Below are 41,642 nucleotides of genomic sequence, written 5' to 3'. Positions count from 1 at the left end.
CATAAGATGGTAATGTAATAAGATCAATAGTTTATTGTAAATTAATTTTCTTTTAATGATATTTTTTTACTTAAATATAGTTGTAGCAAAATAAAAAACTATCTACAGCGTTATTAGCTTAAAGACAGATATGAATTTAAAGATAACTCGCAAAAACATTTATTTTCGACCTGATTCAAAGCGAGTTTTAGCAAGATATTTTAACGTTAGTGATGATCGTAAAGAAAATATTATAAGTAGAGTACTCGCTTTGAGCAGTGCTGAAAAAGACAATACCTTAAATCAATTATTACGTAATTTTTCTAATAGACATCGTAGTGTAGTAGAGATATGGGAGGCAAATTTTAAAAGGACTATTGCAGCTGTTTTTAGTACGGAGATTGCTGAATATTCCTATTCTTTCAAAGAAAAGCTACTTATAGGTGCTTATTTCACTATGGAATATTCTGTGGAAGCTGCCGCTTTTTTTAATCCTTCTATTGTTGTTTCTCCCGATCAGTCCCAATTAAATAACGGCGAAAAGCGTGTTATCTTGAGCTTTAGGGCTACAGGAGAGGGGCATGTTTCTTCAATTGTATTTAGGTCCGGTATTATTGATGAGCATTTGGACCTACATATTGATGAAGTAGGTAATTTGTTAGAAAAACCTAAACATTTTAAAAATCATATCTATGCTAAAATTGATTTTTTTGAAAAAATTTCTATGCATGAAACTGTCGATGAGGATTTCTTAAAGATTATCTACGATAAATTTCCAGATACTTTTATTTATGAAGAATTAAGAAGGTTTATTTATGAATTGAAATCAGTCTATGGCGACAATTATAAATATAACCAGTTTTTAAATCATATTTTATGGTTAGGATCATCTCATTATCAGATTAAATATTCATTAGATACATCAATTTCTGAACGTGTTATTTTTCCTATTTCTGATACTGAGAAAAATGGTATTGAGGATGCACGATTTCTTAAATTTGATTATGGCAATGGTAGGAGTATATATTATGCCACATATACGGCATTTGATGGCATAAGTATTATGCCAAAACTATTATCAACTAAGGATTTTATTACTTTTAAGATTCAGCCTATAAATGGTAAAATTGCAAATAAAGGCGCTGCATTATTTCCTAAAAAAATTAATGGCAGATATGCGATGCTCTGTCGCGTAGATGGGGAGAATAATTATATATCTTTCTCAGACGATATCGGCAATTGGCAAGAGGAAGTGATATTACTTAATGAACCTCGTTATGCTTGGGAGTTTATACAATTGGGGAATTGCGGTTCTCCGATAGAAACGTCCAAAGGTTGGATCGTACTGACGCATAGTGTTGGACCAATGCGTCAGTATACAATTAGTGCTATTTTACTTGATTTGAAGGAGCCTACAAAAATTATAGGTTCTTTGAAAGAGCCTATATTATATCCTGATGATGAAGAAAGAGAAGGATATGTTCCTAATGTTGTGTATTCTTGTGGTCAGATGGTACATAATGACTGTTTAATAATCCCTTATGCAATGTCTGATCACTCTTCCACATATGCTACGATTCCTATCAATGATTTATTAGACGAACTATTAAAAAATAAAATCTAGTGATTAAAGAATAAATAGGCCTGCCATAAACTTATGGTACTTTCTGCTCCTTGATTGTAGTTTATAGTATTTTTTTCTATTCCATCAGAGCAGCCTTTTGTTTCTTTATCATATAAGGATTGTTTGATGTTGTTTTTCCCAAATAACCATTCATAGCATTTCTGACTCGTGCCTTTAAGCTTTATTTGTGGGTACCGTAGATTGATCTTTTTATATAAAAGGATCATGGAAGGTATCTCAATGGGTTGTTGACCAATAGTACTAATAGGTTGATTTTTTGAATACCAGCCATTGTTACCAATTAGAGCTAAATATTCTCCCTTGAAAAGAATTGAATCTAAGAAAATGGTAGCTAATATACCAACTTCTTCATATCGGTGATCTTTTATAATCTCATTAGAAAGAAACAGGGCATAGGGAATAAGGGCATTGTCATAGGTTATATATTCTTCAAACCAATGCCATTCGTTGGTGGCATTGCGTTCATATTGACTGATTATAAAATCGGCTAAAGTTTTTATTTTTAAACGTATATCTTTACTGTATTTTCTGGAATAATGAAGAGCATGTAAACCACATATGATATAGGCTGCTGTTCTTATTGATAACGTTTGGGTCAGTCTATCATATGATTTATCTATTATATCGGTTATAATTCGACTAATATGAACTCTTTGATCCATTTCCATGGTGATTCCTAGTGCCATGATAGTTCTACCGAAAGAATCATCACTTCCTATTTCATCCAGAAATTCATTCTCATAAGATAGGAAATTTTTGAATGTACCATCATTATTCTGAATATACATAATATATGATAAATAGGTGTCAATCAAATGATCATATTCACTTGTATTATATATTGCTCTTGCTATTGCAGTTAATTGTAATGCCCTAGCATTATCATCTAAACAATAGCCATGATGATAATTTGGAAAGGAAAATCTGGCATGTTGCAATATGCCTACTTGGTTCGTTAATCTTATAATGTGGTCTAAATGAAGTTTAAAAGGGATGGCAGTATATGTTATTTCAGACATGTTTTATTATTCTTAATAGTTTTTTGTAAAATAATTAATAATTGTTTTGCGATGATAGGCCATTGTATAGTCTTGCCATATGTCTTAGCATTGGTTCTATATTTTTGAAGTACTACTGGGTTATTGATCAAGGTATCTATTAAAAAAGCCAATTGTGTAGGGTCATTGAAATTGAACAGTAAGCCTCTATTGTGATTTAATAAATCTTTCGCATAATGATAGGGGGTAGATATAACAGCGGCACCTGCACCCACAGCGAATGAAAGTGTACCACTACTTGTTTGATTTTTATTTGGATATGGGGTGATATATATATCGCAGGCGGCTAGATAAAGCTTTAGCTCTTTGTTATCTGCAAATTTATTTATCATCAGAATTTTATTATCTACACGCAAATTTGATATTCTTTGATGTAGAAATTCTCTGTATTCTTCCCCATCTTTTTTTATAATATTAGGATGTGTGCTGCCTAATATTATGTAGAGAAAATTCAAATCACTTATTTTGGCTATGGCATCTATTGCAGTTTCAAATCCTTTCCCTTTACTAAGGAATCCAAAGCTTAGTATTAATATTTTGGAGGTAGGTAAATTTAACTTTGTTTTTGCTTTCTTTTGATCTATATCAAATATAGGGACACCGTGGTGAATGAGTTTCATTTTTTCATCTTTGATATTAAATTGCTTTTTCATCAGTTTTATTGCAGATTCAGTCATTACTGTGATTGTATCGCTTGCCTTGTGTAATGCATCTATAATATAAGATTGTTTTTTTGTGGGATTATCGAGTGTAGTATGGAAGTTGGTGAGTAGAGGAATGCATAGTCTGCTTGTTAATTCTATGATATGTTCTCCAGATAGGCCTCCAAAAATTCCAAACTCATGTTGAAGGATACATATATCATAGTTATTGTTAATAAAGTTAGCTTGATAAATATAATTTTCTTTGGATTCTTTATTTATGGTAGCAACTACCTCCGAAGGATATTTATATGAGCCATTTTCGGTAACTGCTATTATGTTTATAGTATGATTAGTAGTAGTTTTTATTAAAGATTTGTATAAGTCATTTGAATATGTTGCTATACCACATTTCTGAGGAATGTATGTTGAAATAATAATAATTTTCATGTTAATATTGAGTAAGTTCGGAGTACATTCTTACTAATATAACGCTTATAAACCGATTAATTATTATTTTTAGTTATTTTTTTTAATTAAAAGTATCAATACTTTCTTTATTATGTTTTTTTTAAACTTTTCTTATTCGACCGTTTACGCTGATCAATAAGTGCTCTTTATAAAATGAAAAACAGCACAATTAAGTAATTAAATCTGTAAGTGTTTTTCTTAATAGTACTTGGATCTGAGCAAGAGGTTGTTTTATAATTAACTGTTAGTAAGCGGTGTATTTAGTTTTAAAATGGATAGGTGTCATATTAATTAGGCTTTTGAATACCTTATGAAAACTAACAAAATTATTAAAGCCGCTTTCGAAACAGATTTCTTTCAAGGACATATCTGTATTTTTTAAGCACCTACAAGCATGAGCTACTTTTAATTCATTAATAAAGGAGGTGGGGGACTTTCCTGTTTTCTGTTTAAAATAGCGACAAAATGAATTTTTGGTCATTTTGGCTTCATTCGCTAGCATTTGAAGCTCGATTTTTAGTTTGTAGTTATCGCGAATAAAACCCATAACATTGCGCATACGTTGTTCATCATTCGAACTATTTAATGTGGAATAATTGTTACTTACAATACTATCGAGATTCAGGGATGAAAAATTTTTTAATATTTCGATCAACGAAATAAATTTTGAAATACCGTCATGTGTTAAAGCTTGTTCAAACAAAGTTGCTATTGATTTTGCTTTATGGCTTATGAGTCCTTTTTCGGCTTTTTGCAACAATATTTTCAATTCATGTAATTCTGGAATATTAAATAAATCCTTTCCCGCAAAGTCATTATTAAAATGAATGACTACACAATCTATGTTTGGCGAATTTTCTTCAGTATTATTAGTATGGAAAAGCCAGAAATGAGGGATGTTAGCACCAATAAGTACACAAGTATCTTCGGAGAAGTCTTTTATTGCATCACCCAAATATAAAGAACCTGCACCTTTAGCAATCCATACCAACTCCAGTTGCTCATGATAATGCCAACTATTATGATGTTGAGGATATATATCATGTCGAATCGTGAAGCTATTGTGATATTCTTTGTTGTTAATTAATTGTTTAGGTCTCATTGGCTGAAGCTTATTTATTCCTAAAATACATGTTTTATCCTTAAAAGGATAATATAGTTTATTTTATAGGTAATAACGTTTAGTTTATTATAAATAATTATGTTTTAATTAGTATTTTCAATATATACCATTATAGAATGACAGAAAAGAAGAATTATACGTTTGCAATTATTTTGATTACCTCCTTGTTTTTCTTTTGGGGGTTCATACATAATCTTGATCCTATATTAATCAAGCATCTTAGATCAGCATTTAGCTTAACACACTTCCAAGCTTCATTGGTTGATTCCGCAGTTTTTGCAGCTTATTTTTTATTAGCTATTCCCGCAGGATTAATTATGAAAAAATATGGCTATAAAGCAGGTATTCTTACGGGATTAAGCTTATTTGCTTTAGGCTGTTTCCTTTTTATTCCTGCAGCCAATAGTGTGAGTTATCCATTTTTCCTTGCAGCACTTTTTATATTATCCTGTGGCTTAACTATTTTAGAAGCTGCAGCTAATCCATATATTACAGTTCTTGGGGATCCTGCAAAAGCAACACAACGTCTGAATTTTGCACAATCCTTTAATGGCTTAGCAGCATCTATAGCACCAATTGTCGGCGGTATATTTATTCTAGCTGAAGAGCCCAAATCGCCAGAGGAGCTGGCTTCACTTTCTGAAACAGCCAAACAAGCTTATATTCAGGCGGAAACAGCTTTGGTGAAAGGTCCCTATTTAGTGTTGGGGCTAATCATATTAGTGGTCGCAATATTATTTTTTTTCACCAAACTTCCTGACATAAAAGAAGTCAACGAAGGAGAATCTTCTAAAGGTTTCTTTGGTTCGCTAAAACATAAAAATGTTAGTTGGGCTGTTATAACTCAATTTTTTTATGTGGGCGCACAGATTTATGTGTTGAGTTTTTTATTAGTTTTTACCGAAGATGCCCTGAAAATGAGCGGCCAAGAGGCTAAATATTATGCAGGTTTAGCAGGTTTATTATTTATGATAGGTCGTTTTATAGGGACTTTTTTTATGCGTTACATCGCGCCGTACAAACTTTTAGCAGTATATAGTTTGATATCCTGTTTACTGTGTTTTGTGGTTATCTATGGTGCAGGAATGATAACGCTATATGCATTGATAGCTATTACATTTTTTATGTCTATAATGTTTCCTACGATTTTCGCAATGGGGATTGAAAATACTGGTGCAGACACCAAATCAGCTTCAAGTTTAATTATAATGTCCATAGTTGGTGGAGCGATTATCCCTCCGCTAGCAAGTCAAATAACAGATATATCCGGTAATATTCACATGTCTTATTATGTGGTATTGCTCTGTTTTGTTATTGTTTTTTTATTTGCCATAAACAACAAAAGTATCACCAAGTAATAAGTATAAAATAAATGAAGAGATATACATTAGCATTGGATTTGGTTAATAATAAAGAACTTATTCAAGAATATGAGGAATATCATCGAAACGTAAGCCCTGAAATAAAAGAATCTATTGTCAATGCGGGTGTTGTTCGTATGGATATATATAGGTTTGAAAATAGGTTGTTTATGATTATGGATGTAGATGACAGCTTTACATTTGAACGGAAATCTTTGATGGATGCCGCAAATGAAAAGGTACAGATATGGGAACAATTGATGTGGAAATATCAGCAAGCTATCCCTGGATCCGAGAATGGGGCTAAATGGGTTTTAATGAAACAAATATTTGAATTATAGTATGAGCAGAGAGCGTTTATTGTTTTTACAAATACACCCTAAAGATAATGTTTTAGTGGCATTACAAGATTTAGCAACGGGGACCAAACTAAATTTTAACGGCAAGTCTATCACCTTATTGCAATCTGTTGCTGCCAAACACAAGTTTACAATAGATGCTATCACTAAAGATCAAGAGGTATATATGTATGGTGTATTGGTGGGTAAGGTAAACTATGACTTGAAGGCTGGTGAATTGATCGATGTAGATAATCTACGTCATGCTGCTGATGATTTCAAGCTATCATCGCGCAAATTGTCCTGGGATAGGCCTGATGTTTCATCTTGGTTAGAGAAAACATTTAATGGATTTCACCGTAGTAATGGTGCTGTAGGTACGGCGAACTATTGGTTAGTCATTCCTTTGGTGTTTTGTGAAAATAGAAATGTGGCTACCTTAAAATCAGCATTAGAGGAAAAATTGGGATATGCTGTAATTTCCAAAGACTATACTGAAGATGTAGATAAGCTTATTCAGAAATATAAATCTGGAGCAGCTGTAGAAGAATTACTTGGGTTAGATCTATCTTCCATAAAAGTAGAAAATAAACAAAACAGAATCTTCAAGAATGTTGATGGTATAAAATTTTTGAATCATGAGATGGGTTGTGGTGGTACGCGATTGGATTCTGATGCTCTTTGTGGTTTATTGGCAGGCTATATTACACATCCCAATGTCGCAGGAGCTACAGTTTTAAGTTTAGGGTGCCAACATGCACAAGCTTCAATTCTAAAAAGTGAAATTGCTAAGCGTGACCCAAATTTTGATAAACCTTTGTACATATTTGAACAGCAAGTCGAAGGGACGGAGCAAGAATTAATGCAAAAAGCGATTAAATCCACTTTTGCAGGTATGGCAATAGCAAACCAACAAAAGCGTCAAGCGGCACCATTGAATAAGCTTTGCATTGGTTTGGAATGTGGCGGTTCGGATGGGTTTTCTGGGATTTCAGCTAACCCTGCATTAGGTTATTTGTCGGATATGCTTGTGGCATTAGGGGGATCCGTTATATTAGCCGAATTTCCCGAGTTGTGTGGCGTAGAACAAGAGTTAAGTGATCGCTGCATTGATGAATCGACCGCTGAAAAATTTATGCATCTCATGAAGGTATATAATGCTAAAGCAGAGGCTGATGGTTCGGGATTTTATATGAATCCTTCTCCTGGTAATATCCGCGATGGCTTAATAACGGATGCTATAAAATCTGCTGGAGCAGCAAAAAAAGGAGGAACCTCTCCGGTGGTTGCAGTGGTAGATTACCCGGAATTGGCCAATGGACCGGGCTTAAATTTATTATGTACACCTGGTAATGACGTCGAAAGTACAACTGCAGAAGTAGGGGCGGGTGCAAATATTGTATTATTCACAACGGGCCTAGGTACACCAACGGGCAATCCTATTGCACCTGTTATTAAGATATCAACTAATACAAAGATATATAACAAGATGTCGGATATAATAGATATCAATTGTGGGACGATTATAGACGGAGAAGAAACCATTGAAGAAGCAGCACATCGAATACTAGAATATGTAATACAGGTAGCTAGTGGGGAATCAATAGTTAAGGCCGTCCAATTGGGGCAAGATGATTTTATTCCGTGGCGAAGAGGTGTTTCCTTATAAAATGAAAAGAATGAGAAAGTTATTAGTTACAATTTTGTTATTGCTGCAGATTATACAGGTCAATGCACAACAAAATTATATCCCATCAAAAGCAAATTTGGATAATCGTCAATGGTTTGAAGAGGCAAGATTTGGCGTGTTTATTCATTGGGGAGTATACAGTATTCTTGGTGATGGTGAATGGGTGATGAATAATCAAAATTTTGGATTAAGTGAATACGCATTATTACCTAATTTTTTTAACCCTATAGATTTTGATGCCAAGCAATGGGCCAAGCTTTATAAAGATAGTGGTGCTAAATATGTAACCTTTACGTCACGTCATCATGATGGTTTCTCGATGTGGCACACTAAGCAGTCTAATTACAATATTGTAGATGCTACTCCTTTCAAAAGGGATATCATAAAAGAATTCGTGGATGCTTGTCGTGCAGAAGGGCTTAAGGTAATGTTTTATTATTCGCTATTGGATTGGAAAAGAAATGACTATTTGCCAGCCGGTAAAACTGGGAGAGGGGTTTTAGAAAGAGATTCAACACAAGGTAATTGGGAGAGCTATATTAAATTTATGAAAGCCCAATTGACGGAGTTACTTACACAATATGGTCAGATCGATGGTATTTGGTTTGACGGGCATTGGGATAAACCAGATGTAGACTGGAAATATGATGAATTGTATGGATTAATTCATGCGCTCCAACCGCAATGCCTTATTGGTAACAATCATCATATATCTCCGATTCCTGGTGAAGATTTTCAAATGTTTGAGCGTGATTTACCTGGGCAGAATAAGACCGGATTTGGCACTAGTTCTGAACATATTGGTTCCTTACCGAAAGAAGTGTGCGGTACAATTGCAGGTTCTTGGGGATTTGATATCAAAGATAGAAAGCGTAAAACTATGAAAGAGGTATTGGGGTACTTAATCAAGGCTGCAGGTCATGGTTCAAACTTATTGCTCAATGTTGGTCCAATGCCGAATGGTCAAATTCAGGATTATCAACAATCTAGATTGAGAGAAATAGGTGATTGGCTGGCTGTATATGGTGATGCTATCTATGGTACAGAAGGTGGTTTTATTGATCCTACTGAGGAATATGCTTTTACCCAAAAAGGTAACCAAATATTTCTTCATGTTATGAATACAGAAGCTGAGGTATTAGAAATTGAAAATTTTACAAGACCAATAAAGTCAATTACAACTTTTGACAAGAATAGTAAAGTCAATTACCAATTGAAAGACAATAAATTGAAAGTTACATTACCTAAAATAACGGATAATGTGGCTTATGTTTTAATAATTAATGGAAATTAATAATGTCAAAATTAAAAGGAAAAATAGCAATTGTGACTGGAGGTGGTTCTGGTATTGGCAAAGCTATAAGTCTATTATTTGCAAGTGAGGGGGCCACAATACATATATTAGATTTGAATAAAACAGGTGCTGAAGAGGTCCTTCATGAAATAGTATCTCTGGGTGGTAAGGCATATATAAGCATACTAAATATTGCTGACCACCAGGAAGTATTAACTGCGGTGCAAGCGATTGGTAAAGTAGATATTCTTGTTAATAATGCAGGAATCGCCCACGTAGGTAATATTGAGAATTGTAAGGAAGATGATTTCTCTCGGGTGTTTGATGTTAATGTAAAAGGGGCATACAATGCGCTTTATGCTGTGATCCCCCAGATGAAAGTCAATAAAGGTGGGGTTATATTAAACCTTGCTTCTATAGCCGCAATTGTAGGAATTAGTGACCGTTTTGCTTATTCGATGAGTAAAGGAGCGATTTATGCAATGACGTTATCTATCGCTCGCGATTACATCAATGATAATATCCGTTGTAATTCTATTTCTCCAGCACGAGTTCATACGCCATTTGTGGATGGATTTATTGCTAAAAACTACCCTGGTAAAGAAGAAGAGATATTTGACAAATTAGCTCTATCTCAACCCATCGGTCGTATGGCAAAACCAAATGAAATTGCTAAATTAGCTTTGTTTTTATGTTCGGATGATGCCGCATTTATAACTGGTAATGACTACCCTATAGATGGGGGTTTTATAAAACTTAACAATTAACCATAGTAAAATTATACCTAAACAATTAACAAAATGAAATTAATAAGATTTGGAGAACCAGGAAAAGAAAAAATTGGTGTACAAATAGCAGATGAAAACTATGACGTTTCTGACTTTGGTGAAGATTATAATGAGTCTTTCTTTGAAAGTAATGGTATTTCCCGTTTACGCAAATATATAAATGCTAATTTTGAATCTTTAACAACTGTACCTCCAGGGACACGATTAGGAGTTCCTTTTGCAAGGCCCTCGAAAATTGTGTGTATAGGTTTGAATTATAAAGATCATGCCGAAGAAACTGGAGCAGCGATTCCGTCAGAACCAATCATATTTATGAAATCTACGACTGCTTTAGTTGGTCCTAATGATAATGTGATGATCCCTAAAAATTCCCTAAAAACAGATTGGGAAGTAGAATTTGGAATTGTAATAGCGAAGAAGGCATCTTATGTAACAGAAAGTGAAGCATTAGATTATGTAGGTGGATATGTGTTGCATAACGATGTGTCAGAGCGTGAATTTCAAATTGAAAGAGGTGGTACTTGGGACAAGGGCAAAGGATGTGATACATTTGCGCCAATGGGGCCTGTATTGACTACAGTAGATGAAATACCTGATATAAATAATGTGCGTCTTTGGTTGAAGGTAAATGGTAAAATTTATCAAGATGGTAATACCAGCAATTTGATTTTTAATGTCCCTTATATTGTATCTTACGTATCTCAATTTATGACTTTATTGCCTGGTGATGTTATCTCTACGGGAACACCTGCAGGTGTAGGTCTAGGTTTTAACCCACCTATATATTTGAAAGAAGGAGATATCATTGAGTTAGGGGCTGATTATTTAGGACAGCAGCGACAAGAAGTGATAGCTTTTAAGAAATAATAATATGCGTATTGATGCTCACCAACATTTTTGGCTTTATAATGAAGTGAAAGATGCTTGGATTACTGATGATATGGTAGTTCTCAAGCGTAACTTTCTCCCCAATGACATATCCGAAACATTAAAAAGAAATGGTTTTGATGGAGCGATTGCTGTACAAGCAGATCAGTCACATCGTGAAACAGCTTTTTTAGTAGAGCTTTCTGAATATTTTAAATTAATCAAAGGTGTTGTTGGTTGGGTAGATCTGCGCGCAGAGCGCATAGAAGAACATTTGGAGCATTTTTCTAAATTCCCAATAATAAAAGGCTTTAGACATATAATTGAAGCAGAGCCGGAAGGGGATTTTTTGATAAGAGAAGATTTTCAACGTGGTTTGGCAGCCTTGACTAAGTATAATTATACCTTTGATTTGTTGATTAGACCTCGGCATTATGCGAGTACCCTATTATGTGTACTAAATAATCCGCAACAGAAATTTATGCTTGATCATATTGCCAAACCTGCTATAAAGACCAAGGAATTTGATGATTGGGCATTATTTATTGAACAATTAAGTAAATATCCTAATGTATATTGTAAGATCTCAGGATTAGCAACTGAAGCAGAATGGAAAACCTGGAAATTAGATCATTTTAGCCAATATATTGATCATGTAATTTTATCTTTTGGTAAAGATAGAGTATGTTTTGGCTCTGATTGGCCTGTTTGTGAATTGGCAGCTACTTATGAAGAAAGTATTCAAATTGTCGAGCAGAAATTAGATAGTTTTACAGCTGAGGAAGCTGAAGGATTTTGGGGTGGTGTCGCAACTAAATTTTATGGTCTTAAATAATCAATCATGAATTTGAATTTAAAAAATAAAGTTGTAATAGTTACTGGTGGTGCTAAGGGGATCGGCAGAGCTATTGTTATTGCTTTGGCGAATGAAGGCGCAATTCCAGTAATCATTGGAAGGACACAAAAAGATAATCTACAGGTAGAACAAGAGGTGAAGAAATTGGGGGCTGATGTTTTTTCTGTTGAAGCTGAATTAGCATCTCCTCAGGATTGTGAAAAAGCTGTTAAAGCGGTGTTAGCAAAATATAATAAGATAGATGGGCTTGTAAATAATGCAGGACAAAATGATGGCGTTGGCCTTGCTTCGGGAAGTTATGAAGCTTTTGTAGGATCTCTCCACAAAAATCTTATTCATTACTACCTGATGGCACATCATGCATTAAATGCGCTCAAAGATTCTAAAGGAAGTATCGTAAATATTAGCTCAAAAACCGCAGAAACAGGACAGGGCAATACCTCTGCTTATGCAGCCTCTAATGGTGGGCGTAATGCCTTGACAAGGGAATGGGCCGTAGAATTATTGCCATTTGGTATCCGTGTGAATGCAATTGTTGTAGCAGAGGCTTCGACTCCACAATATGATACTTGGATTCGAACGTTAGATAATCCCGAAGAAACATTACTAAAAATTACCAATAGAATTCCGCTAGGTAATAGAATGACTACAGCTGAAGAAATAGCCAATACTGCTGTATTTTTGCTTTCTGATAAATCTAGTCATACAACAGGACAATTGTTGCATGTAGATGGAGGATATGTACATCTTGACAGAGCATTAATCAAAGAGTCTTAGTTTTTGTTCTATTCTAAGAAGAATATATCAGCAAAAAAAAGAGACTTATCTTTCTAGAGATAGCCTCTTTTTTTGTTAATTGTCACCTTGATTTTCAGGCTATTTAACTATTTTATTATTAACCATTTTCTTTTTAACCAGTATTAATAACCAAATACTATTGTTGTATAATGCCTAAATATATCGGTTTTGAAGTCGAATTGTTATCGCCAGATATTATTATACTATAATAACGAGATTGGATAAAATCATGTTCTCTTTCGATAATAGGAGTATTATTCATATCCGTAATAATTACTTTTCGCTTTCCTGAAGTTTGTGCTTTAAATGCAGTATTTGCTGCTGTATTATTAGCACTTAATACTTCGGGAGCTACATTAGGATAAATAGGTGTACTCGTAGTATTGTCTAGATAGACATTAACATTTCCTAAATTACTAGCCAAGTGTAAGAATCGTAAAGCCACATTTGTATTGATATTTCCTAAGGAAACATCTGTTGTGATGATGTTTTTTGCTTTCTCGCCATTACCAAAAACAAAAGATGTATAATACGTACTATCTCTCAATGTAATAGTGGTATCTGACACTAGTTTATTATCTACACTGTATGCTTTAAAATTCTTATTTCCAGGGAATATTAAAGCTACGTTAGAAGTGTATTCATTATATCGGATGGGTACATTAGGAGGGGTGATATAATTGTTGTCGACGGTGAATACTAATGCATCAGCATTAGTATAAGCATTGACGATTTTCAATGCGGCCTTTGGCACATAGGGGCCTGGATCATTGTTTTTCAAACAACTAGTACTAATCAAAGTAACAAGTACAAAGAGGGCGGAGAATAGTTTATTCATTGTTTTCATAAGACTAAATTTATAATTATAACGGTAGCAAATGAGAATTGGCTACAGCTTATAATTAATTAATATATATACTATAAACAAAAAAGAGCATCAATTGTGTTGATGCTCTTTTAATTAGATAATAATTACTACTTCTTATAGAGTTTTTGATGCATTTTAAATAAATCTTCAACAGGGATTTTGATGACTTCTCTGTCGTACGTCATTAATCCATTAGTTTCAATCTCTACATCTGTTGTTTGTGTATATACAGCAGCAGACAAGCCTTTTGGAATAAGTGCACTCAAATCATTTATCAACTCCTCGTATCTTTTTTTGAGCTCTTCTTTATTTTTGAATGATTGATATCCCCAATTGTCTTTTACTTGCCAAGTATGGTTTTCAATAGGTAAACCTAATCCTCCAAATTCACCAAGTGCTAGAATGTAGTCTTTACCATATATATTTGGATCTGGCATTGCAGCATCTGGATAATTGTGAATATCTAAGATATGTCCTGGCGCATTGAAGTTACCACCACTAGCACCATTTACTAAGCGTGAAGGATCATTGTTGATTGTCCAATCGACTATTTCTTTGGATTTAAATTGACCCCAAGCCTCATTGAATGGTACCCACATCACGATAGAAGGGTAGTTGTGCAGTTGCTCCATTATTGCTTTCCATTCTTTGCGATAGATAGCTTCTGAAGCGGCTGTTCTTATTTTATCATGTTTGCCGTTACGTATTTTTCCAGGTTGCATATCCCATATATTACCCTCCAAATCACCACTTGGCATATCTTGCCATACTAAAATACCAATACTATCGCAATGTCTGTACCATCGCGCAGGCTCTACTTTAATATGTTTTCTAATCATATTAAAGCCCATTTCTTTTGTCTTTAGGATATCAAATTTTAGTGCTTCATCCGTCGGAGCAGTATGTAATCCATCTGGCCACCATCCTTGATCTAGTGGTCCATATTGGAATACAAAGTCATTATTTAGAAGTAAGCGCTTTATCCCATTAATGGTTTTAGAGCTGATTTTTCGCATAGCGAAATACGAATCTACCTCATCTATAGTTTTACCTTTGCGTACCAATTTGATTTTTAAATCATACAAATGTGGAGATGATGGACTCCATAGTTTAGGATTATTGATGTTCAATTCGATCGGCTGATTGACATCTTTTTTCCATTCGCCAATACTATTACCTTTATCAAAAGCCTCAATAATGAGCTGGTCACCTGGTAAACTGTTTGCGATATTAGCATCAATATTTAATACTGATTTATCTATATCTGGAGTTTGTTTTGTAGAGACAATATGTGTCAGCGGAACAGATTCTAACCATACAGTTTGCCAAATCCCTGTCACTGGAGTATACCAAATACCGTGTGGGTTGTTGATCTGTTTACCTCGCGGTTGAGGTCCTAAGTCAGTGGGATCCCATACACGGATTGTTATTTCCTGCTTTTGACCTTTCTTTAAAGCTTTAGTAATATCTAAACTGAAAGAATCAAAACCTCCTTCATGACTTCCAACAGGAATATTATTGACGTATACTTCGCATTGCCAATCTACAGCACCAAAGTGTAATAACACTTGATTCTTGTTGAAATTTTTAGGTATTTCAATTGTATTATGGTACCAAAGTGCTTGATCTTGGCTTACACTTTTCCCAACGCCCGAAAGAGCAGATTCTATGGCAAAGGGGACTAATATCTGACCTTCCCAATTGGAAGGAATACTACTTTGATCTTTTGGTGTTAAAGCATATTGCCATAAGCCATTTAAATTTTTCCAATTGCCCTCTCTTTTTAAAATAGGTCTGGGATATTCTGGATGTGGCGATTTTGGGTCTACTTTTTTAGACCATGAAGTTTGAATTTTGTCTCCTGCAATTTTCCAATCTTGTGCATGTGCAGCAGATAAGCTAGCTACTAATAAGTAACTAGCTAACAATGTTTGTTTAATCATAATTTAGGTTAATAATATGTTACTTTTTTACCAAAATACTATATATAATGCCGCTGTTGCACCTATTAATAGCAATGATATTACTATAAATGTCGGTGACATTCTGAACATTTTAGCGTCTATTTCTAATCCATTAGGAACTATACCTCTTTTATTATCATAAAGACTGATGATAACCATACCAACAATACATAATAAGAAGACAATGCTCATTCTATCCATAAATGGTATTTCGTAAACACCCATTGCATTAGGAACAGCAAAATTTATCGCTGATAAAAACTCTAAATTTACTAATATTCCTGAAAATTTTAATAAAACAGAGAATATAAATCCACCAATAGTTGCAAAAAGTGCCGCATTCGAGGTTGTCTTTTTCCAGAAGAATCCTAATATGAACATAGCAAAAATACCTGGAGATACGAATCCTGTATATTCTTGAATGTATTGGAACCCTTGTTTCCCTTCACCCATTAAAGCATCGCCAACGACTAAGGCTAGCATCGTACCTAATAATAATGATACTACTACTGCTATTTTACCTACGTTAACTAATTTTGTTTCACTAGCATCTTTGTTAAAAGCTTTTTTGTAAATATCTAATGTGAATATAGTTGCTATACTATTCGCTTTACCTGCTAATGATGCTACAATTGCGGCGGTTAGCGCTGCAAAGGAAAGACCTTTTAATCCCGTCGGCAATAAGGTTAATAATGCGGGGTATGCTTTATTAGGGTCTTGAACTCCACTGCTGGTCAATAGTAAGTCGGGGCTTATAGCTGAAATATCATTTTTGATCATATAATAAACAGCAATACCTGGTATAACGACGATAAGAGGCATTAACATTTTTAAAAATGCAGCGAATAATAATCCATTACGTGCTGTTGGCAAGGAAGCACCTAATGCGCGCTGGGTAATATACTGATTACAGCCCCAGTAGCTTAGGTTTGCGATCCACATACCACCTACGACAACACTTAATCCAGGAAGGTCCATATAATTCTCATTCTCAGGACTGAAAATCATATCAAAGTGCTCGGAAGCACCTTTGTGAAGGTTAGAAAAACCAGTGAATATACCTTTACCTTCAGAAATAATATCCAAAGCTATATATACGGCTACAAAACCACCAATAACTAGCACCAATACCTGTATTACATCTGTGTAACCAATTACCTTCATACCACCCAAAGTAATGAAAATAGCGAATATCGATAATAGAATAATACAAGTGCCTATGTCAATCCCGGAAATACCTCCAATAGCGACAGCGCCTAAATATAGGATCGACATTAAATTTACCACGATATAAAGCATCAACCAGAAAACAGCCATGATCATAGCTACAGTGCCATTATAACGCTGATGTAAAAATTGTGGCATCGTGAAAATCTTATTTTTTAGATAAACAGGCATAAAGAATATAGCTACAATAATTAGAGTAACTGCTGCCATCCATTCATAAGCAGCAATTGCTAAGCCCATTTTGAAACCTGATCCACTCATCCCAATAAATTGTTCTGCCGAAATGTTAGATGCGATCAGGGAAGCACCGATTGCCCACCAGGTAAGTGATCCTTCAGCTAAAAAATAATCTTTAGAGTCTTGAACAGCTGATTTTTTTTTGTAATAAATATATAATCCGTATCCAGATACGATGATGAAGTATACGAAGAATACAATATAATCTTGAAGTTTCATATTAATTTATTGAAAATGAGTATATAGTTTTTGAATTGTAAATTTGATCTGGTTTTAATTTACTATTAGGGAAAGTTGGCTGATTTGGAGCGTCAGGGAAATTTTGTGGTTCTAAGCACAAACCTGTTCTAAAGGAATCTTTTACCCCATTTTTTAAGATTACATTTTCAGCCATAAAATTACCACTGTAGAATTGTAGACCTGGCTCTGTAGTATAAATATCCATAGTAATGCCTGTTTTATCACCGATAATTTTTGCCGCGTGGTTCATTTCTTTACCCTTAGTTTCGTTTAATACATAGTTGTGATCATAACCTTTTCCGTAGGTCAGTTGTTGATTTTCAATATCTATATCTTTGCCGATGGCTTTTAATGAAGTGAAATCAAATGGCGTACCTGCTACATTTGTTATTTCACCTGTCGGTATTAACGTGCTATCTACAGGTGTGGTCGCATCGGCAAATATTTGAAGTTGATGGTCTAATATAGTGCCTGAGCCCTCACCATTCATATTGAAATACGTATGATTACTAAGGTTTAAGTAGGTTTCTTTATCTGTAATTGCTCGATAAGTAACGGTCAACTCATTTTGGTTATTGATCGCGTAGGTGACATCGATTTGTTTATTTCCTGGAAATCCATCTTGAAGATCGGGATGTAAATAGCTAAATCGAATGGAATCTTTGAATACTTCGGTATTCCAAACGACAAAGTGAAGCCCATTTTTACCACCATGTAGTGTATTAGGGCCGTTATTTATAGGTAAATTATAGATATTATCTGCTATCTCGAATTTACCATTGGCGATTCGATTGGCTACGGGACCGACTATAGCCCCAAAATACGGTTCCTTGGGATTATTGTATTCGGCAGCAGTTTTAAACCCTAATGCTACATCAATAAGCTTTCCTTCTTTATCAGGGGCTATAATACCGACAATACGTGCCCCGAAGTTTGTTAAATAAACCGTGAAACCGTTGTTGTTCTTTAGGGTATATAAATTAGCTTCTTGGTCATTTATTGTGCTCTTAAAACTAATACTATCAACTGTAGCAATATGGTTTGTAGCATCAGTATTTGACTTTTTACTACCCGTACATGAATATGCCGATGATGTAAATAAAAACAGAGTTAATAATCGTGTTAGGTTCATAATTGATTGTTTTTTATTTTATAATAACATTGAGGTTCCGTTTGATATTTTTACTTTTATGGGTGTTAGTTCTAAATTGAATTTCTCTTTGTAGGCTGGAGATAAAGTATTAATGAATGATTCGGTATTTCCTTTTTTGATTAGGTTGATCGTACAGCCACCAAATCCACCACCCATCATGCGGGCGCCAACTACAAATTCATTGTTTTCGGCCTGTGAAACTAAAAAATCTAATTCGGGACAACTAACCTCATATTCTTTACTCAATGCCCAATGTGCCTTAAATAATAACTGCCCTAATTCAACCATATCCTTATTTTTGAATGCTTCAACAGCATCATGCAGGCGTTGGTTCTCTTGGACAATAAATCTACACTTGGTATATACATCTTCATCTTTGGGCTTTACGATAGCATCTAATTGTGCTAATGTAATATCTCTTAATGATTCTACTGCAGGATATTGCTCTTTTACCCATTTTACACCTTGTTCGCACGAATTCCTTCTATCGTTGTAAGCTGTAGAAGCCAAATTGTGCTTTACATTCGTGTTTAATAGGATAATCTCATATTCAGACCAATCTAAAGATACATATTCAAAAGTTAATAATTTGCAGTCCAGTTTGATAGCGTGATTTTCTTTGCCTAAAACTGAAGCGAATTGGTCCATGATACCACATTTTAGACCGATATATTCATGCTCTGTTTGTTGACCTATTTGTGCTATAGCTATACGTGATAATTCACAGCCGAATAATTCATTAATTCCAAATCCTGTAGCGCATGATAGCGCTGCCGAAGAGGATAGGCCTGCTCCTAAAGGTACATCGCCTTCAAGATATAAATTAAATCCTTTTACTTTATCTGTTGTTTTGTGGATCAATTGAGCAACACCAATTATATACTTAGCCCAATCAGGAGCATTGCTGTCTATCGTGTTTAGAACAGTTTGATAATGTTCTTTATAATCAGCTGAAAAAAGATGTAGTTGATCATCATTTCTTTCGTTGAGGGCCACATATATGTACTTGTCGATTGCAGCAGGAAGTACAAAACCATTGTTATAATCGGTATGTTCACCTATAATATTAATCCTCCCAGGAGATTTTACAGTTACCTGAGCATCTTGATGGAATATATCTTTAAAAGAAGCGTTTATGGATTCTTTTGTAATCATTATTTCGTTGTTTTATAATGTATGTTTGATTGTCTTTTGATTACATCTGCCGCAAATTCAGGCGTAATATCTCGTTGTGGTGTTGCTAACATTTCATAGCCAACCATAAATTTTTTTACGGAAGCAGAACGTAATAGGGGTGGATAAAAATGCATATGCCAATGCCATTCTTCATAGTCTCCATTATTTACAGGCGCTTGATGCATACCTGCAGAATAGGGGAATGATGTGTTGAATATATTGTCATATTTGGTGGTTAATTCTTTAATAGTTTTGGCTAAATCTATTTTCTCTTCTTCCGAAAACTGAGCGATATTTTGGTGCTGAGCTTTACTTATTAATAGTGTTTCATATGGCCATGAAGCCCAAAAGGGAACCACCACTATAAAATGATCATTATTAATAATTACACGCTTTTGCTGTTTTTCCTCTAGTTGCCAATAATCACTTAATAAAGAAGTACCCCTTGTAGTATAATGTTTTTTGAATTGTGTGGTTTCTTTTTCGATTTCTGTAGGCAGCGTGTGTTGCGCCCATATTTGTCCATGTGGATGGGGATTACTACAGCCCATTATGGATCCTTTATTTTCAAATATTTGGATGTATTTTATCCATTCTATTTTTGATAATTCTATAAACTCCGATTGCCAGACATCGACCACTTTTTTTATCTCATCCTCCGTCATTTCTGGTAAAGTAAGATCATGTCGTGGACTAAAAGCGATCACTTTACATAAGCCTTTTTCGGATTCTGCTTTCAATAGATTTTCTTCATTATATTCACCAGAAGGTGTATCGGACAATAAAGCAGAGAAATCATTAACAAATACGAAGCTATCTTTGTAGTCTGGATTCGTGGAACCATCTGCGCGTGTATTGGTAGGGCATAAATAACAGGCATCATCATATGCAGGGCGTTGTTCAGTTGAAATATCTTCAACCTGACCTTGCCATGGCCTGTTGTTGCGATGCGGAGAAACTAAAACTTTTTCCCCATTTAGTAAATTTGTCCTTAAATGAGGTTGATTTAAATCTAACATAAAATATCTTTTGGCTGTGATCTTGGTTAAAAATCAACACTAATATATGTTTATATATTTAATTTTCAAGGTACTTTAGTGTAAAAAATACACCTAAAAGTAATTTAAACTTTTACATCTCTATAATGTGTTATTTAATTTTTATTTTTGGCTAATTTAAGAAGTATATAATGATTATATAGCGATTATTTTATAACATATGATGGATTTTTTATTAAATAATGAGATGTTTCATGCCATTCTAGTTTCTGTTTTATGTGGAGCAATAATAGGTGTCGAAAGGGAATACAAGAATAAATCCGCTGGCTTTAGGACTGTTATATTGATATCGCTAGGGGCAACGATATTTACGCTGGCATCTCGTATGGGGGATCTCTCAGACGATCGCATCGCTGCGAATATTGTGACAGGTATAGGTTTCTTAGGAGCTGGCGTAATATTCCAGGGACGCTTCACAGTGCAGGGGCTGACTACAGCGGCAGTGATCTGGTCTACGGCAGCTATAGGTATGATAGTGGGCTTTGGGGAGCATATTTTTGGCCTAAGCTTGGCCGTTATTATGGTGATCGTCCTATCGGTTTTTCAAAAAATAGAAACTATGATGGCTGATTTATACTTGTCACGAACTGTACATGTGACATTTATAGATAGTAATGTTGATCGTTTGAAAGACTTTCAAGATTTTTTAAATTCACATCATATTAGTGTCAATAGAACCGGTTTAGAGAAAGATCAAAATAGGATAGGAGCAACTTTTGAAATATCTGGTAGCCGCAAATTAATACGTACCGTGAATGAGCAAGCGATCGGTTTAGATTATGTATATATGTACAATAATCCATAGCAGGGGATTTATTTTCATATTAAATCGCAGTAATGGTGAAAATAACTTTTGTAGCATAGTTTTTAACGGGTAATACGACAGACACACCTCTGAGCTTTAATTGCAATGGTATGTTAGTATAGCTGGCTATACTAAGTACAGCTTCAATGTTAAAAATTTCTTGGGGTATATTCGTTAGCGTAATTTCATTTAGACTGCCGTATAATTTGCAATTGACACATATTCCTTCTAAAGTTCCAGGTCCTGTTCTTTTTATGCTAAGTGTTAATAGATTGTTCCATGTACTGTTTTCTTGATGAACAGATATTTTTCCATTCCCTAGTCCTGTTAATCCTATTAGTGGGACATAGGCATTTAGTAGGATTTGATTTTCGGCACTACTATATTCACTGGAATAATCATTCCCTGCTTCGGTGATAGCTGTTGGAGTGATATTCCATGTCGGGGTAGAGGTGGTAACAGTACGAAACAATATTTGAGCAGTACAGCTTATTGATGCTAGTGTTAAAACGAATAGTATAAATATTATACGCATAAAGGCTTGTTCTATATTCAGGGTGTGTATTGATTTGTTTGTTTTCATTCGCTTAAGATAGTGTAAGTAATCATTACCGTTTTATTACTTAATGTTTTCAAAGCACTGTAGTCATTTGTTATTAATGTGATACGTAGATTGTGGCCATTATTTATCCCATTACCAGTGAAGGCTCCTTTTATCCCATTTAATAAATTTTGAGAAAGTGTATTTAATGTAATTTCTGGATTTGGTATCCCTAGAATTCCCTGGCCAGATCCAGAGGTAGGAAGTGCTACTATTTTAATACTTACCCCTGGTATTATCTCACTTAATGATGCGGTTATTTTCCTACTTAAGCCATTCTCAGTTATTGCTGAAGTGTAGTTTATCCATTTTGTAAGATTAGCTGCCGGACCAATTATAGGCTCTCCTGCTTCAGTAGGGGCGGTGAAATCAAAAATTAGTGGAGTTGAAGGCTCTATGTCCATAAGCATCACTGTGGTCAACGTGAGATTAACTGTACTTGTAGCAGTTGATTGTCCATAGATATGGAACACATAAAATAATAATAGATTTAATATTAAAATAGATTTCATAACTATTTTAGTCTATTTAGCACCGATATATCCAACATTAATAGGCTCTTGTTGATAAAATATTTCCTTTTGATTAGCTTTTATTTCTATTTGAATTTGTTTTAGTTCACTAGGGACTAACATAAATTCAAAGGTGTCCGTAGCAATTTTTAAGTTTTTATTTAAAGAGTTCGCATAAATTTTAATCTTCCATGATCCTGGCTGCAGGTAAGTGAAGTCAAATGAAGTGTTAATTCGTGCTATTCTCCTTAACGTCTTATTACCATCTGTAGCTTCAATAATGATATTGGTAGAAAGTATTGTTTCTAAATCCGTAGATAAAGAATTTGGATTTAAATAGTCATTATATTTTATATTGCCCTTTATAACAGCTGCTTTTGTAATTTCAAAGTTCTGTTGATTCAGATTTTCGCCTACAATGGTTATAGCCTTGGGTAAGGAAATTCTACTGATAGCATCTATGGATAATGTACTTCTGTCTATGTCTAGATAATAATCACCGGGTACTATATTTTTAAAGGTATAATTGCCGTCTTTATCCGTGATGGCATAATTATTACCTAATTGAACACGTATACCTTTGAGGCCTTTGCTGTTGTCACTTATATGACCAGTTAGAGAAGTGTAAGTGATTATTTTTTTTATAGGTACGTTCAATAATGCTTTGTACTTTAAAGACACAATAAGATCTTTGTCGCCGATTTCCCCTCTTTGTATTAAGTATCTTCCCGATAATTCAAGCGCGTGATTGTTGCCTATATTCTGTATTACAGATCCTTCAAATTGATTTCTATCAGCATAGTATTCTTCAGGAATATAATTACTTTGATAAAAAATATTAGCCATAGTGCTCTTTGAAAAGATTTTATTTAACCGTCCTCCATAATAAAAGTTCTTTTGATTGCTATAATCATATCGAGAGGTGTTGTACATACTTCCGTAGATCATCAAATTTGCATTGTATTTATAAATGCTTAAGCTTACCTGTTGTATTGATGATTTGCCTTTTTTATTACTTAGATTATTTTTTGTATACCCAAAATGATTGTTGATATCAAGTTGAATTGGCCCTAATTGCTGATTTATATTTATTTTTGTAAATAATTCTTCATACTTGAATAGGCTTTTTGTCAATCTATCTTCATTTTTCATATAGCCATTAAATAAAGTTATTTTTCCCTTTTTAGCATAATTGTAATCTATTCCAAATTGTGTCTGTTTAAATAGAGGAGCTTCAAAAAATAGCGTATCTCTTTGTCTATTTTTCTCATTTTGAGAGTGAGTTAGAAAAGCATTTATTTTCGATGATATGGTATAGTTTAAAGCACTATTTATATTCGTTGTATTAGCAAAGTATCCTCTAAAATTTGGAGAACTATAAGAGTAGTTTATTCTACCATTAAATTTCTTGAGTTTTGTATTTAAGTCAATCCTATATGCAGAACCATCTAATTTACTATGTTTTGAATACGCATATTCAAATTCTATAGCTGTGTGTTTGATTATATTTGTTGTGTATATCACGTAAGGTAAGTGAGTACTGCTGTTTTTTGTTTGTCTTTTTTGTAAGTATCCTATTGATAGAGTGTTCGATTTGTTGATGGCATAATTACTTTTTATATTGAACTCATCTTCGATATTTTTAAAGAATCTTGGCTTATTGTAAAAACCACTTAATCCAAATTTACCTATTTTGTATTGTACTTCTACACCTTTGCCATATCGTGCATATTCGGTCAAATAAGAAGAGCTATATACTTTGTCACCAATATGAATGTAGATATCTTTATTGCTATATGTAGCATAGTATTCATCGTATTTCGTATAATAATATTGTTCAATAGGGTTTTTGCTTATAATTTTCATCTCCAAAAGATCATTATTTCTTTTATTTAAACTAGTATTCAGATATAATTCTCCTTGAAATCCATGCTGGCTTTTGTTTTGCTGTCTCATATTAATATAATTGAGGGATAGTTGGATAGGTAATCTCTTGTAAGCATCCATTGTTTGTGGATTGATGGGGATTATTTTAGTATTCGTAAATGCAGATAATTTATTTTCAGTATTTCGGCCATTGATGGTTACATCTAAGAGCTGATTATTTTCTTTTGCTTCCTTAGGATTTGTAATTTTGTACACCCTAACTATCTTTTCTTCTTGAGGTTTTAAATTTACTGTATTGTTACCTAAAATTGTCCCATGATTACTTTTTACAATAATAGTTTGTTTAGTGTTTCCAGTGTTTTTAATGGTGAAGTCAGAATTAATTGTATCTCCAGCTTTTACATAATCAACACTATTTAAGGTGTTTAGTGTGAATTGTTCGTTTTTTGTAACGTTGATTTTAAGGTCAAATAGTTGATAGCTAGTGGATTTATTGTCTACTATTTTCAAGGTTATTATATGTTCTCCATAATTACAATCTTTTGTTATACTAATTGGGAGCAGTATATTTTCTTTTTGTTGTGGCTGAATTTCTATTATTTTCTTTGCATTTAGTAACAATATTTTATTGGATTGGCTATATGTTGTTAGTTCATATGTTACTTTATGGTTTTCTTTATTGATTAAGATAATCGGAATAGTAGTATTCGTTCCAGGTTCGTATGTGTATTTTTGTGGTACGATAGTTATATTTATTTCATTAGCCTTAATGGAGAATGGTAATATCAAAATGTAAATTATTGCCCCCCAAATCCTCATTTTTATACATCTAGCTCAAATTCTATAGCGAAAATATTATCTAGCTCATCTTTCGCAAATGCTACCAATTTATACGTGCCACTTTTTAATCCTGATATGTCTATTGGAAATGTTTTGGATGTATTTGGTAGCAAGCCTAATGTTTGACTCATGAAATTTCCTTCCATTTTTATACCATCTTTTTTATCAAATATATCGATAGAAATATTCGCTCTACAAAATATTTTGCCATCATTAGCAAGGGCTATTTTTAGGTATTTTTGAGGATTAGAATTATCTACATTAATAGTTTTAAACTTTATTACCGGGCTTAATGATTGCGTGGAGTAATCTGTTATTAGCTGAATAGCATATCTTACGACAGAATTGATCTGTAAACCATTGGTCGAGTTATTCGGTGGAATCTCTTCTACGGGCTCGATCATACATGTACTCCAATAGGTACCTTTATCTGTGATATGATTAGGTACTGTAAATTCGAAACTGAATTCTGATTTTTGACCTGGTTGTAGTTCTATATGATTTGTGTTAAATTTTAACCAATCTGTATTCGTTAATTTATTGGAGCCAGGCGCTGTGTAATATATTTCACCTTCTGAATTATAACTCATGTCTTGTAAATAGAGCTTTATGCTTTTTGTGGTTTTACCAATATTTTGTACTTCAATTTTACCAGTATAAATTTGTCCTTTTTCAGTTTTAAATTGATGGGTTAAACCATTTACAATTATAATATTGGCTTTTGTATTATAAAAATTGCCTATTATTAGTAATAATAGAATTATATTTTTGATCATAGATAATTAGGTTGGTTATATTAACTTTTTTTTTAATAGAATTTGCATACAAATACTTTTGTACAGTCATGAGGCATATTTATATGCAAATTCTAATAAATTTATAGTTCGTCAGAAATTGTATAGGTTACCGTCGTTGATTTAGCAGCAGCACCAATAATTGCACCATATGAACTATTAGTAGGGGTCAATGTATAGGTTAATTGGTGCCCCTTTTCGGTTCCTGTGCCCGTGTACGCACTGCCTATGGCAGTAATTAGGGGTTTGTCGGCTGTAGTTAACCCATCAGCAATAGTAGTTGGTCCTCCTACAATACCTCCCCCTTCACCAGCATCAGGTCCGGCGACTAATCCTATAGTAGCACCATCGATTAAATTACTTAATTTCACTGATATTTGTTTTGTTTTATTCTCGGCAACTATTGTGCTATAATTTAGCCATAAAGAATTGTTCGCTGTTGGTGCTACAATTGCTTCTCCAGCTTCGTTTGGAGCGGTGAAAGAAAAGGATATATTTGCTCCAGACGTCGCTTCAATATCTATTATAGAAACCAAGGGGATTGTTACGTCAATACCATGAGTAGCTGTCTGTCCATCTACTTGAGCAGATGCAGTGCCGCATATTGCAATTCCTGCTAATGTGAGGTAAATAAATTTTGTTCTCATAAATAATATTATAATTGAGGGTTAAATATTTTTACTATATTACAATATTTGTACCAATATTATTTGGTTTCATTTTTAGATCATGGTAGTTTAGCTACTTCACCTCTTTTTAATGAGGTATATAAATAACGATGAATTTTTATTTATAAAGATAAAAGCATGTATTTGGAATGTTTTTGTCCTTAAATGGACGTTAAATACACGCTAATATGGGGATAATAGCCGCTAATATATTTCGATAGGGAAGGGAAAGGGAATGGATGTATTAAACCAAAAAAGGAGCTTTCTCAAGCTCCTTTTTTGGTTTAATATTTTTGGTATTATTGGTAACCCAAAAGTTTCATTACTTGTTTGGAGTTTTGCTCCTCCCCAAATACCTCGTAATTGAATGTTTCATCTCTATTGCGACGTACGAGTACGTGTTTTGGTGAAGGCAGTAGACAGTGGTGAATACCACCATATCCTGACAATACATCTTGGTATGCTCCGGTATGGAAGAATCCCAAATACTGTACTTTACGTGTTTTAGGCATAAATACCGAGTTCATATGTGCTTCTTGATTGTAATAATCTTGACCATCACATGTGATACCACCTAGGTTGACACGCTCATACTCTGAATCCCAATTGTTGATCGGTAGAAGGATGTATTTTTGATTCAATGCCCATACATCAGGTAAATTAGTGATAAATGAACCATCAATCATAAACCATTTCTCACGGTCATTTTGTTGCTTACGTCCCAATACTTTGTACAAGATACCTGAAGCCTCAGCTACGGTATATTTACCAAATTCAGTGATGATATCTGGTTCTAATACCTCGTGGTGCGCACAGATTTGTTTGATGCGATTTACAATTTCATTGACCATATATTCATAATCAAAATCATGAACCAATGAATCCTTAAATGGCATACCACCGCCGATATCTAAGGTGTCTAAATCGGGGTTTATTTTTTTGAATTTACAATAAAGTGTAACATATTTTTCCAATTCATTCCAGTAGTACGGCGTATCCGAAATTCCTGAATTGATAAAGAAATGTAATAGTTTAACTTTAAAGTTTGGATTATCTGCAATCTTGTGATTGTAGAAATCGATAACATCTTCTTGACGAATCCCTAAACGTGATGTATAGAATTGAGAGTCTGGCTGCTCTTCCGAAGCAAGGCGTATACCTAAAGCACAAGGCTCTTCCAATTCAATCTCATCATCATATAGATTGAACTCTTCTTTGTTGTCTAATACCGGGATTATATTTTTATAACCATCATGGATCATATCGATGATATACTGCTTGTATTGGTAGGTCTTGAAACCATTACATATCACAGTGATATCTTTTGTTACCGTACCTTGTCTTTCCAATGAATCGATCATCGGCATATCAAATGCGGATGATGTCTCTAAGTGGATGTCATTTTTCAAAGCTTCTTCAACGATGTGTTTGAAGTGCGATGATTTAGTACAATAACAATATTTATACGATCCTCTATAATTATGTTTTAATATAGCGGTTTGGAACAAGATTTTCGCTTGTTGTATTTTTTTACTGACAATGGGAAGGTAGGTAAAACGCAATGGCGTGCCATACGTCTCTATCATTTCCATCAAATTCAGGTCGTGGAAGTACAATTCGTCATCGATGATTTCGAATCCGTCTTGTGGAAAACCAACACTTAAGTCAAGAAATTCCTGATAGCTCTGCATTTTTTATTATTTTTGGCAAAGATATGCTTTCAGAATGAATACCTAAACACTTATGGTGTTATTTTTGTTATTCATTTTCAGGGAGATATAAATATTACATAATATTTACATGGCTAATTCGATACAACAAACGCTCGTTGAACAAACGGTAGCAGCCGTAAAAGTACTTTACGGAGCTGATATTCCAGTAGGACAAATCTCTTTACAAGAGACTCGTAAGGAGTTTGAGGGACAAATTACAATCGTTACTTTTCCGGTAACGCGATTTTCAAAAAAATCCCCTGAAGTGACAGGAACAGAAATAGGAGAATATCTTCAACAGCATGTTGCAGAAATGTCTGCTTTCAATGTTATTAAAGGATTTTTGAATATTTCGTTGTCAGATTCGTATTGGATTACTTTATTGAATGAGACAATTATCCAGGATGGATATGGACAGTTCCCTAAAAATGGCAAGAAATTGATGGTTGAGTATTCTTCACCCAATACCAATAAACCATTGCACTTGGGACATATTCGTAACAATCTATTAGGCTATTCAGTAGCGGAGATTTTGAAAGCTTACGGTTATGATATTATCAAAGCTAACTTGGTAAATGATCGTGGTATACATATCTGTAAATCTATGCTGGCTTGGCAAAAATTTGGTGATGGTGAAACGCCCGAATCGTCGGGCCTGAAAGGGGACCATTTGGTAGGTAAGTATTACGTTGTCTTTGACAAAGAATACAAAAAGGAAATCGAAGCCCTAAAAGCAGAAGGTCAATCCGAAGATGACGCGAAGAAAAATGCACCATTGATGAAAGAAACACAAGAGATGTTGCGCCAATGGGAGGCAGGTGATGATGCTGTGATTTCACTATGGAAGACAATGAACGGTTGGGTGTATGATGGTTTTGCAAAAACGTACAAACAATTGGGTGTTGACTTTGACAAGTACTACTACGAGTCTAATACCTACTTATTGGGTAAGGATATCATTCAAGAAGGTTTGAATGCTGGTGTTTTCTTCAAAAAAGAAGATAATTCGGTATGGATAGATTTGACAGATGAAGGATTAGATCAGAAATTGGTATTGCGTGGTGATGGTACTTCTGTATATATTACACAAGATCTAGGCACAGCACAGTTGAAGTACGATGAGTTTGGAATGGACGAGTCTATCTATGTCGTAGGTAACGAGCAAGATTATCACTTCAAAGTATTATTCGCTATTCTTAAGAAATTGGGCAAATCATGGGCTAGTGGTATGTTCCACTTGTCGTATGGTATGGTGGATCTTCCTTCCGGCAAAATGAAGTCACGTGAAGGTACTGTTGTCGATGCGGATGACTTGATGGCCGAGATGGTTGAAACAGCTGCTGCGCGTACCGAAGAATTGGGTAAGACAGAGGGTTTTGATGCAGACGAGAAAAAAGCATTATACAATGCTATCGGTATGGGTGCTTTGAAATATTTCTTATTGAAAGTAGACCCTAAGAAACGTCTATTATTTGACCCTAATGAGTCGGTAGACTTTCAGGGACATACAGGACCATTTATTCAATATACCTATGCACGTATCAAATCGGTATTGCGTAAAATAGAATTTGATGGTACAAAGGCTATTGCTATTCCTGCTACAATATCATCATATGAACGTGACTTGATCCAAAGTCTTGGAGAGTTTCCTAATGTAATAGAGGCATCAGCGAAGGACTTTAGCCCCGCACAATTGGCAAACTATGTATATGAAATCGCCAAATTGTACAATAAATTTTATCATGAGGAAACAATTTTGAAAGCTGAAGATGAGGATGTAAAAACATTCCGTTTACACTTGTCATTAGCAGCATCTAGGGTAATCGCTGAATCTATGCGTTTGCTAGGTATACAGGTGCCCGAAAGAATGTAATTGCATACAAAATACGTATACGCAAGGGTCATATGAGTTAAATCATATGACCCTTCTTTATTTGACACTTATGTAGTGTACTTTAGTTTTTTAAATGGATTGTATCTGGAGTGTGAATAGCTGTATTGGTTGCTTCTAAAGATACTACAGTATCAATTTTAGTTTTGTTTTTTAGGCTTTTCATTGGTAGAATAAAATATGCAACTTTTTTTATTTTAAATGTTAATTTATACAGTAAGCAACAAATAACTAAAGTCAATATAAAAATCGCTATATCTACATATAGGTTGACTCCAAAATATTTTATAGCGATTGGATATAGTAGGTAATTTCCTATTAGTATGTGAAATGCTAAAATAAAAAAACTACTATAGGAACAGTACACAAATAGGATGGCAAGTATTTTATTTTTAGAGATTAGTTTAGCCATATTTAGTATTATTATGATTCCTGAAATCATAATAATAAAAGTTGGAATAAATGATCCAAATTTATTTTCAAAAAGATCGAGCTCTACCAGTAATATACGCTTAAAAAATATTGAAATACCAAATACAATAAGTGATAATAGAAGGATGTACTTGCTGAAAATAATGGGAGTGTAGTTTTCCTTCTTTGTAATATAGCCTATCAGCAGGATCAAAAAGAAATATAGTATAGCATGAAATTTAAATATATATATTTCGATATTTGCTCTATTAATTATAGACAGTAAAAACAGCAATAATAAGGCTAGAGAAAAAAAGTAAATTTTAGCATATTTCTCATTGATGGTGTGTAGACTTTTAAATAATATTAAAGACATGAATAGTATAAAAGGAAACCATAATGGAAACATACTTTCATATAGTATGAAACGCCGACTTTGGATAAAGGCCTCTTTAATAGTTAAGGAATCGTATTGTATTAGTGTGAAGAAGTTGCAGCAGAAAACTAAGATAAATAGCGTTATTATTGGTTTTATTAAACTATCAAACTTGTTGATTATAAAATTATTTAAAGTAGAATTTTTTGTAAAAAGTAAGCCGGTTATAAATATAAATAACGGCATTTTGAAAAAATAAAAATACTCTCTATTAATTGATAGTATCAAAGGATAATTTTTCATTAATTCCAGATGTCCTATTGTCATAAGTATAATACTTATCCCCTTAGCAACATCAAGAGTTAGATCTCTTTCTGTGTTGATATTCATAATGTTAGGTTATAATTTTGGTTTGTATACACTAATGTAAATATTATATTTTACGAATGAAAAATATTTTATTTATGTCAATTATCAATAGTTTATTATAAATGATATCTTTATAAAATATGAAAAGAAAATACAAAGTAGGGCTAATCGGATTCTCTATTGGAGGTCATGTTTTTCATGCCCCATTTATTGCGAGCAATCCCGATTTGCAATTATATAAAGTTACAGCACGTAAAGAGGAGCAAAAAACGATGCTGGCTGCACGTTATCCAGATGCCATAGGTGTTTTGTCCGCGGATGATATCATCAATGATCCTGAGGTGGATATCGTTGTTGTAGCGACCTCCAATGATGTACATTATAGCCTAACAAAGCAAGCATTAGAAGCTGGCAAGCATGTGATAGTAGAGAAGCCATTTACCAATACTTCTGCTGAAGCCGATGCGCTGATAGCGTTAGCCAAAGAGAAAGATTTACTATTATCTGTACATCACAATGCGCGTTTTCATTCGGATTATAAAACCGTCAAGCGTTTGTTGGAGGAGGGAAGATTAGGACGTGTAGTAAGCTATGAGGCACGATTTGATCGTTTCCGTAATTTCTTGCGTGTTGGTGCTTGGCGCGAAGAGAATTTGCCAGGATCAGGTATCCATTATGATTTGGGAGCACATTTGATAGACCAAGCACTACAGTTATTTGGTCATCCAGATGCTGTATTTGCTGATCTGCGTGTACAACGTGATGGTGCTAAAGCAATTGATGATTTTGAATATATTCTTTCTTATCCTCGATTGAAGGTGACATTGAAAGGGCAGATGTTAGCCAAAGAGGCAACGCCACGTTTTGCTATATATGGTATGAATGGCTCCTTTGTAAAGAAAGGTGTTGATGTTCAAGAGAATCTTTTGCGCGCGGGTGTCCGACCGGAGGAAGATCCCAATTGGGGTGTGGAGCCGGCAGATATACAGGGGTCATTGTCATTGCTTATAGATGGGCAAGACGTCCATGAGTACGTTACATCTGAAGTCGGTACGGGCCAAGATTTCTATAAGAATATAGTGGCGACACTTAATGGTACAGAAGAATTGTTTATCAAGCCTGAGCAAGCGCGAGATGTTATCCGTATATTAGAATTGGGTGATCAATCTTGGAAAGAGCAAAGAACAGTTGTAACAGAAGGACAATTGCTGTCCTAAATTTTAGTCCCTATTCCAAGTGGTTATACCCATTAATTATTACTTGGAATAGGTTCCTTTTCCTATACCTTCTCTATGTACAAGTAAGTTAAATTTTGTCTACTTGTGTATTATTTTAAATCCCAGATTACCTTTTTTATTGTTGATCAATAGCCTGGTTGTATGCATTGAAATCTTAGTTTGATGCTGGACTATTATAGTTAGTTATAGCATTTGATGAATCTTTTAAAACTATATAGATAGCTCATTTGTTATCTATACGTCATCTAATTGTTTTTATTATAGATTGTAAGTAATTAAATTGTGCGCAATATAAAATAATAGCTAGATTTGTATTCATAAAATTGAAGCAATGAATGAATCATTAAAGTTGTCTAATCAGTTATGTTTCCCGATTTATAGTCTATCGAAGGAAATTATAAATATGTATAGACCTTTATTAATGGATTTGGATATTACCTATCCTCAGTATTTGGTGTTGATGGTCCTATGGGAGCACAAGCGATTAAATGTCAGTGAAATTGGTGCGCTGTTAAAATTAGATAGTGGTACATTGACGCCATTATTAAAAAGATTAGAGAACAAAGATATAGTGGTCAGAAAACGTAGCGTTGATGATGAACGTGTGGTTCAAATAGCGTTGACGGAGAAGGGGATAGCGTTGCAAGAAAAGGCTTCTTGTATTCCAAGCCAATTGATGGAAAAAATAGATTTATCAAAACAAGAACAAGAATTTTTAATTCAAACAATACATAAAATCTTTAATTCAATAAATATATGAAAGCATTGTATACTACAGCCGCAACGGCTACAGGAGGAAGAAACGGTAAGGTTACTTCGGAAAATGGAATCCTAGATATTGAAGTTAAAATGCCTAAAGGTTTGGGTGGTGCTAACGATGATTACTTGAATCCAGAGATGCTATTTGCAGGGGGCTATGCTGCTTGTTTTGATAGTGCCCTGAATTTGGTAATCAAACAGGCCAAAATGAAGACTGGAACTACGAGTGTAACTGCTCATGTATCTATCGGGCAAAATGATAAAGGTGGATTTGGGCTTGCAGCAGAATTACATGCTAATATCCCAGGAGTTAGCGAAGCCGAAGCACAAGAGTTGATCGAAAAAGCACACGCTGTATGTCCTTATTCAAATGCTACTCGTGGTAACATAGAAGTTAAATTGACTGTTTCTACGAATGATTAACCTACTTTTAACACGTTTATTGTGTGTTAAATAATAGGTATTTAAGTAAGCTATATACGCGGGTATATGGTGATGATTTTCAATTTTGAGTTTAGAGCCTAGTTATAGCGAACAACTAGGCTCTTTTTTATAACCCATATGTCTGCTTTAATAAATTCCGTTTTATTTAATACATTGGTTATTTGTATGATATCTATTTAAATGTCAGAAATACAGATATACTATTTGTGAACCAATCTATTTCAGATATCTTTGAATTTTTAATAACGATAGTAGTGAATTACGACGCAATAATAATAGGGGCAGGAGCTTGTGGATTGATGTGTGCTGCACAAGCCGGTCTTTTGGGTAAAAAAACACTGGTTCTTGAACGAAATGATAAGCCCGGAGGCAAAATATTAATTTCTGGTGGTGGACGTTGTAATTATACAAATGCCAATACTTCAACCGCTAATTTTGTTTCTCAAAATCCGAAATTTCTGAATGCTGTATTTTCACAATGGTCGGTAGAGGATACTATTGATTTTTTTGACTCTTTTGGCGGGATTAAACCGCAAGAGAAAACCTTGGGCCAACTGTTTCCTTCGACCAATAAAGCCAAGGATATCGTCGCTACATTTACACAGATTTTATTTGATACTAAACAAGATATTTGGCTTAATACATTAGTAAAATCTATAGATAAAGATGCGAATGGCAATTATATAATTGCAATAGAACGCAATGGTAAAATTCAACACTTGACCACGGCAAAAGTAGTCCTTGCTTCTGGCGGTTTGCCTGTTGCTAAATTAGGGGCATCGGATTTTGCTTTGCGTATCGCACGGCAATTTGATATGGCAGTAATCCCTACAGCACCTGCTTTGGTACCACTCACTATTACAGGTAAAGATGCGGATTGGTATGCTTCCTTATCTGGCAACTCTATTTTTGCACGTGTTTTTAATGATAAAATCTCTTTTGAGGAGAATATTTTATTTACACATTGGGGCTTAAGTGGTCCTGCTATATTACAGATATCTTCTTATTGGAAAGCAGGTGAAACTTTCACCATTGATCTGTTACCGAAATTTAACTTGGATCACTTGATTAAGGAGGAGCGAAATGCGGGCGGTAAGCGTACTATTGGACAGGTTTTGAATGATTATTTTACGAAGAAGATGGTAGAAGCTTTTAGTAAATTCTTGCCAATAGATATAAAAATTGCTTCTATTAGTAAAGCTGATGTCAAGTTGGTTGTAGAAACAATACACAAATTTAAAGTAAAGCCTGCTGGTGACAAAGGATATGATAAAGCAGAAGTCATGCGTGGTGGAATTTCAACGGAGGAGTTAAACCCCAAAACATTGGAGTCTAAAAAAAATACAGGTTTATATTTTGGTGGTGAGGCTGTGGATATTACGGGTTGGCTAGGAGGATATAATTTTCAATGGGCATGGGCAGCAGGCTACGCTATTGCACAAGACATTTAAAAATATGAAGACTTCTATAGGGAGTCTTTTTTTTGTCACTATAAAAAACATTATGTTAAGTAGGGCTCAGCCTTATAATGTTAGAATAGAATAGGAGAGGTAAACCTACTTTCCGAGTAACCTATAGTTTATGCAAATAAGAATTATTTGTATTTTAAAGCTAAACATTTGTTAGTTGTTGTTTTATTCTTTATAATTGTTGCTATAAACCTATTGAAATACCATAAAAGGTCTTTATTGTTTAAGTTAGCTATGCTTATTTGAGGTAGCTTATGTTTTAAAACATAAAACTTTCCGCATTATCGGTTACGTTAACGGATTGAAAAGAGGCCTTTGTATGCGGTGTTTTGATTATTAAATTATATTATCTACAATCAATGAAATGTTATTACGCTAGTATTTTTTCTTGTGCCTTGTTATTTCTTTCCAATACGGTCTTTTCACAGCATAAAGATGCTGTAGTTTTTATTGGTGATAGCTTAGAAATTCAGAAAGAAGCTTATCAAGGATTAAATAAGAAGGATAAAGAATGGTTAAAACCTATTGTAAATAAAGAAGATTTTTATATTGTGTCTTCTGCCGGGGATTTCACTATTGCTAATACAAAGTATAAAGCCTTAGATCCATTGAACGATGGGGTCACAAAAGTATTAGTAATAGGTAATAGTTTTTCGGATGATGGTGTTGAATCCTATTTATATGATATGGCGAGATCTGTCGGAAAGCCTTTGGTGATAGGTAATTTATTTAGAGGTGGTGCTCCTCTAGATTTTCACCTCAAAAATGCACTAGGGAATATAAAGATATATAGCTATCGGAAAACTACAATAGATGGTATAAAATCTAATACCGACAAGACCAGTATTTTAGAAGCCCTAAAAGATGAAAATTGGGATTATATCGTATTTCAACAAGCAAGTGCTACATCTGGGGATTGGGCTACAGTAGAAGCATCTCTGCCGCAGTTGTTTAATTATGTATACGATAATTATCCTGTTTCAACCGTAAAATACTTATATCATCAAACTTGGGCTTATGCACAAAATGCCGTTACCAAGAATTTTGAAAACTACAATAGGGATCAAAATCTGATGTATGAGCAGATTGTTAACGTAAGTAAAAAGGTGCCTGATTTAATTCCAGTATATAAAGTAATTCCTACAGGAACAGCTATTCAAAATGGTAGAACCACATATATAGGTGACAACTATACTAGGGAAGGATACCATTTGGATCTTGCCTACGGTAGGTTTACGGCAGCTTCTACTTGGTTTGAAACTATATTTGGGGGCATCAAAGAACTTAAATATAGTCCCAATTTTTTGAGTGATGTAGATTTAGATATAGCGAAAGAATCTGCTTATTTAGCGGTACAGAATCCATATAGCGTAAGTGCTGTAACAAAATATTCTAATCAAAAAGTAGCTTATATTCCCTTTAAGAAGATCAAAATTAATTTTGGTACTGATTTGATGATTCCTTCATGGACTTCTTTATTATTTGAAAAGAAAGGATCTGGACGTTTTGGGGTATTGGATGAAAATAATAATCCTACAGCAGTAAATATTGTTGTATTGCAAAACTTTGATTCTCGAAATGCCAACGGATCGAAAAGGATATCCTTTAAATCTGCTGTGCCCGCACAGGTTTCTAGTAGCTATTTTAATGCGGTAATTAATGAAAGAAATCAAAATCAGCCTTTCTTGGGCCTTCGTAATTTGAATACGAAAAATAAATATAAAATTACGGTCATCGCTACTTTACAAGAAGAAATTGCACCAATACAAATAGAAGTCCTAGGCGCTAAAAAACAGCTAAAGTCAATAAATCCATCATACAATAGATTCAATGAATTAGTGTTTGAAGACATTAAACCAAATGATGAAGGAAATATTGATTTAGGCTTCAAATTGGTTAAGGGAGCTATAGAGGGTAGAGCAGTTATTAATGGATTATTACTCGAAGAGATGTAATACGATGTTAAATTATTGTAAGCATTTCAGTAACGTGAACGAATTTGATTTTTGGACGATAAAACTACCATTAATAATGAATAATTATTGCATCACATTATTAATAACAAACGAATTCTAAATATTATATGTATTAAAGTTAAACCAAAAAAATATAATTAACAGCTACGTGCTGTCTAGCTAGCTTTGGGAGCTAGTATTCCAATTCAATCATTTGCCAACTCATACCTAATTATACAGAAAAAAATCACCTCAAATGGTATTGTAACTATTGAAAAGGGAAACCACTTGTGGAAGTTTCTGTAAAAATGAAAGAGCAAAGCTTGAAAGGCACAACGACAGATTTGAACGGCTCATGTGTTTTAGAGATTAATAAAGGAGAAACTCTAATTTCCACTATGGTTAGTTATTAAACAGTAGAGGTCGCTAATATCGTTGATGCTATATTGGATGGTTAAATGGAATTAGCCCCATCACAAATTGATGATGTGGTTGTAGTAGCCGACAAATGCTATAGATTATTTTTTTACTGATTATTCAACGTATACTTTTTAAACCTAATTTATTTTCATGCTAAGAGTTATTAAATTATTTACTGTTGTTACTTTTTTATCTACTTCTTTAGGAAGTACATCTTCAGCCTTTGCTTTACCTACATCCTCAAACTTTATGTTTCAAGTACGAGAGGTGAAGGGGAGTGTTAAAGATAAACACGGTAACGTATTAAAGGGAATTGCAATCAATGTAAAGGGATCGGACCTATTTGTTTACACAAATGATCGTGGAGAGTTTAGAATTAAATTGCCGACAGAATTTGAATCTTTAGTGGCTGAAGCTCCTGGATATCAGAAGCAAGATATACGGATTACAGGCTTTGAAAATATGGAGATCATTTTGGTAAAAGATCCCAATTCCAATAGCAAGACTATCTCGGTAGCTACTACTGCTGCAGTACATTCGGCAAATAGCAAAAAGAAAAAGAATGTAGATTATAATAGCCATAGCAAACAGATCAAAGCAAGCAAGCCTGTAGATATTGCGGAAGCAAAGTTTATAAAGCCTGTATATGATGTATGTATATATGGTGCCACATCTGCCGGTGTCGTGGCGGCATATACTATTGCTAAACAGGGCAAAAGTGTCTTGTTGATTGCCAATACAGAACATATTGGTGGTTTATCATCGGGTGGTCTTGGCCAAACAGATATTGGTAATAAGCATGTTATCAAGGGCATTTCACGCGATTTTTATCGTCGCCTAGGTAATGTATATGGTTCATTAGAGTCATGGCAATTTGAGCCCAAAGAAGCTCTTAATGTATTCAAACATTATATCAAAGATGCAAATATCGATTATGTAACAAATTATACTATTGACCATGTCAATAAAGAGAATAACGAAATTAAGTCTTTAGTCATTAAGAATAATGATAAAGGTAAAGCCAATACGATAGCTGCCAAAAGATTTGTTGATGCATCATATGAAGGCGATTTGATGGCTGCCGCCAATGTATCTTATGTTGTAGGGCGTGAGGGGAATGAAAAATATAAGGAATCTTACAATGGTGTATACATGCCTAAGTATAGAGCAGAGTCTTCTGGATACCACCAGTTTCCAGACCATGTAAGCCCGTACAAGGTTGCCAATGATCCTTCAAGTGGTTTGGTATTTGGGGTTCAAAATGCAGTATTGCAGCCCAATGGTGCTGCAGATAAGTCTATGCAAGCGTATAACTTTAGATTGACCTTAACAGATAGTGTGGAGAATCAAATTCCTTTTTCACGACCTGTAGGTTATGATTCTACCAAATATGAGTTGTTGGTTCGTTTATTTGCAGCACAACCAAATTTGCGCGAGATCAACGATTATTTTATTTGGAGTAAAATGCCCAATAGAAAAACTGATGTAAATAATAGAGGGGCATTCTCTACGGACTTTATCGGTGCAAATCATAGCTATCCGGAAGCTTCGCCGGAGGAGAGAAAGAAAATTTTTAATGATCATCTGGCCTATACCCAGGGTATGTTATATTTCTATGCTACAGATTCGCGTGTACCGAAGCAATTGCAGGAATATGTAAAGAAATGGGGATACCCAAAGGATGAATTTATTGATAATCATAATTTTACCCCTCAATTGTATGTGAGAGAAGCTAGACGAATGATCGGTGATTATGTAATGACTGAGCATAACTGCTTAGGTAAAGAGGTGGTTAATGATGGTGTCGCCTATGCTGCATATACTATGGATAGTCATAATACACAAAGGCTAATTGTAGATGGAATGGTTAAAAATGAAGGTAATGTAGAAATTGGAGGATTTTCACCATATCCTATTTCTTACCGTTCCTTGTTACCTAAACGTCATGAAGTTAGTAATCTAATTGTACCCGTGTGCATGTCTGCTTCTCATATAGCGTATGGTTCTATTCGTATGGAGCCTGTATTCATGCTTTTGGGACAAGTAGCAGGTTTGGCTTCGGTCATTAGTTTGGAGGAGAACAAAGGTCTACATGATGTAGATTATAGCTTGATCAATGCATCATTAGAGGAGGATCCTTATATTCAAAATGGCTTTAAAGATATCATCATAGATACAAAATCATTAAAGACTATAAATACAGGTGAATGGACAAAGAAAAATCATAAGATATACTTTTCCAATGAGTTGGCTGTTTCCACTAAACCTAAAAAATTAACTGTAGATATCGATCATGTAAAGCCAGCTAAATACAAGGTTTATTATTTCGTGCCTGTAGTTTCAGAAATTTATAAAGATCCATTTTATACATTAACGCTGAATGGTAAGAAAGTAAATGTAGATTTTATGGATCATCTAAACGATTGGTTCTTGGTGGGTGAGGTAGACTTACGAACTAAAGGTAAGGGTAAATTAACCATAGAAAATGATAGCCATACGGTGTTTAATGCTGTTCAGTTGGTTCCTGTAATTGACTAATAGTCATTAATACATGTTGTTTTAATAGCATCTCCCTTGGAATGGGAGATGCTATTTTTAGTTTAATGATTTTGTTTAGATACTATTTTCAGCTACAGCTATTCATCGCGCTTTGATGCTATACTATAAAAGAAGAATCAATACTTATCAATTACTGTATATACCAAATAAGTAAGCCCATTCAAGACGAATGGGCTTTTGATTACAATTATCAGGTTATAGGTTGTACATATTTTAGTTAATTAGTGTGAGTAAATATTTCCCTTTAGACAATTGTAGTGTTGCGGTATTATTACCAGCTTTTACTTCGATAGTTTCTATGACTTTACCTTTTTTAGTTGCCAGTTGCCACATTCCTTTATGAAGACCTGTTATATATACATCTTGGCAATCTTTATGGTCAATCGATATATTCAAAGGATTTTTATTTAAATCATATCCTTGATGCATCAATACTAAAAACTTATCTATTGCGATATAATCATAGCTGTTTTCTTTGTGATACTTTACCGCTAGCGGTTTGTGATTAGCATCTGCCATTTGAAAAACAGATAGAAACTGATTTTTTACTTCTTCTTTAATCGGACTTACCAATACGCGATGACCATCTGATTCTATCTGTCCCAATACTGGAGGGCTAACTTGATAACCAAATACATTATGAGCATCCTCCTGAGCTAATATTTTAGTCGTTAAGGCATCTGCGTTTGGGTATAGAAATTCTATATAGGTATTCGCATATAGGCTATCTCTACTGCTGTTCAGTCTAATTCGATTGTTGCCCTCTAGTTGTGGCCTGTTTAGGGTATTTACTTGCCAATATTTTTTGATATCTGGTCTACTTGTTTCCATTTGGTCTAGTAGGATGATCAAGGCAGGGACATCTTCTCTATTGGTGTTAATAAATACGTAATTGCGCTGATAATTTTCAATTTTAGCACTATATGCTGATTTTAAATCTACCGCAAAATAGTTGAATCTATCACCTGTAGCAGCCGAGAGGACAGTACCATTATGATGTCCTACATTGTCGATTAATTCTTGAGGACTATTTGGGATTTTTCTGAACATCCTCGTACCTCCATCATTCGAAGGTATAGCGCCAATCTTTTCTGTTGAAT

At 34.2% G+C, this 41,642-nt stretch carries 34 protein-coding genes (1 of these 34 only partly in view); 17 read left to right on the top strand and 17 right to left on the bottom strand.

What is annotated here, in order from left to right:
- Nucleotides 1-130: 130 nt before the first annotated feature.
- Nucleotides 131-1,603, top strand: coding sequence for a glycoside hydrolase family 130 protein (locus IP023_RS11655; protein ID WP_241790540.1), 1,473 nt, complete (start codon nt 131-133; stop codon nt 1,601-1,603).
- On the opposite strand, the gene IP023_RS11650 is transcribed toward IP023_RS11655, so the two are convergent.
- From IP023_RS11650 to IP023_RS11640, 3 genes are all read right to left on the bottom strand, one after another.
- Complete coding sequence (locus tag IP023_RS11650) at nt 1,600-2,643, bottom strand: hypothetical protein (RefSeq protein WP_241790539.1); 1,044 nt, start codon at nt 2,641-2,643, stop codon at nt 1,600-1,602. The genes IP023_RS11655 and IP023_RS11650 overlap by 4 nt on opposite strands.
- Nucleotides 2,631-3,773 carry a glycosyltransferase gene (locus IP023_RS11645; protein WP_241790538.1) on the bottom strand — a complete coding sequence of 381 codons (1,143 nt, stop codon included), beginning with the start codon at nt 3,771-3,773 and terminating at the stop codon, nt 2,631-2,633. Before IP023_RS11645 ends, IP023_RS11650 begins: the two co-directional genes overlap by 13 nt.
- Before the next feature lie 265 nt (nt 3,774-4,038).
- Nucleotides 4,039-4,896: an AraC family transcriptional regulator gene (locus IP023_RS11640; protein WP_241790537.1), complete on the bottom strand. Its 858-nt coding sequence runs from the start codon at nt 4,894-4,896 to the stop codon at nt 4,039-4,041.
- A gap of 137 nt (nt 4,897-5,033) precedes the next feature.
- On the opposite strand from IP023_RS11640, the gene fucP reads away from it, so the two are divergent.
- Genes fucP through IP023_RS11600 form a run of 8 tightly spaced genes read left to right on the top strand, consistent with a single transcriptional unit; the run spans nt 5,034 to nt 12,888 of the window.
- On the top strand, nt 5,034-6,275 hold the full coding sequence (fucP, locus tag IP023_RS11635; RefSeq protein ID WP_241790536.1) for an L-fucose:H+ symporter permease: 1,242 nt from the start codon (nt 5,034-5,036) through the stop codon (nt 6,273-6,275).
- A 14-nt stretch (nt 6,276-6,289) separates the two neighbouring features.
- Nucleotides 6,290-6,619, top strand: coding sequence for an L-rhamnose mutarotase (locus IP023_RS11630; protein ID WP_241790535.1), 330 nt, complete (start codon nt 6,290-6,292; stop codon nt 6,617-6,619).
- A gap of 1 nt (nt 6,620) precedes the next feature.
- Nucleotides 6,621-8,285, top strand: a complete 1,665-nt coding sequence (locus IP023_RS11625) for a UxaA family hydrolase (RefSeq protein ID WP_241790534.1) — start codon at nt 6,621-6,623, stop codon at nt 8,283-8,285.
- A 10-nt stretch (nt 8,286-8,295) separates the two neighbouring features.
- Nucleotides 8,296-9,600, top strand: a complete 1,305-nt coding sequence (locus IP023_RS11620) for an alpha-L-fucosidase (RefSeq protein WP_241790533.1) — start codon at nt 8,296-8,298, stop codon at nt 9,598-9,600.
- A gap of 2 nt (nt 9,601-9,602) precedes the next feature.
- Nucleotides 9,603-10,367, top strand: a complete 765-nt coding sequence (locus tag IP023_RS11615) for an SDR family NAD(P)-dependent oxidoreductase (protein WP_241790532.1) — start codon at nt 9,603-9,605, stop codon at nt 10,365-10,367.
- Between the two features lie 33 nt (nt 10,368-10,400).
- The gene (locus tag IP023_RS11610) at nt 10,401-11,255 is read left to right on the top strand and encodes a fumarylacetoacetate hydrolase family protein (RefSeq protein WP_241790531.1); all 855 of its coding nucleotides are present in this window, start codon (nt 10,401-10,403) and stop codon (nt 11,253-11,255) included.
- Between the two features lie 4 nt (nt 11,256-11,259).
- The gene (locus IP023_RS11605) at nt 11,260-12,090 is read left to right on the top strand and encodes an amidohydrolase family protein (RefSeq protein WP_241790530.1); all 831 of its coding nucleotides are present in this window, start codon (nt 11,260-11,262) and stop codon (nt 12,088-12,090) included.
- 6 nt (nt 12,091-12,096) lie between these two features.
- Nucleotides 12,097-12,888 carry an L-fucose dehydrogenase gene (locus IP023_RS11600; protein WP_241790529.1) on the top strand — a complete coding sequence of 264 codons (792 nt, stop codon included), beginning with the start codon at nt 12,097-12,099 and terminating at the stop codon, nt 12,886-12,888.
- Nucleotides 12,889-13,045: 157 nt separating this feature from the next.
- On the opposite strand, the gene IP023_RS11595 is transcribed toward IP023_RS11600, so the two are convergent.
- The 6 genes from IP023_RS11595 to IP023_RS11570 form a co-directional block, all read right to left on the bottom strand.
- Nucleotides 13,046-13,747, bottom strand: coding sequence for a DUF4397 domain-containing protein (locus IP023_RS11595; RefSeq protein ID WP_241790528.1), 702 nt, complete (start codon nt 13,745-13,747; stop codon nt 13,046-13,048).
- Between the two features lie 137 nt (nt 13,748-13,884).
- Entirely contained in the window at nt 13,885-15,720 is a 1,836-nt protein-coding gene (locus IP023_RS11590) for a glycoside hydrolase family 2 protein (protein WP_241790527.1), read from the bottom strand.
- Between the two features lie 27 nt (nt 15,721-15,747).
- Nucleotides 15,748-17,424 (bottom strand): sodium/sugar symporter, encoded by a 1,677-nt coding sequence (locus tag IP023_RS11585; protein ID WP_241790526.1) that lies wholly within the window; start codon nt 17,422-17,424, stop codon nt 15,748-15,750.
- A 1-nt stretch (nt 17,425) separates the two neighbouring features.
- Nucleotides 17,426-18,577, bottom strand: coding sequence for an aldose epimerase family protein (locus IP023_RS11580; RefSeq protein WP_241790525.1), 1,152 nt, complete (start codon nt 18,575-18,577; stop codon nt 17,426-17,428).
- An 18-nt stretch (nt 18,578-18,595) separates the two neighbouring features.
- Entirely contained in the window at nt 18,596-19,753 is a 1,158-nt protein-coding gene (galK, locus tag IP023_RS11575; protein WP_241790524.1) for a galactokinase, read from the bottom strand.
- Entirely contained in the window at nt 19,753-20,793 is a 1,041-nt protein-coding gene (locus IP023_RS11570) for a UDP-glucose--hexose-1-phosphate uridylyltransferase (protein WP_241790523.1), read from the bottom strand. Before IP023_RS11570 ends, galK begins: the two co-directional genes overlap by 1 nt.
- A 199-nt stretch (nt 20,794-20,992) precedes the next feature.
- On the opposite strand from IP023_RS11570, the gene IP023_RS11565 reads away from it, so the two are divergent.
- Nucleotides 20,993-21,637 carry an MgtC/SapB family protein gene (locus IP023_RS11565; RefSeq protein ID WP_241790522.1) on the top strand — a complete coding sequence of 215 codons (645 nt, stop codon included), beginning with the start codon at nt 20,993-20,995 and terminating at the stop codon, nt 21,635-21,637.
- A 19-nt stretch (nt 21,638-21,656) separates the two neighbouring features.
- On the opposite strand, the gene IP023_RS11560 is transcribed toward IP023_RS11565, so the two are convergent.
- The 6 genes from IP023_RS11560 to IP023_RS11535 all read right to left on the bottom strand — a co-directional run bounded on the left by IP023_RS11560 (nt 21,657) and on the right by IP023_RS11535 (nt 28,630).
- Nucleotides 21,657-22,172, bottom strand: a complete 516-nt coding sequence (locus IP023_RS11560) for a hypothetical protein (protein WP_241790521.1) — start codon at nt 22,170-22,172, stop codon at nt 21,657-21,659.
- A gap of 44 nt (nt 22,173-22,216) precedes the next feature.
- Nucleotides 22,217-22,750 (bottom strand): hypothetical protein, encoded by a 534-nt coding sequence (locus tag IP023_RS11555; RefSeq protein WP_241790520.1) that lies wholly within the window; start codon nt 22,748-22,750, stop codon nt 22,217-22,219.
- 12 nt (nt 22,751-22,762) lie between these two features.
- The gene (locus IP023_RS11550) at nt 22,763-25,426 is read right to left on the bottom strand and encodes a carboxypeptidase-like regulatory domain-containing protein (protein ID WP_241790519.1); all 2,664 of its coding nucleotides are present in this window, start codon (nt 25,424-25,426) and stop codon (nt 22,763-22,765) included.
- Nucleotides 25,427-25,458: 32 nt separating this feature from the next.
- The gene (locus IP023_RS11545) at nt 25,459-26,253 is read right to left on the bottom strand and encodes a WxL protein host-binding domain-containing protein (RefSeq protein WP_241790518.1); all 795 of its coding nucleotides are present in this window, start codon (nt 26,251-26,253) and stop codon (nt 25,459-25,461) included.
- A 101-nt stretch (nt 26,254-26,354) separates the two neighbouring features.
- Nucleotides 26,355-26,918: a hypothetical protein gene (locus tag IP023_RS11540; protein WP_241790517.1), complete on the bottom strand. Its 564-nt coding sequence runs from the start codon at nt 26,916-26,918 to the stop codon at nt 26,355-26,357.
- Between the two features lie 320 nt (nt 26,919-27,238).
- Nucleotides 27,239-28,630, bottom strand: coding sequence for a type III PLP-dependent enzyme domain-containing protein (locus IP023_RS11535; protein WP_241790516.1), 1,392 nt, complete (start codon nt 28,628-28,630; stop codon nt 27,239-27,241).
- 109 nt (nt 28,631-28,739) lie between these two features.
- Here IP023_RS11535 and argS point away from each other — a divergent pair, with 109 nt between their 5' ends.
- Nucleotides 28,740-30,524: an arginine--tRNA ligase gene (gene argS / locus IP023_RS11530; RefSeq protein ID WP_241790515.1), complete on the top strand. Its 1,785-nt coding sequence runs from the start codon at nt 28,740-28,742 to the stop codon at nt 30,522-30,524.
- Between the two features lie 82 nt (nt 30,525-30,606).
- Here argS and IP023_RS11525 read toward each other — a convergent pair whose 3' ends face one another.
- The gene (locus IP023_RS11525) at nt 30,607-31,719 is read right to left on the bottom strand and encodes an acyltransferase family protein (RefSeq protein WP_241790514.1); all 1,113 of its coding nucleotides are present in this window, start codon (nt 31,717-31,719) and stop codon (nt 30,607-30,609) included.
- A gap of 119 nt (nt 31,720-31,838) precedes the next feature.
- Here IP023_RS11525 and IP023_RS11520 point away from each other — a divergent pair, with 119 nt between their 5' ends.
- The 6 genes from IP023_RS11520 to IP023_RS11495 all read left to right on the top strand — a co-directional run bounded on the left by IP023_RS11520 (nt 31,839) and on the right by IP023_RS11495 (nt 40,521).
- Nucleotides 31,839-32,915 (top strand): Gfo/Idh/MocA family oxidoreductase, encoded by a 1,077-nt coding sequence (locus tag IP023_RS11520; protein ID WP_241790513.1) that lies wholly within the window; start codon nt 31,839-31,841, stop codon nt 32,913-32,915.
- 352 nt (nt 32,916-33,267) lie between these two features.
- Nucleotides 33,268-33,696 carry a MarR family winged helix-turn-helix transcriptional regulator gene (locus tag IP023_RS11515; protein WP_241790512.1) on the top strand — a complete coding sequence of 143 codons (429 nt, stop codon included), beginning with the start codon at nt 33,268-33,270 and terminating at the stop codon, nt 33,694-33,696.
- Nucleotides 33,693-34,118, top strand: a complete 426-nt coding sequence (locus IP023_RS11510; RefSeq protein WP_241790511.1) for an organic hydroperoxide resistance protein — start codon at nt 33,693-33,695, stop codon at nt 34,116-34,118. The genes IP023_RS11515 and IP023_RS11510 overlap by 4 nt, the downstream gene beginning before the upstream one ends.
- Before the next feature lie 275 nt (nt 34,119-34,393).
- Complete coding sequence (locus tag IP023_RS11505) at nt 34,394-35,590, top strand: BaiN/RdsA family NAD(P)/FAD-dependent oxidoreductase (RefSeq protein ID WP_241790510.1); 1,197 nt, start codon at nt 34,394-34,396, stop codon at nt 35,588-35,590.
- 377 nt (nt 35,591-35,967) lie between these two features.
- On the top strand, nt 35,968-37,563 hold the full coding sequence (locus IP023_RS11500; RefSeq protein ID WP_241790509.1) for a DUF4886 domain-containing protein: 1,596 nt from the start codon (nt 35,968-35,970) through the stop codon (nt 37,561-37,563).
- A 570-nt stretch (nt 37,564-38,133) separates the two neighbouring features.
- The gene (locus tag IP023_RS11495; RefSeq protein ID WP_241790508.1) at nt 38,134-40,521 is read left to right on the top strand and encodes an FAD-dependent oxidoreductase; all 2,388 of its coding nucleotides are present in this window, start codon (nt 38,134-38,136) and stop codon (nt 40,519-40,521) included.
- 234 nt (nt 40,522-40,755) lie between these two features.
- On the opposite strand, the gene IP023_RS11490 is transcribed toward IP023_RS11495, so the two are convergent.
- A protein-coding gene (locus IP023_RS11490) for a carbohydrate-binding protein (RefSeq protein ID WP_241790507.1) crosses the window boundary here: on the bottom strand, nt 40,756-41,642 show its final stretch. The gene runs 1,774 nt beyond the window's last position; 887 of the gene's 2,661 nt are visible here — the last part of the coding sequence; its start codon lies off the right edge, out of view; the stop codon is at nt 40,756-40,758.

Source organism: Sphingobacterium rhinopitheci, from assembly GCF_022627575.1.
Classification (GTDB): Bacteria; Bacteroidota; Bacteroidia; order Sphingobacteriales; family Sphingobacteriaceae; genus Sphingobacterium; species Sphingobacterium rhinopitheci.
This window is presented reverse-complemented; position numbering and strand designations above follow the sequence as displayed.

What these genes read in the sequence shown, in the direction of transcription:
- fucP (WP_241790536.1), top strand. Translation starts at nt 5,034, where the DNA reads ATGACAGAAAAGAAGAATTATACGTTTGCAATTATTTTGATTACCTCC.
- IP023_RS11535 (WP_241790516.1), bottom strand. Translation starts at nt 28,630, where the DNA reads ATGCAGAGCTATCAGGAATTTCTTGACTTAAGTGTTGGTTTTCCACAA.
- IP023_RS11655 (WP_241790540.1), top strand. Translation starts at nt 131, where the DNA reads ATGAATTTAAAGATAACTCGCAAAAACATTTATTTTCGACCTGATTCA.
- IP023_RS11595 (WP_241790528.1), bottom strand. Translation starts at nt 13,747, where the DNA reads ATGAATAAACTATTCTCCGCCCTCTTTGTACTTGTTACTTTGATTAGT.
- IP023_RS11520 (WP_241790513.1), top strand. Translation starts at nt 31,839, where the DNA reads ATGAAAAGAAAATACAAAGTAGGGCTAATCGGATTCTCTATTGGAGGT.
- IP023_RS11515 (WP_241790512.1), top strand. Translation starts at nt 33,268, where the DNA reads ATGAATGAATCATTAAAGTTGTCTAATCAGTTATGTTTCCCGATTTAT.
- IP023_RS11500 (WP_241790509.1), top strand. Translation starts at nt 35,968, where the DNA reads ATGAAATGTTATTACGCTAGTATTTTTTCTTGTGCCTTGTTATTTCTT.
- IP023_RS11525 (WP_241790514.1), bottom strand. Translation starts at nt 31,719, where the DNA reads ATGAATATCAACACAGAAAGAGATCTAACTCTTGATGTTGCTAAGGGG.
- IP023_RS11510 (WP_241790511.1), top strand. Translation starts at nt 33,693, where the DNA reads ATGAAAGCATTGTATACTACAGCCGCAACGGCTACAGGAGGAAGAAAC.
- IP023_RS11580 (WP_241790525.1), bottom strand. Translation starts at nt 18,577, where the DNA reads ATGAACCTAACACGATTATTAACTCTGTTTTTATTTACATCATCGGCA.
- IP023_RS11585 (WP_241790526.1), bottom strand. Translation starts at nt 17,424, where the DNA reads ATGAAACTTCAAGATTATATTGTATTCTTCGTATACTTCATCATCGTA.
- IP023_RS11570 (WP_241790523.1), bottom strand. Translation starts at nt 20,793, where the DNA reads ATGTTAGATTTAAATCAACCTCATTTAAGGACAAATTTACTAAATGGG.
- IP023_RS11600 (WP_241790529.1), top strand. Translation starts at nt 12,097, where the DNA reads ATGAATTTGAATTTAAAAAATAAAGTTGTAATAGTTACTGGTGGTGCT.
- IP023_RS11555 (WP_241790520.1), bottom strand. Translation starts at nt 22,750, where the DNA reads ATGAAATCTATTTTAATATTAAATCTATTATTATTTTATGTGTTCCAT.
- IP023_RS11650 (WP_241790539.1), bottom strand. Translation starts at nt 2,643, where the DNA reads ATGTCTGAAATAACATATACTGCCATCCCTTTTAAACTTCATTTAGAC.
- IP023_RS11495 (WP_241790508.1), top strand. Translation starts at nt 38,134, where the DNA reads ATGCTAAGAGTTATTAAATTATTTACTGTTGTTACTTTTTTATCTACT.
- IP023_RS11645 (WP_241790538.1), bottom strand. Translation starts at nt 3,773, where the DNA reads ATGAAAATTATTATTATTTCAACATACATTCCTCAGAAATGTGGTATA.
- IP023_RS11610 (WP_241790531.1), top strand. Translation starts at nt 10,401, where the DNA reads ATGAAATTAATAAGATTTGGAGAACCAGGAAAAGAAAAAATTGGTGTA.
- galK (WP_241790524.1), bottom strand. Translation starts at nt 19,753, where the DNA reads ATGATTACAAAAGAATCCATAAACGCTTCTTTTAAAGATATATTCCAT.
- IP023_RS11615 (WP_241790532.1), top strand. Translation starts at nt 9,603, where the DNA reads ATGTCAAAATTAAAAGGAAAAATAGCAATTGTGACTGGAGGTGGTTCT.
- IP023_RS11630 (WP_241790535.1), top strand. Translation starts at nt 6,290, where the DNA reads ATGAAGAGATATACATTAGCATTGGATTTGGTTAATAATAAAGAACTT.
- IP023_RS11605 (WP_241790530.1), top strand. Translation starts at nt 11,260, where the DNA reads ATGCGTATTGATGCTCACCAACATTTTTGGCTTTATAATGAAGTGAAA.
- IP023_RS11590 (WP_241790527.1), bottom strand. Translation starts at nt 15,720, where the DNA reads ATGATTAAACAAACATTGTTAGCTAGTTACTTATTAGTAGCTAGCTTA.
- IP023_RS11625 (WP_241790534.1), top strand. Translation starts at nt 6,621, where the DNA reads ATGAGCAGAGAGCGTTTATTGTTTTTACAAATACACCCTAAAGATAAT.
- argS (WP_241790515.1), top strand. Translation starts at nt 28,740, where the DNA reads ATGGCTAATTCGATACAACAAACGCTCGTTGAACAAACGGTAGCAGCC.
- IP023_RS11540 (WP_241790517.1), bottom strand. Translation starts at nt 26,918, where the DNA reads ATGAGAACAAAATTTATTTACCTCACATTAGCAGGAATTGCAATATGC.
- IP023_RS11565 (WP_241790522.1), top strand. Translation starts at nt 20,993, where the DNA reads ATGATGGATTTTTTATTAAATAATGAGATGTTTCATGCCATTCTAGTT.
- IP023_RS11545 (WP_241790518.1), bottom strand. Translation starts at nt 26,253, where the DNA reads ATGATCAAAAATATAATTCTATTATTACTAATAATAGGCAATTTTTAT.
- IP023_RS11620 (WP_241790533.1), top strand. Translation starts at nt 8,296, where the DNA reads ATGAGAAAGTTATTAGTTACAATTTTGTTATTGCTGCAGATTATACAG.
- IP023_RS11560 (WP_241790521.1), bottom strand. Translation starts at nt 22,172, where the DNA reads ATGCGTATAATATTTATACTATTCGTTTTAACACTAGCATCAATAAGC.
- IP023_RS11640 (WP_241790537.1), bottom strand. Translation starts at nt 4,896, where the DNA reads ATGAGACCTAAACAATTAATTAACAACAAAGAATATCACAATAGCTTC.